We start from the raw sequence: 53,580 nt of genomic DNA, 5'->3' as shown, positions 1-53,580 counted from the left end.
TTGCGGCGGCTGCCGTCCTCCTTGGGCTTGGCGATCCATTCGGCGGCCTGGATGATCTGCGCCTCGGTCAGGCCCGTGGCGGCCGCACCGTCGGCGAGGCTCATCTTGCAGGCGGCACGCGCGGCCTCATAAGACCCCAGCGCGGCCGGATGGGCGCTGTCGGCGGGCACCGCCACGTCGCCCTGGAAGGTGGACTTGGCGATGAAATCGGCATCCACCCAGCCCTGGTCGGCGATGTAGGTGAAAAGCGTGTTGTGCAGCGCCACGTCCGACCCCGGCTGGATCGCCAGGTGCAGCACGTTTTCGGCACCCGCCACCTGTTCACAGCTGTCCACCGTGACGGTGCGGCGCGGGTCCGAGATCACGACCTTCGCCCCGGCCTGCATCCCCTTGACCATGTGGTTGAGGAACAGGTTGGTCTGGCATTCCATCGGGTTGGTGCCGACCAGGAAGATGGTGTCCGTCACCTCGTAGTCGGCATAGTTGTAGTTCAGCTCGTCCACGCCCATGTCGCGGCTGGAATGGACCTCGGACATGTAGGCCGGCCGGTTGTGGATGCGGCAATGCTTGACCTTCATCGACCCGAAGTAGAGCTTGCCGGTGCCCCAGGTGTTCTCATACCCGCCTGCGCTGCCGCCGTGGTCGAACATCGAGACATAGAGGTCGTCCTCGTTGTCCTTGTCGATCACCCGGGCGGTGACGCGGGCGACAAGGTCCAGCGCATCGTCCCAGCTGGTCGGCTGCCAGGTGCCGTAGCGCCAGACCAGCGGGTCGGTCAGGCGCTGCTGCTGCGTGCCGGTGATGTCCGAACGGCGGTTTTCGGCCATCCGCGCGCCGCGGATCGAGCCGAGGCCGGAGTTCACCTCGCAGTCCACATCCGGCTTGATGACCAGATGCACGTCGCGCCCGTCCTGCTTGACCACGTTGTACATGGACGGGGCATACCAAGCGGCGGTTTCCGCGCCCTGCTGCTTGGACAGATCCTCGCCGATCCAGTTGCTGTCGGTGGTGCCCTGGGTCTTCAGGGGCCAGGTATAGGCCTTGTAGCCGCAGCCGACGATGCAGTAGTGGCAGGTGACGTTGTGTTCCTTGGCGCCCGCGGGAATGATCGGCAGGCGGTCGATGTTGCGTTTGTAAGCCATGATCGCCCCCTTACCCTTGCAGCACGTTGGACAGACGGCCGTAGATCAGCTCGTCCGCGCCTTCGGCATAGATGTCGCCCTTGTCGTCCACCCGCAGCGTGAACTGCGGCAGGTTCTGCGTGGCATGGCCCCAGACCTGCTGGCCGCCCTTCTCGCAGTCGAAGCGGCTGAAGTGCCCGGGGCAGTTCAGCGTCTTGTCGGCGCCGTGGTAGGACATCACAAAGCCCTTGTGCGGGCACAGGACCGAAAAGGCGACTATGTCGCCATCCGGTCCGGCACCGCCTTCGACCGCGGTGCCCAGTTTCAGCAGGATGCCGGGGCTGTCGGCGTCGGGATAGCCGATGTCCATCGGCTCGTTCACCTTGAGATCGGCGACATTCGCTAGCTTGCTGGACGGATAGTCCAGCAGCGCCCGCGCCGTCTGCGCCTGGGCCTGCCCCGCGGGCAGGACCGTTGCCGCCGCAGCCCCTGCCGCGCCGAGAACACCCCCGCGCAGGAACTGGCGGCGGCCGACATCGACCAACCGGTTGCATTTCATGGTGCGTAACCTCCCTTGGCTCCCTTTGGTCCAAGGCTAGCGCAGGCGCGGCCTCCGCCGGGCGTCGATGATGTGACTGCTGCGGTGCGGCAAGTGCTTCTTAAGCTGCACTATTTTTGGGCGTTCGGATTTCCGAACATCGCCGGGCCTTCAGAGGCCGAGCTTCTGCATCTTTTCCCACAGCGTCGTCCGCGACACCCGCAGAAGCCGCGCCGCCTCACCGACCTGCCCCTGCGTCCGGTCAAGTGCTGCCAGGATCTGCGCCTTCTCGGCGGCATCGCGCACCTCGGAGAGAGGGCGCATCGCTTCCTCTGCCGCACGCTCCGGGAAGAGGTCGGCCGTCATCACCATTCCGCTTTCCGCCGCCTCGACCGCCCGCATCAGCCGGGCGCGCAACTCGCGGCCGTTTCCAGGCCAACCGTGCGCCCGGATCGCCTCTTCCGCCACGGCCGCGATCCCGATCAGCGGGACCTTCCTGCGGGCGTTCAGACCAGGGAACAGTTGTGCCGCCAGCCAGACCGCGTCGTCGGGCCGATCCGCCAGGGGAGGGACGACGATTTCGTGCGACTGCAACAGGGACAGAAGGTCAGCCCGCAGGCCCTGCGCCACGTCGTCGCCTTGCAGCCCGAGTGTGGCGATCAACCTGAACGGTGGGGCGCTGAGGGCCGCCATCAGGCTGTCCTGCGCGGCCGGGTCCAGATCGCCGATCCCGACCACCACCAGGGTGCCTTCGCCGACCTCGGCCAAAGCCGACTGCAACTCGGTTGCGCCCACCCGATCGCGCACTGCGTTGCAGACCACGATCGGCGCGGCGCGGCGTTCTGACAAGTCATGGACGCGCCGTGCCAGCCGCAGCTTGCCCAGCCCCTGCGCCCCGCGGATCAGCAACGGCGTGTCGCGGGCCGCCGCCTCGGCCACCTGGCGGTCCACGGTGCGGGCCGCAGCGGTGATCCCGGTTTCGGGCGGCATCTCCTGATCCGCGCGCGGTCGCATGATGGTTGCCAGCCGGGTGAGGAACGCCGCGATGTCGAAGGGCTTGGCGATGTAATCCGCAGCCCCCGACCGGATCAGCCGCACGGCCTGGTCGATCCCGCCCTGTCCCGTGATGAACAGGAAGGGCGGTGGATGCGAGGTGCGGGTCAGGGTGTCGTAAAGTTCCTCTCCCGTTCCATCGGGCAGGCGAATGTCACAGATGACCGCATCAAGGCTTTTGCGCGGCGTGCGGATCGCGGGCAGAGCGCGAGAAATCTGGCGATGCCACTGCACCTCGGCACCTTCCAGAGTTAGTCGCTGGACCAACGAGGCCCCCATGATCTCGTCGTCCTCGACCAGAACGATGCGCCTGCCTTCAAGCATTGCCAGCGCCCTTCAGGGGCAAAGTGACGCGGACCAGTGTTCTGTCCTCAACCCGCTCATGACGGATCTCGCCTTCGAGCTTCGACACCAGATCGTGCACGAGGCGCAGGCCGACCCCTCCGCCCGGAGGAAGCGGACCCGATGCCAAGAGCCTGCCAAGATCAGCCTGACCCAAACCGGGGCCAGTGTCCGTGATGTCAACGACAAGTCGTCCCTCGCCTGCTTTGACATCCAGACCGACCTGGCCTTCGTGACCGGCTGCAGCGCCTGCATTGAGCAGGAGATTCAGGACGATTTGTCGGACGGGAGCGGCAGGCAGCTGTGCCAAGGTTGCCGATCCGGCGTCGACAGTCCAATGCAGCGTTTGTGCGCGGCTGGCAACCTCAGGTTCGAACAGCAGCTTGAGGTCTTCAAAGTCTTCGGAGCGCAAAGCCTGGCCGACGCGGTCGAGGCGGTTTTCATCCAGAATGGCCCGGGTCACATCCCGCAGATGCGAGAGTCCGCGCTGCATGAGTTCGGCGGATTGACGCACGACCTCGGGTCGGTCCGAATAAGATAGAATGGTGTCGGCGGCGTTGAGCAGACCACCAAGAGGGTTGTTCACCTCATGCGCGAGCGACGAGGACAGCCGTCCAAGGCTGACAAATCGCTCGCGCTCTGCAAGCCGACGCTCGGCCTCGGCGCGGCTTTCGACAGCCGTGGTCATGCGATTGTAGGTTGAAATCAGCCGTGACAACCCTGGGTCGCCACGCGGAATATCTAGGTCAGGAATGGGCCTCGGCGCACCTTTGGAGTCGTCCATGGCCGACACCAAGGTGCCGACGGGGCGAAGGATTCGCGCAACGGCCAGCCAGCCCCCGAAGGCCAGAAGCGCCGTCGCCGCCGCATTTCCGAACAACAGCCAGATCGAAACATTGCGGCGTTCGGCCAGAAGATCAGTCACATCCAATTCGGTCACGATCCGACCGATCTGACGGCCCTGAAAAAGCAGCGGTGCCGCAACCCGAAGCACGGGATCACCGGTCATTCGAACGGCATCAGGTGGGAAAGCGCCTATGTCGAAGCCGGCAACAGCTTCGCCCACCGGCGCACGTCGCGGGTCAGTGGCCGCGAGGATGCGCCCCCGCTCATCGGCCACGATCGACAGGAGCAATCGTTGCCCATCATAGGCCGAACGTGCTCTGTCCAGAATGTCGTAGACTTCCCAGACATCCTGCCGGAGCACGGAGGGGCCGAGGGCGACGGACAAGCCTTCGACATGCAGTCTTGCGGTTTCGGACAGGCGGGCGTCCTGCACCCTGCCCAAGGCGGACAGGACGCTTTGGCTTGCCAGAAATCCGAGCAGGATCATCAGGCCCGCCATCACCAGCGGCACACGCAAAGTCACGGGCAGGTCGCGGAAGCGCGGCACAGGTCTCATCCGCCCGACAGGACAGCCATCCGTGCGGCGATGCCGTTGAAGAGGGCATCCTCGCCCGGCTCGATCCGATCAAGGCTGAGGAGCTTGAGGGCTTCTTTCCCCTGCGCTGTCGCCGAAAGACCCAGAAGCGCGGCATGGCAAGCGATCACTGATGGCTCGTCCATCCGATCTGCCCGGGCAACCATCGGGGGGAAGCCCAACCACTCTGAGCGCACTATGACTTTTGTCCGTGCTGTCAGATCCGGTTCAGCGGAACTGAGTGCTTCCCAGACATAGCCATCGACGCTGCCGGATCGGGTCAGGCCACCTGCCACCGAACGGACCACGTTCCTGTGACCATAGGTGAAGATGACCCGCGAGAAGAATTGGTCCGGGGTTTGGCCATCCCGGGCGAGGTCCGAGGCTGTGACGAGGAAACCGGAATTGCTGTCGGGGTCTGAGAACGCGTGAGTTCCGCCGCGCAGGTCGGACAGCGCGGTTGCGGGATCATCCGCAGCAACGATGAGATAGGACTGATACAGCGGTCGACCTTGCCAGACCGGAACGCCGAGGAGCGAAAGTTCTGCCTTGTGCTGAAGATAGGGATAGCCACATGTCCAGGCGGCATCTACGGAGCCGTCGAGAAGCGCTCCCGAGATCTCCTGGTAGGTGCGTCGCTGGACGAGTTCGATGTCTTGACCGATGCCTTCAGCCAAAGCGGCGTGCAGAGCGGAGATGACCGCCGCGTCGTTGTCAAGGAAGACTGGCGTCAGAGCAAATCTGAAAGGTGCCGGGCCCTGCGCCCAGCTTCGTGTCGCAATGAAGGGCGCGGCCAACGCCACCACCCCTCCCAACACAGTACGACGCGTGCTTTTCATCCTCTTTCTCCCGGAGCGCGTCTCCCTCGCGCTGCTTACGATCTCAAGCGCCACAAACTTGCTTGTCCGATGGCGGATGAAATCGTAAATCGACGATATACGGAATCCTGTCGACTTGGGAAGCGCGCAGATGGCAACTGACGAGACGACGACGGCCGCCTTGGCAAAGGCCCTCGCACATCCGGCGCGCATCCGGATCCTCCGATTGCTTCAGGCCACTCCCGGCTGCATAGGGGGCGACATCGTGGGCGCCGTCGGTCTGGCGCAATCAACGGTTTCGGAACACCTCCGCATCCTCAAGTCAGCGGGCGTGATCATGGGCGAGATTGACGGACCCCGGGTTTGTTATGCGCTGAACCCGGCGGCATTGGCCCCGCTTGCGGATTTGATCATGGGACTCACCCCTCCACCTGGCGGTGCCTGCTGCATCCCCGGGAAGAAAGAACCTGCATGAGCCTGTTCGAACGTTGGCTGACCCTCTGGGTCGCCCTTTGCATCCTTATCGGGCTTGTTCTTGGGAACCTCATACCCGGCCTGTTCGCCGTGCTCGCGGGGCTGGAGTATGCCTCGGTCAACCTGGTCGTGGCCGTGCTGATCTGGGCGATGGTCTATCCGATGATGATTGCGATCGATTTCGGTTCGCTGAAGGACGTAGGGCGGCGGCCGAAGGGGCTGGTCATCACACTGGTCATAAACTGGCTGATCAAGCCCTTCACCATGGCGGCGCTTGGGGTTCTGTTCTTCAATCACGTCTTCGCCGGGCTTATAGATCCGGCCAAGGCGCCGGAATACATCGCGGGGCTCATCCTGCTGGGCGCCGCGCCCTGCACCGCAATGGTGTTTGTCTGGTCGCAACTGACGAGGGGCGATCCGAACTACACTCTGGTGCAAGTCAGTGTGAACGACCTGATCATGGTCGTTGCCTTTGCGCCGATCGTCGCCTTCCTGCTGGGGGTCACCGACATCAAGGTGCCCTGGGAGACGCTGATCCTGTCGGTCGTCCTCTACATCGTCATTCCCCTGATCGCTGGGGCGCTGACGCGGCGGGCCTTGATGGCGCGAGGCGGGGAAGCCGCCTTGTCGGACTTCACGGCGCGGATCAAACCGGCCTCGGTTCTTGGCCTGCTGCTGACCGTGGTGCTGCTCTTCGGCTTTCAGGGGCAGGTGATCATCGCCCAGCCGCTGCTGATCGCGCTCATTGCCGTGCCGATCATCATCCAGTCCTACGGCATCTTCGCGCTCGGCTATGCCTGGGCCTTCGCATGGAATCTGCCGCACAAGGTGGCGGCGCCCTGTGCCCTGATCGGAACGTCGAACTTCTTCGAACTCGCGGTGGCAGTGGCCGTCGGCCTCTTTGGTCTGAACTCGGGCGCCGCGCTCGCCACGGTGGTCGGGGTGCTGGTCGAGGTGCCGGTGATGCTCTCGCTGGTCACCTTTGCCAACCGAACGCGGGACAAGTTTCCAGCATGACCGATGCGCCCGACATCGACGACGCGCTGTTCTCAGGTATCGACCGCGAACGGCTGCTTTCGCCTCCGCTTGCCGCCCACCCACCGCGACCCTGATCCTCCACGGCTCGCTCCGCGCCCGCAGCTACTCTCGGTTGGCGGCCGAGGAGGCGGCCGCATCCTGACCCGGCTCGGGGCCGAGGTGCGGTTTTTCCACCCCTCCGGCCTGCCGCTGGTCGATGACGGAGTGGACGCCAGCCACCCGAAGGTCCGCGAACTGCGCGACCTGACGGCCTGGTGCGAGGGGCTGGTCTGGTGCTTACCGGAGCGTCACGGGGCGATGACCGGCGTGATGAAGACACAGACCGACTGGATTCCGCTGTCCGAGGGGGCAGTTCGGCCAACCCAGGGCAAGACGCTGGCGGTCATGCAGGCGTCGGGCGGATCGCAAAGCTTCAATGCGGTCAACCAGATGCGCGTCCTCGGCCGCTGGATGCGGATGCTGACGATCCCGAACCAGTCCTCGATCCCGAAGGGGTTTCAGGAGTTCGACGAATCTGGGCGGATGCGCCTCTCGCTGCTTTGCGACCGGATCGTGGACGTGATGGAAGAACTGATGAAGTTCACGTTGCTGACGCGCGACCGGGCTGAATATCTCGTCGACCGCTATTCCGAGCGCAAGGAAAACGCCGAAGCCCTGATGAAGCGGGTGAACCTGTCAGCCGCGACCTGAGGCGCGGCGCAGGGCGCCGTCCAGGGGCACTGCCGCCGACAGCGTGTTCGAGATCGTGCCATATTTCAGGACGTTGCGGTGCAGCAAATCAAGGCGTTGGTCCGTCTCGGCGCTGTCCACGAGGATCTCGTAGCGGATCAGCGTCAGCTTCGGCGGCGCATCCTGGCGCACCGCCTCCAGCCGAACCTCGGCCCCGCCGAGCTGGAAATGCAGCATCGGCGTCACACGCTCGATGCCCTTCAGCATGCAGGCGGCCAGCGCGGACAGCAGCAGTTCCACCGGGTTCATCGCATCGCGCCGCCCGGCGAGATCGGTATCGAGCGTGATTTCTGCGTCCTTCGCCACGGCAAGGCTGCCATGTGCGTCGATCCGGCGGGCGTGGACGCGGTATTCCATCAGAGCAGCTTTCCGATTTCTTCGGCCGTCAGCACCTTGCCGGTCGAGACGACCTTTTCGTCCACTACCAGCCCCGGCGTCGACATCACCCCATAGGCGGCGATTTCGGCGAAGTCGGTGACTTTGACGATCTCGGCCGCCTTGCCCGCCGCTGCGGCAGCGGCCTTGGCGTTTTCGCCCAAGGCGATGCATTTCTTGCAGCCCGAGCCGAGTATCTTGATGATCATGATGCGGTCCTTTCTCAGATGAACCAGTTGGAAATCGCGTTGAAGACCAGCCCTATGGACAGGATGCCAAGGGTCACGACGCCGGTGAAGGTGACCAAGAGCGGCATCTTCACCACGCGCTTGAGCATTATGAGCGAGGGCAGCGACAGGGCGGTCACCGCCATCATGAAAGCCAGCACTGTGCCAAGGCCCACGCCCTTGGCGACCAGCGCCTCGGCGATCGGCAGGGTGCCGAAGATGTCGGCATACATGGGGATGCCCACCAGCACCGCCACAGGGACCGACCACCATTTGTCCTGCCCGAGAAGGGCCGAGATCACGTCGGCGGGCACCCAGTTGTGAATCGCCGCTCCAATCCCGACGCCGATCAGCACATAGGGCCAGACGCGGTGGACGATTTCCACCACCTGATCGCGCGCATAGGTCAGCCGTTCACTCCGGGTCATGGTCGCAGCTTCGCCCGATACTGGGACCGTGCGGACGAATTCCGCCACCTGATCCTCCATCCCAAGGCGTCCGATGATCGTGCCGCCCACGATGGCCACCACCAGCCCGACCGCCACATAGGCAAGGGCAATCGGCCAGTTGAAGATCGAGGCCAGCAGGATCACCGAGGCCAGATCCACCAGAGGCGAGGAGATCAGGAAAGAGAACGTCACCGCCAGCGGAAGGCCCGCCGCCGTGAAGCCGATGAAGAGCGGGATCGACGAGCACGAACAGAAGGGCGTCAGTGTACCCAGAAGGGCTGCCAGCGTATTGGCACCCAGACCGGACCGCCCGCCCAGCATGGCGCGCGTGCGTTCGGGCGGGAAATGGCTTTGGACATAAGAGATGGCAAAAATCAGCACCGACAGCAGGATGAAGATCTTGATCACGTCATAAACAAAGAACTGCACCGACCCGCCAAGCCGCGAGGTCGGGTCAAACCCACTGGCCACCACGCCGGCACCCACTAGGTCGTTGAGCCAGGTCATCCGCAGCAGTTGGTCGTTCAGCCAGCCGAAAATGTTCATGCGGCTGCCTCCGTGACCATGATCTGCCGCTCCAGCGCGGCTTCGACCAGGCGCGCAAGGGAAGGCGGCAGTTCCGGGTTGATCCGGTAGCGCACCCATCGCGCATCGCGCCGGTCCAGCACCAGCCCTGCCTGCTTCAGCACCTGCATGTGCCGCGACATCCGGCTTTGGGTTGCTCCCAGCTTGCGCATCAATTCGCAGACACAGTGTTCCGAACCGTCCGCTAGCTGGCGCATTGCTTCAAGGCGGGTCGGTTCGGCCAAGGCGGACAGAACAGGCAGGATCATAGGGGGAACTCCAATTCACGCGTTTCTGCGCATAAGCGAGCTTCCCGTGCCTTGATCTGAATCAGTCAGCACGACTCTGTTGCACAAATCGGCTGACGGCCGGCCCCCCTTTCCCCGGACAGACCTATCCTGCGACCTCTGTGATGGGTGCTCCGAGCGCTGTGAAGCCGTTGAGCACGGCGACGCGGACCTGGAACTCTGCGACCTGACGGTCGAAGGTGAGCCATCGAGGCGCCATCGGTTCAAGCCCGATGGCGAACGGCGGACAGGCGCTGGCCCTGCCGCTTGACGCAATGCATCTTGGTTGGTCTCGGCGCGGCTTCGGCGGCGATAGCCGCTCCATGGTCGCCAGATGGTCCGGCCGAGGCGCTTCGATGTCCGGAGAATCTCGTTTCATGCGATGGCCCCGGCGGTGTCGGGCTTCCAGGACTTCGCGTTCTTGCGGGGTGGTATGATCGCGGCAGCCCCGCGCGCGGCGATGGCGTCGTGGCACTTGCGGGTGTCGAAGGCACCATCGGCGGTGACGGAGGCGATCTGCTGTTCGGGCGGGATCTGGTCGAGCGGTTCGGGCAGCATGGGGGCGTCACCGATATCGCTCGTGGTGAACTCGGCCGCCCGGATTGCCAGCCGTCTCGGGGAAACGGTCCACTGGACCGTTTCCTGATCCTCCTCCATCTCGTCGATCCCGATGTGGATCTTGCGCCAGTCGAGCCACGGTTTCGTCACCGGTTCGAGAAACCGTGGCGAGGGGCGCTTGGTGCCCCCGTGCTTGCCGGCGTTCCACTCCCCTTCGCCTTCCACCTTGACCCCCCTCGCCATGGTCACTCGGACCAGTGGCGTTCCCATGGCTCGATGTCGACCAGAAGGTGCAAGGGGCCTTCCGAACCTCGGCAGGGGATGTTCACCTTCAGGGTCTTCTGGCGCCGCGACAGCGTGCTGAAGTCGGGCACGGCCCAGCCCAGACCGATCAGGCGCAGGAGGCTTTCGACGAACCCGGTCGTCTGCCTCAGCGCCATGCCGAACAGCACCTTCATGGTCAGGCAGGTCTGGATTGCGGCGTCGCTATAGTCGGGTTGCCGCCCGCGCTTGCCGGTGGGCGCGGCGTCCAAGGTCATGGCGGGGTCGAGCCAGATCGTCAGCGAGCCACGGCTCTTCAGCGCATTGTTATAGGCGGGCCAGGTCCCGGTCTTGTCGCTCGGGGGTGTCGGTCTGCTCATACAGCCCAGCTACCACGCTGGATTCACAAGATGAATCCCACACGCGATTTGTGCAACAGAGCCGGCGGATAGCAGAAGTCCGCCAGTCACCTGATTTGTGCAACGGAGCCGCTTGTAGTTCAGAAAGAACCGCACGGAGACCACGAAGGACGACATGCGCCACATCTTGCTGACTCGCGGACCCGGCAGGAACTGGGCGGTTCGTACGCTCACCCACCCCGATTTCGTCGGCCTTCCCCGCCGCCGTGGCCCTCGAGGCACGCATCTTGTTCCGGCTTTGAGGATCAATGAGCCTGGAGCCGGGGATTATGGTGCAGCTCCGTCATTCCCGCCCGCGACGAAGGCTTTCCGCGAAACCCGCAGTCGGTCACACCCACTTCCGTCCTCTGGCCTCCGTCTCAAGTCATTCGGGAGGCTGCCGCCGCTGTCGCCCCTACCCCCATCGCAGCCGCTTGACCGTCTTCAGCGCAATGCGGCTTCCATGTTGCCCCCGTCGACGGTCATCACATGCCCCGTGGTCCGTTCGGCGCGGGCAAGCATCACGAACGCATCGGCGACATGCCGGGCCTCGACCTCGGCACGCAACAGGTTGCCGGCCATGTAGGTCGCCTCATCCACGCCCCGTGCGGCAGAGCGGGCCGAAATCATCTCGGGCGACAGCAGGCCCGACCGGATGCGGTCAGCGTTGATCCCGTTCACCCGGATGCCTTCCGCCCCAAGCTCCAGCGCCAGCTGGCGCAGAAGGAAGAAGGTCGTGGCCTTGGGCAGGCCGTAGGCGGCAAAGCCCTTGCCGGGATTGACTGCCTGTTTCGAGACGTTGAACAGGATCTGGCCCGGCTCGGCCCCGCGCGCGGCCCGGCCGGCGGCCTGCGCCCGGAAGATTGCGATGACGGCCTGCGAAAAAGCGAGATGGGCGAAGAAGTTAAGCTCGAAACTGTCGCGCAGGAGCCGGTCGTCCAGTGTGGCGATGTCGCCCGTCACCGCGGCGCCCGCGTTCGAGACCAGGATGTCGAGCCCGCCGAAGCGCGCGGCACAGGCCGCGACTGCCGCCACCGCCGCGCCGGGCGCGGTAATGTCGCAGCCGTGGCCGGCGTGATCGCGGCCGAGCGCAGCAAGGGCCTTGTCCAGCGCCTCACCCGGTCGGTCCACCAGGAACAGGCTTGCCCCCTGCGCGGCAAAGGCGCGGGCCGTGGCCAGGCCGATGGCCCCCGCTCCGCCGGTGACCAGCACGACGCGCCCTTGCAGCGCCGGGGCCTTGCCGTTGCCGAGTTTCGCCTGTTCCAGCGACCAGTATTCCATGTCGAAGAGGTCTTTCGCCCCGATCGGGCGGAAGCCGCCCGCCGCCTCGCCATCCGCCCGGACGCGGGCCGACTGACAGCCGATATCAGCCGCGATTCGCGCGGCAGCCGCCGTCGCCCCGACCCCGACGATGCCCGCGCCCTCCAGCCAGACCAGCCCCGGCATGGGGGCCAGCATCTTCTTTGGTTCCGACGCCAGGGGCGCATGGGACTCGAAATAGCCGCGATAGCGGTCGGCCCAGGCGGCCACGGCTGCGCGCATGGCCGCTGCCTCCTGCGCCGCGCGGCGCAGCACCAGCACCTCGCCCTTGGTGCGGATCACATGGTCGGGCGTGGCGACCCCGCGAGTGGCGAGATCCTCCAGGTCCGGGCGGGCGCAGAAGGCCCGCTCGCCCTCGCCCGCGCGCAGGTCGAGCACGGGCAGATGCGCCGTCTCGGGCAGGGCCGAGGCCAGCGCCCCGCGCAGGGCAGACAGGACCGGCGCGGCCTCTGCCACGGGCAGGGCCGCGGCCGGCACCAGCGGTGCGGGGCGGCGGTCGGCCAGCCAGGCTTCGACGAGGTTCGTATGCGCCACGATCCGGTCGTAGCTGGATTTCGCGTCCGGCCCCCAGGCGAAATGGCCATGGTTGACCAGAAGCAGGCCCTCGGCCTCGGGGTTCTGTTCATAGGCCCGGGCCGCGGCCTTGGCCAGCGCAAAGCCCGGCATGACATAGGGCACCAGTGTCAGCCGGTCGCCGAAAAGCTCGCGCGTCACCGCCGCCACCTCGGGCAGGTTGGCCAGCGCCAGGAAGGCCGTGGCATGGGTGTGGTCCACCACCCGGTGCGGGATCCATGCATGCAGCAGCGTCTCGACCGAGGGGTTGGGGGCGGATGGGTCCATCAGGTTCAGCCGCTGGACATTGACCATCGCCTCGTCCGAAAGGGCGGGCAGACTACGCAGGCGCATCAGGGGGGCCAGCCGCACCGCTGGCAGCCCGCGCGCCTCGATCACCTCCAGATCCCAGCCCGAGCCCTTGATGTGCAGCACCTCGACCTCTTCGCCGAAGACATCCTGCGCCGTGGATTTCAGCGAGGTATTGCCGCCACCGTGCATCACAAGATCCGGATCACGGCCGATCAGGCGCGAGCTGTAGACCCGCAGCGCCAGATCGCGTGCCCTGGGATCGGGGCCGGCGGCGGCAAGGAAGGCTTCAGCCTCGGCGTCGGTCCAGAGATTGGCGGGCATCTTCGTCTCCTGCTATGGCTGGGCCGGACGGGCGGGGTGGCACATTCGGGCGCGTCGGGCAACCGGCGCTTGGATTTTCTACTTTTGTCAGATAACCTTGTCAAAGGTCAATTCGGTGGTATGCGGATGAGCGGTCAGACAAGGCGGCGCAATCTGGCGCAGGTCAGCGGCGAGAATGCCGTGATCCAGGTCGCCTGGATGTATTATCAGGACGGCCAGAACCAGCAGGAGATCGCCGCCGCGCTGGGAATTTCGCGCGCGACGGTGGTGAACTACCTGCAAGAGGCGCGCGAGGAGGGCCTGATCCGCATCAAGCTTGCCGCGCCCGCCTTCACCACGCACCGGCTGGCGCTGGCGCTGAACGACCGCTTCGGCCTGCAAGGCGCCTATGTGATCCCTGACGAAGGCACGGCGACCGAGGACGGCTTCCTGCGCGTCGTCCGGGGCGCGGCGGACTGGCTGCCCGATCTGGTGGCGCCGGGCGATCGGCTGGGGGTGGCCTGGGGGCGCACGGTCTATGAGCTGGCCGAGATGGTCGAACCCGCGCGGATCGAGGATCTGGCGGTGCTGCAACTGGTGGGGTCGATGGCCACGCCCTACGGCTTCACCGCCGAGGCCTGTTCGACGCGCCTGGCCCAGCGCCTGGGCGCGCGCTGCCTGAACCTGCACGCGCCCGCGATCCTCAGCCGCGCGGAACTCGCGGCCGAATTGCGCGAAGAGCCGATCCTGAAGGCACAGCTCGACCAGCTGGAGACGGTGAACAAGCTGCTGTTCTCGGTCGGCACCGCCACTTCGGACAGCCACATCGTCCTCAGCGGACTGGCCACGCCGGCGGACCTGGACTGGTATGTCGCCCACGGCGCGGTCGGCGTCATCTGTGGCCGCTTCATCGATGCCGAGGGTCGCCAGCTTCCCGGCCCGATGGAGGACCGGATGATCGGCGTGCCGCTGTCGCGGCTTGTCGGGCTGGACATGGGGATCCTCGTCACCCCGGGCCTCGACAAGGTCGAGGCGACGCGGGCGGCGATCCGGGGCGGCTATGTCACGCATCTGGTCACCGCCACCTCGGTCGCTGAGGCACTCTTGTCCTCGCGCTGATCACCCTGCCCTACCCCGACACTGCGGCCTTCAGGTCGCCGAACATGGCGGCCATGCCCTCCTCGGTCGCGGGGCACAGACCGCGCTCGGTCAGAAGCCCCGTGACCAGTTCGGCCGGGGTCACGTCGAAGGCGGGGTTGCGGGCCCCGGTGCCGTCGGGCGAGATCTGGACATGCACGATCCGCCCGTCCGGGCCGCGGCCCTGGACCATGGTCACCTCGCCCGCGCCGCGTTCCTCGATCGGAATTTCCCGCAACCCGTTGTGCACCCGCCAGTCGATGGTGGGCGAGGGCAGCGCGACATAGAAGGGCACGCCGTTCGCCCGCGCGGCCAAGGCCTTCAGGTAGGTGCCGATCTTGTTGCACACGTCGCCGCGCGCGGTGGTGCGGTCGGTGCCGACGATGACCATGTCCACCTCGCCATGCTGCATCAGATGGCCGCCGGCATTGTCCACGATCAGGTCGTGGCTGATGCCGTGGCTGTTCAGTTCCCAGGCGGTCAGCTGGGCGCCCTGGTTGCGGGGGCGGGTCTCGTCCACGAAGACGTGGACCGGGATGCCCTCGGCATCGGCATGGTAGATCGGGCTGGTGGCGGTACCCCAGTCCACCGTGGCCAGCCAGCCCGCGTTGCAGTGTGTCAGGATGTTCACCGGCTTGCCGCCCTTGCGCGCGGCGATCGCACGGATGATCTCCAGCCCGTGAAGGCCGATGCGGCGGTTGATCTCCACATCCTCGTCGCAGATTTCCGCCGCCCGGACTGCCGCGGCGCGGGCGCGTTCGGCAGGCGGCAGGGGGGCCAGCAGGCGGCGCATCTCGTCCAGCGCCCAGCGCAGGTTGATCGCGGTGGGCCGCGTTTCATGCAACACCTCCCAGGTCTCGGCCAGCGAGGCATCCGAGGGATCCTCGGCCATCTGCACCGCCATGCCCCAGGCGGCGGTGGCCCCGATCAGCGGCGCGCCGCGCACCCACATGTCGCGGATCGCCGTGGCGAATTCCGCCCGGTCGCGCAGGGGCACGATGCGCAGCTCGTGCGGCAGCCAGCGCTGATCGATGACCTGCACGGTGCCATCGGCATCCTGCCAGATGGTGCGATAGGGCGTGCCGTTGATCTTCACAGGTGATCCTCCTTGTTCATCCGCCGCGCCATGGCCGTGACCGCCCCGATTCCCCGGATCGCGCCCGCCCCCAGCATCAGCTGCCGGCCCATGGCCAGCGCCCGCGCCTCGCAGGCGGCGCGCAGGCCTTCGTCGGCGATCCGCTCGAAATCGGCGTTGTGGGCAAGGCCCAGGATCCGGCGGTGCATCTCGACCCCGCAGAAGCCCAGGGTATCGACCCAGATCCGCCCGACCAGATCGGCCAGCGCCTGTTCGGCGGCAAGGCCGTCGCCCTGATCCTCGTAGAGGCTCGCCTGATAGAGAATGCCGCGCCGTTCGGTCCGCCAGAGATGGCTGAACTCGGCCACGAAGCTGCGCCAGATCGTCTCGACCACCGACAGAAGCCACTCCTGCTGCCCCGCGCGCGCGCCCGGCGCGGTCTCATGCCCCGGCTGGCTGAAATGCGCCATCAGGAAGTTGGCGATCAGCATGCCCACGTCAAAACCCATCGGCCCGTAGGTGGCGAATTCCGGGTCGATCACCCGGGTCTCGGTATCCGTCACCATGATCGATCCGGTGTGCAGATCGCCGTGCAGCATGGTCTCGGCACGGGCAGTGAAGGCCATCTTCAGATGCTGCGCGGCCACCTTCAGCGACAGGTCGGACCGCAGCCGCGCCACGATGCCGTCAAGCCCCGGCGTGTGCCGGTTCATCGGCGCCGCGAAATAGGGGTCCGAGAACACCAGGTTTTCCGTGATGTCGCAAAGTTCGACATTGCCCGCGAACAGCGCAAGGTCCGCCTTGCGCTCGGCCGCCGGCATCGCAAGGTCCGATCCGCGGAACAGCGTGCGCGCGCAGAACTCGCCAAGGCGCCGGCCCAGCCCCTCGACCTGGCGTCCCTCGATCAGCGCCTGGCGCAGGATGACATGCGGCGTGAGGAACTCCATCACCACGATGGCCTGCGCCTCGTCGAAATGCCAGACCGCCGGCACCGAACCGGGATCGCGCGCCTCCTGCCGGATCAGGGCGTTGTATTCGAAGAACGACCGCTTCAGCGGCAGAGGCCAGCTTTCGCCGACCAGCCGCACATAGGGCAGCGCCTGCTTGACCACGGCCTGACCCGCGCTGCCGGTGATGATGAAGACGAGGTTCAGGTTGCCATCTCCCACCTCGCGCACCTGCCAGCCTTCCGCCGGCCCCACCCGGTCGCGCAGCACCGACAGCGCGCCGAGGCGGCCCGGCAGACTGTCCGGCGTCAGCGCGACATAGCCTTGCCCGGTCATGCGGTTTCCCTCCCTTTCCGGCCTCCCTCCCTGCAGGATTTCCAAAACTCCGGCATATGTCAAATGGTATTGACAAATGACGATCCGAGGGTAGCGTGAAGGCCGGAGGGGGAGTCCGATGACGTCAGAGGCCATCACCATTCGTGGGCTGACCAAGGCTTTCGGCCGCAACGCGGTGCTGCGCGGGGTGGATCTGGACCTGCCCGCGGCCAAGGTCACGGTACTGATGGGGGCCAATGGCGCGGGCAAGTCCACGCTGGTCAAGGTGCTCTGCGGCGTCCATGCTGCCGACGCGGGCGAGGTCCGGCTGGACGGCCGCCCCTTCGCCCCGGCAGGTCCCGCTGCCGCGCTGCGGTCGGGCGTGGTGACGGTGCACCAGAACATCAACGACGGGGTGGTGCCGGATCTCGACGTGGCCTCGAACCTCCTGCTCGATTCCCTGGCCGAGGGCGGCGGGCTGTTCCTGAACCGCAGGAAAATGCGCGAGGAGGCGCGGCGCATCGCCGCCGCAGTGGGGCTGGAGATGGACGTGTCGCGCCCGGTCGCGGGGCTGACGCTGGCCGACCGCCAGCTTGTCGCCATCGCCCGTGCCATGGCGCACCGGCCGCGGCTCCTGATCCTGGACGAACCGACCTCGTCGCTGTCGCTGGCCGAGGCGCAGCGGCTTTTTGCGCTGATCGACCGTCTCAAGGCCGATGGGGTGGCGATCCTCTACATCTCGCACCGGATGTCGGACATCCGCCGTCTGGCCGACCGGATCGTGTCGATGCGCGACGGCCAGATCTCGGGTCTCTTCGAGGGGGCGGAACTGGATTATTCGGGCGCCGTCCGCGCGATGCTGGGCCATGAGATCACCGAGGTGGACATCGCCATTCCGCCGAAGGGGCCGGCCGTGCTGGAGGCGCGCGGCCTGCGGCTGAAGCCCGAGGCGAGGCCCTTCGACCTGACGCTGCACCGCAACGAGGTTGTGGCGATCACCGGGCTGGTCGGCTCGGGCAAATCGGCGCTGGCCGGAGTGCTGTTCGGGCTCGGCGCGCCAAGCGGGGGCGAGTTGCGGCTGGAAGGCCGGCCCTACCGGCCCGCGAACCCGGGACAGGCAGTGGCGGCAGGGGTGTTCCTTGCCGCGAAGGACCGGCTGATCAACGCGGTCGTCCCCGGCTTCGACATCCAGCAGAACCTGACCCTGCCCTTCACCGCACGCCACGCCGGCCCTCTGGGGCTGATGCGCCGGGCCGCCGAACGGGCGGCGGCGCTGCGGTCCATTGCTGATATGGGCGTCGTCTGCCAGGGCCCGCGCGACGGGATCCTGACGCTGTCGGGTGGCAACCAGCAGAAGGTCGTCGTCGGCCGCTGGATGGCCGAGGCGAGCCGGCTCCTGATCCTGGACGAACCCTTCCAGGGCGTGGACATCAAGGCCCGCCGCGACATCGGCCGGCGCATCCGCGATAGTGCCGCCGACCGCGCGACCCTGGTGCTCTGCGCCGAGATCGACGAGGCGCTGGAGGTGGCCGACCGCATCCTGGTGATGAGCGAGCACACCCTGGTCGGTGACCACAAGAACGAGAACATCGACCTTGCCCGCCTGATGGCCGAGGTCTCCGGCGCCGCAGAACGAACGAAAGAACCGGCATGAAATCCCCCACCTTTTCCGATCTGGTCATCCGCTACGGCTTTCTCGTGCTCATGGCCGGACTGATCGTCGTCTTTTCGGTGCTTAAGCCCGCGTTCCTGTCGCCGCAGAGCGCGGTCTTCATCCTGCAATCGGTGGCCATTACCGGCATCCTGGCCCTCGGCGTCACCGCGACGCTGGTGGTGGACGGGTTCGACCTGTCGATCGGCGCGGTGGCGACCTCGGCCATGATGCTGTCGGCCTATGTCATGGTGGTCTGGGAAATGGGCGCGGTCACCGCGGTTGTCCTGTGCCTGGCCATGGGGGCGGCGGTCGGGCTGATCAACGGCTTCCTGATCGTGAAGATGCGCGTGCCCGACCTTCTGGCGACGCTGGGGATGATGTTCCTCCTCGTCGGGCTTCAGCGCATCCCGACCGAGGGCAACTCGATCTCGACCGGCATGGTGCTGGCCGACGGCCGCACCGCCACCGGCACCTTCGCACCCGAATTCCTGATGCTCGGCCGCCACCGGATCGACTTCATCCTGCCCGACCTGGTGCCCTTGTCGGTGGTGGTGCTGATCGTGGTGGCGGTGCTGACCTGGGGCTTCCTGGAACTCACGCGGCACGGCCGGGTGATGTATGCGATCGGGTCGAACGCGCAAGCCGCAGCGCTGGCGGGGATCAATGGCGCGGGCTACCGGGTGCTGGCCTATGTGATCTCGGGCGTCATGGCATCGCTCGGCGGGATCCTGCTGGCGGCCCGGCTCGGGCGGGGCGACGTGGCCTCGGGCAACAACCTGCTGCTCGACTCGGTCGCCGCCGCGCTCATCGGCTTCGCCGTTCTGGGGGCGGCGAAGCCGAACGCCTTCGGCACCGCGATAGGTGCCCTGTTCGTGGGGATCCTGCTGCAGGGCCTGACCATGCTGAACGCGCCCTATTACACGCAGGATTTCATCAAGGGCGCCGTGCTGGTCGTGGCGCTGGTCTTCACCTTTGCCCTGTCCGGCCGCGTCGGCCGGGCGCGGCGCTGAGCCTGCCGGCCGACACCGCCCGAAGACGCGGGCCGCCGGATCCAGACTGCAAACGGAGAAACGGGAGGAACCAATGATCTCCAGACGGACATTCGCAGCCCTTTTGACCAGCGTGGCGCTGGCCCCCACCCTGGCGCTGGCGCAGGACGCGCCCGCGCCCTTCGACAAGCCGGGCGAGGTGAACATCGCGCTCGTGCGCTATCTGTCCACCGGCGACTTCTTCCAGGCCTACCTGTCGGGCGTGGAAAAGCAGGCCGCAGCGCTCGGCGTGAACCTGCAGGTCTTTGACAGCCGGCAGGACGCGGCCCTTCAGGCCGACATGGTGGACCAGGCGATCGCGCTGGGCGTCGATGGCATCATCATCCAGCACGGCTTGACCGAATCGATGAAGGAGGCCGCCCAGCGCGCCGTGGACGCTGGCATCAAGGTCGTGGCCTTCGACGTGAACGTGGAGAACCCCGCGATCCCGCAGATCGAACAGTCCGACCGCGACCTCGCGCGGCTCGCGCTGGAAGCGGCGATTGCCGACAATGGCAATTCCTGGGTCGCCGGCTACGTCTACGTCCCCGGCATCGCGCCGCTGGATCGCCGCGACGAGACCTGGAAGAAGGTCAAGGCCGACAACCCTGGCATCAACGAGGTTGCGATGTTCGGCACGCTGGACAACCCGATCGCCAACTCGGTCGCGAACCAGGCGCGCTCGGTCCTGTCGGCCAACCCCAACATCCAGGTGATGTTCGCCCCCTATGACGAATTCGCCAAGGGCGTGAAGATCGCCGTGGACGAGGCGGGCATGTCGGGCCAGGTCTCGATCTATTCCGCCGACATCTCGACCGCCGACATCGCGCTGATGCGCGAGCCCGGGTCGTCCTGGAAGGCCACCGCCGCCACGAACCCCGCCGTGGTGGGCGAAGTGTCGGTTCGTGCCCTGGCGATGCTTCTGGCGGGCGAGGATCCCGGCGCGCAGGTCATCGTGCCGCCGACGCTGATCACCCAGAAGATGCTGAACGATCTCGACATCAAGAACATGGAGGAGCTGGGCGCCAAGCTGCCCGCCTTCGCCCATGCCGATGTGGCGATGACGCCCTGGATGAAACTGCCGCCGCGCTGAAGCGCCCCGCGGGCGGGCCCGTAGCGGCCCGCCCGTCCCGACCGCTCAGGAGACACCCCTTGCGCAACGAAAAGACCACCGAAGAGGTCGCGCGCGGCATCCGCGCCCGGGTCTTCGAACACACCATCCGGAACAACGGGGGCTATCTGAGCCAGGCCTGCTCTGCCGCCGAGCAGCTGGCCTTCCTTTACAACGAGGCGCTGAACCTTGGTCCCTCCACCATGCCGCTGGTGCCGCCGCCCTTCTCGGGCGTGCCCTCGGCCTCCAACCCCGGCTACGTCACCGGCGCGGGCTACAACGGCCCCTTCGACGCCGTGCACGACCGGCTGTTCATCGCGCCCGCGCATTATGCCCTTGTCGCCTATGCCTGCCTGATCGAGGTCGGCCGCATGGCACCCGAAGGGCTGGAGATGTTCAACAAGGACGGCTCCTCGGTCGAAATGATCGGGGCAGAACACTCGCCGGGGATGGAGGTGCACAATGGCACCCTCGGCATCGGGCTCTCCACCGCCGCGGGCCTTGCCTTCGGGCGCAAGCGGCTGGGCCATACCGGCCGGGTCTGCGTCTTCATGTCGGACGGCGAGGTGCAGGAGGGCCAGACCTGGGAGGCCGTGCAGGCCGCCGCCCATCACGGGATCGACAATCTCTGGGCGATCATGGACGTGAACCGCCAGCAATGTGACGGCGCGATGGATGACGTGATGACGGTGGGCGACATCGCCACAAAGTTCCGCGATTTCGGCGCCGTGGTGGCCGAATGCGACGCCCATGACCTTGCCGCGATGCGCGCCGCCGCCGCGACGCCCCATCCCGGTCGCCCGCTGATAGTGCTCGCCCATTCCCGCCCCACGCAAGGCATGGAAAGCCTGATGTCCCGCTTTCCCCGCCTGCACTACGTCCGCTTCAAGTCCGAGGAGGAACGCGCCCGGATGAACGCCGAGATTGCGGCCGAACTGGGCGTTCCCCCCGTCGCGCTGGAGACGCACTGATGGACATGGTCAACCGCCCCTATGCTGCCGCCTTCGAGGCCTATGCGGTGCAGCACCCCGAGGTCCTGTGCCTGTCGGCCGACCTGACGTCGAGCTGCGAAATCGACGGCTTCCGCGACCGCCATCCGGATCAGTTCCTGTCGCTCGGCATGGCCGAACAGAACATGCTGTCCTTCGCGGGCGGCCTGGGCCTGGCCGGGTTCCGGCCCTTCCTGCATTCCTTCGGCGTCTTCCTCTACCGCCGGCCCTATGACCAGCTGATGGCTAGCGTCGCCTATCCGCGCCGCAAGGTGCGGCTGATGGGCTTCCTGCCCGGCGTCACCACGCCCGGCGGCATGACGCATCAGGCGATCGAGGACATCTCGGTCATGCGCACGATCCCGAACATGACCGTGCTGGAAGCCGGCGACGCGACCGAGGTCGAAAGCATCGTCGCCGAGGCCGATACGGTCGACGGCCCGGTCTATTGCCGCATCCTGCGGGGCTCGGTCCCGCGGCTTTTCGATACGCCCTTGCGGATCGGGCGGATGCGGGTGCTGTCGGAAGGCGACGACGTTCTGGTCGTCACCGCCGGCATCACCACGGAAGAGGCGATCCGCGCCCGGGGCGCGCTGGCCCGCGCGGGGGTCTCGGTGCGGCATCTGCACTTGAACACGCTGAAGCCCTTCGATGCGGCGCAGATCGTCGATCATGCCGCCAGCGCGCGCTATGGCGTCGTCACGCTGGAAAACCACCTGGTCGCGGGCGGCATCGGCTCGATGGTGGCCGAGGCCCTGGCCGAGGCCGGCCTGGCCCGCCGCCTGGTCCGGCTGGGGTTGCAGGACACCTATGCCCATGGCGGCTCGCGCCCCTATCTGATGCGCCACTACGGGATGGACGCGCTGGCGCTGGTGCGCGCGATCGAGCGGCTGACCGGCCAGACCACCGGCATCGACGAAAGCGCGCTCGAGGCCGTTCGGATCGAGGCCGTCCATTCCGCCGTCAAGGCCGAGGCGCTCTGAATGGCGCGCTTCACCGTCACCTACCGGCTGCGCGCCGCCTCGCGCGACGAGGCCACGGCGCGCGCGCACGGCATCGCGCTGGAGCAGACCGTCGAGATCCCGCGCGACGTGGTGCCCGCGGGTTATGTCGAGGACGAGATCCTCGGCCGGGTCGAGGAGATCGGCCCCTTGGCCGAGGGCGTCTGGCAAACGACCGTCAGCTATTCCCCCGACAGCGCGGGCGAGGAGTTCACCCAGTTCCTGAACGTGGTCTTCGGCAATTCCTCGATCCAGCAGGGCATCCGCGTGACCGGCATCGAGATCGGGGCCGAGATGGCGGCCCGCATGCCCGGCCCCCGCTTCGGCATCGCCGGGATCCGCGCCCGCTGCGGGCGGGCAAGCGGCGGCATGATCGCCCCGGTGCTGAAGCCGATGGGCCTTGCACCGGCCGATTTCGCAAGGCTGGCGGCGGGCTGCGTCCGGGGCGGGGCCGACATCGTGAAGGAAGACCACGGTCTCGCCGGCCAGCCCACCGCCCCGTTCCGCGCGCGGGTCGAGGCCGTCTGCGACGCCATGCGCAAGGCCCGTGCCGAAACCGGGCGGCAGACGCTCTACTTCCCCAATCTCTCGGGCCGGCCGGAGGACATCGAGGACAACCTGCGCTTCCTGAAAGAGGCCGGGGCGGATGGCGTGCTGGTGATGCCGGGGCTGTTCGGCTTTGGCCTCGTGCACCGGATCGCCCGCGACGCCGTGCTTGACCTGCCGGTGATGACGCATCCCGCCTTCCTCGGCCCCTATGTGCTGGCTTCCGACAACGGGATCGACCATGGCGTCCTGTTCGGCACGATCCAGCGGCTGGCTGGCTCGGACATCTCGGTCTTTCCGAACGTGGGCGGACGCTTCGGCTTTACCGCCGACGAATGCCGCCAGATCGCCGATGCCTGCCGCACCCCGGACGGCGCCGGCGCCCCCATGCTTCCCAGCCCCGGCGGCGGCATGAGCGTGGCGCGCGCCGCCGAGATGCAGGCGATGTACGGGCAGGACGTGGTCTATCTGCTGGGCGGGAGCCTCCTGAAGGACCCCGACCGGATCGACGAGGCGGTGGCGGCCATGCGCCGCGCGCTGGAGGCTGCGGGCTGACTTGCCATTGGCCCGGCGCTGCCCCACTCTGGCAGAGAACGGAGGAGAGATCATGGAGTATCGCACGCTTGGCCGGTCCGGCCTGAAGGTTTCGGCCATCGCCATGGGCACCTTTACCTTCGGGGGCGTTGGCCCCTTCGGCCGCGTCGGCAACCAGGGGGTCGAGGACGCCCGGCGGCTGGTGGACCTCTGCCTCGATCACGGGGTCAACACCTTCGACTGCGCCAACATGTATTCGATGGGCGTGGCGGAAGAGATCCTGGGCGAGGTGCTGGACGGCCGCCGCGACCGGGTGCTGGTCACCTCCAAGGCGCGGATGCGCGTGGGCGAGGGGCCGAACGACGAGGGCACCAGCCGCCACCACCTGATCCGCGAATGCGAGAAAAGCCTGAAACGGCTGCGGACCGACCACATCGACATCTACTTCATCCACGAATGGGACGGCACCACCCCGGTCGAGGAAAAGATGGCGGCGCTCGACCGGCTGATCCAGGACGGCAAGATCCGCTATGCGGGATGTTCCAACTATTCCGGCTGGCACATCGCCAAGTCGCTGATGGCCTCGGACCGCGACCGCCGCGCCCGGTTCGTGACCCAGCAGATCCACTACACGATCGAGGCGCGCGAGGCGGAATACGAGCTTCTGCCGCTGGGCCTGGATCAGGGGCTGGGGACGATGGTCTGGTCACCCTTGGCGGGCGGACTTCTGACCGGCAAGCACCGGCGCGGCCGGCCGGTGCCCGAGGACAGCCGGCAGGCCGCCGGCTGGACCGAACCGCCGATCCGCGATGTCGAACGGCTCTGGGACATCGTCGAGGTGCTGGTCGATGTGGGGCAGGCGCATGGCGTATCGGCCGCGCAGGTGGCGCTGGCCTGGCTTCTGACCCGGCCCACCGTGGCCAGCCTGATCGTCGGCGGCCGGACCGAGGCGCAGTTCCGCGATAGCCTCGCCGCCGTGTCGCTGAAGCTGACGGCCGCGGACCTGGCTCGGATGAACGAGGTCTCGAAGCCGCCGCTGATCTACCCCTACTGGCATCAGGGCCAGTTCGCCCGGGCGCGGTTCTCGCCCGCCGACTGGGTGCTGCACGACGGCAACGAGCCGCCCGCCTGGTAAGCCGGACGGGGCGGGATCATCCCGCCCCCCCGCTGTTCAGCGCCCCGCGATGGCGGCGGCGATGGCGGTCATGGCGATCATGCCCGGATCGTCCATCCCGATGGTCTTTTCCCCGAAGATGCGCGCCCGGCCCACGGTGGCGGGCTTGTCCTTCAGCGCCGCCTGCGCCCGGGCCGCTGCATCTGCCGCCGCGGCGGCAACCGCCGCCGGATCGCTCAGCCCCGCCGTGGCCCCGGCCATCGCGTCGAGGCTGTCGAGCACGGTCTTGCCGCCCAATTCCGCCTTGCCGCGCGCCTGCATCGCATCGCGCGCGCCCGCGATCAGGGCCGAGACCTCGGACGCCTCCACCCCCATCCGGCCCTTCAGCGCCTTGGCCATGCTCATCAGCCCGGTTGCCATCAGCGTGCCGTAAGACGACCCCGAGGTCCGCGTGAAGGCCTGCGCGCAGGCCAGAAGCGCCTGGCCAAGGTCGTCGGGCAGGCCGGGCGCGGCCTCCTGCATCGCCTTCGTACCGCGCGTCAGCGTGACCCCCAGATCGCCGTCGCCAAGCGCCCCGTCGGCGCTGTTCAGCATGTCGAAATCCCGCGCCATCGCATCGACCAGCCGGTCGATCGCCGCGCGCAGATCGGCCACGGTCAGGGTCATTTCACGCTCCAGAAGGCGCAGTCGCAGGGGGCCTTGAGGAAACCCTCCAGCTCGTCGTCCAGCTTGCATAGGGTGAAGGAGACGCCCGCCATCTCCATGCTGGTGGCATAGCGGCCGACCAGCGGCATGACGATGGCGGCCCCTGCCCCTTCGATCCGCGCCTTGACGGTGCGGTAAAGGATGTACAGCTCTTCCGGCGGCGTGGCGCCCAGGCTGTTGACCATGACCGAGACCCGGTCGCCTTTGCCCAGCGGCATGTCGGCCAGAAGGCGGTCCATCATCTCGCCCGCGATGGCATCGGCGCTGCGCAGCTTGTCGCGCCAGACGCCGGGCTCGCCATGGATGCCCATGCCCATCTCCATCTCGTCCTCGCCGATGGTGAAGGTGGGCTTGCCCGCCTGCGGCACCGTGCAAGGGGAAAGCGCCGCGCCAACCGAGCGGCAGGCATCGGCGGCCTTCTGCGCGACGCGGGTCACGGCGTCGAGGTCGTGGCCCGCCTCGGCCGCGGCGCCGGCGATCTTGAAGGCATAGACCATGCCCGCGACACCCCGGCGCTTCGCCGCCTCGGCCGGCGGCGCGCTGGCCACGTCGTCGGCAAGGACGACGGTGGTGCAGCGGATGTCGTCGAAGTCCACGAGGTCGCCGGCCATGTCGAAGTTCATGATGTCGCCGCCGTAGTTGCCGTACAGGCGCAGCACCCCCGCGCCCTGATCGGCGGCGCGGATCGCGTCGGCCATCTGTTCGGCCGAGGGGCTGGCGAACACGTCGCCGATGGCGCAGGCGTCCAGAAGGCCGGGACCGACATAGCCGGTAAAGACCGGCAGGTGCCCCGACCCGCCGCCCGAGACGATGCCGACCTTGCCCGCCTTGCCGGGGGTGGCGCGGGCCACGGCGCGCTTCGTCTCGCCCACGAGGCGGTAGAATTCGGGATGCGCGGCGGTCAGGCCCTCCAGCATCTCGTCGACGTAATCGGCGGGGTTGTTCAGGATCTTCTTCATCTTGTGCCTCCGGTCAGCGGCGGCGCCCTGCGGGCCGCCAGGTGTTCACGATCATCACGAAAATCAGCAGGCTGCCCCAGATCAGCTCGCGCGCGAAGTTGGACACGCCGACCATGTTCAGCCCCGAGGACAGGAACTGCATCGACAAGACCGCCAGCACGACGCCGATGATCCGGCCATAGCCGCCATAGGGGTTCACCCCGCCCAGGATGGCGATCAGCACGGCGAGGAGCAGGTAGCTCGACCCGTAATCCGCCTTGGCCGAGTTCGCCCGGCTCATCACCACCATGCCGGCGGTGGCCGCCAGCGCGCCCGAGGCGACATAGACCTTGATCAGCATCGCGTCTATGTCCATGGCGGCGAAGCGCGCGGCCAGCGGGTTGGCGCCAAACATGCGGACCCTCATCCCGAAGGCGGTGCGGGTCAGGATCAGCGACAGGCCCCCCGCCAGGAGGGCGAACAGGATCAGCGGTGTCGGGATACCGAGGATCGTCGCATTGCCGATCCAGGCGGCGGCGGCCGGCAGTCCCATCACCGCCGAGCCTCCGGTCAGGGCGATGGCAAGGCCGGTAAAGATCAGGCCCGAGCCAAGCGTGGCCAGGATCGCCGGAAGCCCGAGCTTGGCCACCAGAAGCCCGTTGAAGAGCCCCGCCGCCATCCCCACGCCAAGCGCGGCGCAAAGCGCGATCAGGAACACCACCATGCCGTCCGACGATCCGGTCAGCCGCGTCATGATCAGCGCAGCGACGATGGCCGAGAGGTTGGCCACCCCCACCACCGACAGATCGATCCCCCCGGTCAGCATGGTCAGCGTCATCGCCAGCGCGAGGATTGCGAATTCCGGGAACTGGAAAGCCATCGAGGTCAGGTTCTGCCAGCTGAGAAAGCGGTCGGGCGACAGCACCGCCATCGCCAGGAAGACGGCCACGGCGATGACCGCAAGCCGCCCCTCGGGGCTGGCGACCAGGCGTTGCACGAGGTTATGGCGCATCTTCAAGCCTTTCTCACGCCGCGCGCGCGGCGGCGCGCTTGGCCTGCCAGGCGGGCAGACCCGTTCCCACAAGGATCAGGATGCCGATGGTCACCGACTGCCAGGTGGCCGGGATCCCCAGCACGATGAGGCTGTTGCGCACCAGCACGATCAGCGCCACGCCAAGGACTGTCCCGGTCAGCGTGCCGTGCCCGCCGGCAAGCCGCGCCCCGCCCAGCACCACGGCGGCAATCACCGAAAGCTCCAGCCCCACCAGGTCGAAGGGGTTGGCCACGCGCGCCATGCTGGCATGGATCACCCCGGCCAGCCCCGCCAGCATGCCCACATAGACATAGATGAAGAACTGCACGCCCTTCACGTTGATCCCGATGCGCCGCGCGCTTTCGACCGATCCGCCGATGGCATAGATCTGCCGGCCGAGCATCGTGCGCTGCAACAGGAACCAGGTGAAGACGATGACCAGAACCGTCACCACGAAGGCGCCGTGCAGGTTGTAGAAGGACCCGTCGGCGTTCTCGCCCCGTATCAGCATCATTCGGCCGAATTCCCGCATCCCGGGGGGAAGGGTCGTGATCTGCTTCTGCCCGATGAAGGTCAGCATGAAGCCGCGGAAGATCGACAGCGTCCCCAGCGTCACGATCAGCGTGGGCAGGCCGAAACCCGCGATCAGGATGCCGTTGATCGCGCCGAGGCCCGCGCCCACCGCCATGCCGAAGCCCAGCGCCGCCCACCAGGGCAGCCATGGCAGGGCCGCATTCAGCACCATGGCGGTGACATACATGGTGAAGGCGGCGATGGCGGTGAAGCTCACGTCGATCCCGCCCGAGATCAGCACCAGCATCGCCGCCACCGCGAAGATGCCCAGCACGATCCCGCCGCGCAGAAGGTCGGTCAGGGTGGCGATCGACAGGAAGCCGGGGTCGGACAGCGCCGCCAGCAGGCAGAAGGCCAGGATGACCAGCGCGACAAGCGTTTCGTTGCGGGTCCAGTCGATCTTCATGACGCCAGCCTGTGCGCAAGTTCGGTCTCGTCCAGGCTCCCGCCGGGAATGTCCTCTACCATGCGGCCGCCCTTCATCACCAGGATGCGGTGGCAGGTGGCCAGAAGCTCGGGCAGGTCGTCCGAGATGACGATGACCCCCAGCCCCTGTGCCGCAAGCTCGGCGATGATGCCGTGAATCTCCGCCTTGGAGCCGACATCGACACCCACGCTCGGCCCATTCAGGACCAGCACGCGCGGGCTGCGCGCCATCCAGCGCGCCAGCACCACCCGCTGCTGGTTCCCGCCCGACAGCGAGCGAACCGGGGCGTCGGGATCGGGCGCCTTGACCTTCAGCCGGACCAGCCAGTTGCGCGCCTCGCCCATAAGGCCGGGCAGGTCCAGCACCCCGCACGCCCGGGCATGGGCGTCCAGCCGGCCGATCGCTATGTTCTGCACGATGCTCTGCGTCAGGAACAGGCCCTCGGTCAGCCGGTCCTCGGGGACATAGCCGATGCCGGCCGCCGCGGCGGCGATCGGGTCACCGCGCGGCACCTCGCGGCCGTCCAGCGTGATCCGGCCCGCCTCTGGCGCGACCAGACCGAAGAGCGCCTTGGCCAGCGCCGTCCGGCCCGAGCCGAGCAGGCCCGAAACCCCCAGCACCTCGCCCGCCCGCAGATCGAAACCCACGGCATCGAAGGCGCCAGCCTTGGACAGGCCCTCTACCCGCAGCAGGACCGGCGCATCGGCGCGCAGCGGCGCGGGCGGTTCCTCGGCCACGTCGCGGCCGGTCATGTGCCGCGTCAGGCTGGCCGCGTCGAAGTCATGCGCCGGGCCTTCGGCGACCTTCTCGCCGTTGCGCAGGACCACGACCTGTTCGCAGACCTCCAGGACCTCGGCCAACTTGTGGCTGACGAAAAGGACCGCCACCCCGTCGGCCTTGAGCCGCCGGATGATGGTCAGAAGCCCCCGCACCTCGCGTTCGGTCAGGGCGGTGGTAGGTTCGTCCATGATGATGAGCCGGGCCTCGGTCGCCAGCGCCCGCGCGATGGCCACCAGCTGCTTGTGCGCGACCGACAGGGTTTCCACCACCGCGTCCAGCGGGATGTCCACCCCGATCCGGTCCAGTGTCGCCCGCGCCAGCTCGCGCATCCGGCCGCGGCGCACCAGCCGCACGCCTTCGCCCAGCTCGGCCGAGAAGGCGATGTTCTCGGCCACGGTCAGGTTCGGAAACAGGCTGAAGTCCTGGAAGATCACCTTGATGCCGGCCTCGGTCGAGGCGCGCGGCGTCAGGGGCCCCTGGACCTGCCCCGAAAAGGCAATAGTCCCCCGGTCGGGGCGTTCCACCCCGGCGAGGATCTTGATCAGGGTCGACTTGCCCGACCCGTTTTCGCCCGCCAGACATACCGCCTCGCCGGCGGCGATGGTGAAACCCACCTCCGACAGGGCGGTGATCCCGGCATAGGTCTTGGTCACGCCCGACAGCGCGACAAGCGGTTCCGACATGGCCTTCCTTCCATCGGGTTCGGGGGGCCGCACGGCCCCCCGCTGGATTTCCGGCCCGATCAGAACGGATAGTCGGCCATGTTGTCCTTGTTCACGTTGACCCAGGCCTGGCCGTAGATGACCTTGCCGTCAAGCTTGACCTTCTCATAGCCCGGCAGGCCGAGGTCCATGCCGTCGGTCACCGTCTCGCCGTTCATCACCATCACGGCCAGCTTGTTCATGGCATAGCCCGCGACCGAGGGATCCCAGAAGCCGATGCCGTCCACCGCGCCGGTTTCCAGATACTGACCGGCGATCGAGGGCAGCGAGGTTCCGAAGACGCAGGTCTTGTCGGCGAGGCCGCGCTCCTCGATGGCCAGGCCGATGCCCGCCACGTCGGTCGAGGCCGAGCCTTGCAGACCCTTGATGTTGGGATAGGCGCGCAGCACTTCCTGGGCCTTCTCATAGGCCTTCTGCTGGTCGTCGAAGGTCTCGTTCTTGTCGCCGACAAGGGTCATCTTCGGATAGTTCGCCTTCTGGTAGGCGATGGCGCCGTCAACCCACTGGTTGTGGGTCTGGCTGGTCAGCGAGCCGACGAAGACCGCATATTCGCCCTCGCCGCCCATGCACTTGGCCATCTGTTCCATCAGGTTGGCGCCGAAGTCCTCGTTCACGAAGGCTTCGAGGTCATAGGCGGTGTTCTGCTGGCTTGCGGCCTCGTGGGTGATCACGGTGATGCCGGCATCCATCGCGCGCTTCAGGACGGGCTCCAGCGCCTCGGGGCTCATCGGCACCACGGCCAGAGCGTTGACGCCCTGCGCGATCATGTCCTCGATCAGCGCGGCCTGCTGCTGCGGGTCGGCCTGGGCCGGCCCGACCTGGAAGGCATCGTTGCCGGTGTCGGCCGCGAATTTCTTGACGCCTTCCTCCATGCGGTTGAACCACTGGATGCCGGCGATCTTGACCACGGTGGCGATCTTCTTGGCGTCCTGGGCCATGGCGGGCATCGCCAGAACCGAGGCCGAGGCGGCCAGGATTGCTACGGTCTTCGTCAGTTTCATGTCTTCCTCCCTTTGCGGCCACGCGGGCCGGTTTGATTGACGTTTTTCCACCAACCCAAGTGGCTTGCGCCACTTTTCCAACCGGCCCGATCAGGTCGGACCGATGTCTTCCCGTGTCGCGCCGGCGACTTGCGCGACACATGCCATGCCCCAGGCCCCTCCTCCTCCCGGATCCGGCGCCGCCGAGAGTCCGCAGGCCGCTCACGCCCCCGCCTCCCTTGCGCTGGCGCCTGCAGGCGGTTGCACGAGTCCCGCCACAAGCCCCGGCGCGGCCAGATGTGGCAGATGCCCGGCGCCGCGGACCAGGTGGATCGCCACCTGCGCCGGAAGCCCGGCGACCGACTGCCAGTCGATGATCCGGTCCGCCGTGCCCCAGATCACCGTGACCGGAATGGCCAGCCGGTCAAGGTCGGCGGTCACGTCGATCTGCTGCATCCCCCGATGCGCAAGGCTGCGGGCAAGGCGGCCCAATGCCTCGCGGCGCGGTTCCAGTCGGGCGAGTTCCTCGGCCAGTAGCCCCTCGCTGACCGGCCCCGCGTCCAGGAGCGACAAGGCCCGCGCCAGAGCTGCGGGGGTTTCGGCGGCCAGCATCCCGTCCAGGAAATCGGCATTGATCCGCGCCCCGACCCCGGCCGGGGCGATCAGCACCAGGCGCGCGACCCGCGGCCCCAGGCGCTGCGCCAGCCGCACGGCCAGCAGACCGCCCAGGGAATGCCCGACCAGCGACAGGCGCCCGGGCGGCAAATCGGGCAGGATCAGGTCGGCCAGCGCCTCGACCGTTTCCGCGTTCTCGGTGGAAAGGCCATGGCCGGGAAGATCGGGGGCATGCACCGCCAGACCCGCGCGCGCCAGCCGCTGCGGCAGGTCGCGCCAGCCCCGCGCGCTGTCGAAGAGGCCGTGCAGCAGCACCACCGTCCCCGGCGCACCCGATCTGCCAACTTGCCCGCGCACGTCCTCGGCCGTGACGCGCCCGTTGCGCCCGGTGCCCGTTACCAGCGTCAGGTCCACCCCGCCACGCCGCGCCGCCGCCCGCGCCGCCGGACTGGCGCGCAGGCCGGCATGTCCTACGGCGACCGGCATTGCCGCGACCGGGGCGGCCGGGGCCTCGGGTTCCGCCTTCGGGGTCGGTGCACTCCCTGCCGCCAGAGCGAGGGCGCCGGCCTCCTCGACCTCGGCGAAGGGCTGGTCCAGCGCGACCGTATCGCCCTCGGCCACCAGCTGCGCGACCAGCACGCCATCGGCCATCGCCGGCACCTCGACCACGGTCTTGTCGGTCTCGACCTCCATCAGCACGTCGCCGCGCCGATAGGCCGCGCCCAGCGCAACCAGCCAGGCGGTGACGCGGGCCTCCTCCATGGTCTCGCCCAGGCGCGGCAGGGTCAGCGTCACGCGGCCCATGGCGGAGCCTTTCGCGTCACCAGCCAAAGGGCCGTGTCGTGGATCAGGTCTGCCGAGGGGATCGAGCCCCGCTCCAGCGCCGGCGAGACCGGGATCGGGATGTCCTCGCCGCCCAGCCGCAGGATCGGCTCTTCCAGCCAGTCGAAGCACAACTCGCCCAGCCGCGCCGCAATCTCCGAGGCGACCGAACCGGTCACCACGGCTTCGGTCACCACCATCGCCCGGCCGGTGCGACGCAGGGCCTCGACCAGCGGCGCCTCGTCCAGCGGGTTCAGACAGCGCAGGTCGATGACCTCGGCCTCGACCCCGGCGGCGGCCAGACGTTCGGCGGCGGCAAGGGTTTCGTGCAGCATCCGGCTGTAGGTCAGGATCACCAGATCGCGGCCCCTGCGCCGCGTCACGGGCTGGCCCCAGGGCGCATCGGGGCGGGCGGGGTCAAGCGCGCCCTTCAGCGTGTAAAGCCCCTTGTGTTCGATCACCACCACCGGGTCGGGCTGTTCAAGCGCGCCTCGCAGCAGGTGATAGGCGTCGTTCACCGTGGCGGGCATCACCAGCCGCAGGCCGGGGACGTGCATGATCCAGGCCTCGAGGCTCTGGCTGTGCTGGGCGGCCGCCGACCGGCCCGTGCCGCCTTGCGTCCGCAGCACCATCGGCACGCCGATCTGGCCGCCGAACATGTAGCGGCTTTTCGCGGCCTGGTTGGCGATCTGGTCCATCGCCATGCCGGCGAAGTCCACATACATCAGTTCTGCCACCGGACGCAGGCCGGTCATCGCCGCGCCGATCGCCGCGCCTATGATCGCGGGTTCGGAAATCGGCGTGTCGATCACCCGGTCCGCGCCGAAAAGGTCGATCAGCCCCTTGGTCACGCCATAGGCGCCGCCGTAAAGCCCGACCTCCTCGCCCATCAGGATGACCGAAGGGTCGGCCTCCATCGCATCCAGCAGCGCCTGGCGGATCGCCTCGCGATAGGTCGTCTCGGTCATGCGCGTGCCTCCTCGGCCAGGACCGCGGCCAGCCTGCGGGACTGCGGGCGGGGAGCGGGCGTGCCCGGGGCATAGACATCCTCGAACATCGTCGCCAGCGCCGGGGCCGTGGCGCCGAGCGCATGGGCAAGGGCCGCGTCCATCTCGGCGCCCGCCTCGGCGTCGATCCGGGCAAGGTCGTCCTCGGGGGCCAGGCCCTCGGCCAGCAGCCGCGCCCGCGCCCGGGCCACGGGGTCGCGCTGGCGGCCCTCGGCCTCTTCCTCGGCCGTGCGATAGGGCGACTTGTCCATCCGGGCATGGCCGTAGAAGCGGTAGGCGTCGATCTCCAGGAAGCCCGGCCGGCCCTGCCGCGCATCGGCAACCAGAGCACGCGCGGCATCATGCACCGTCTCGACCTCGGCGCCATCAGCCCGCGCCGCGGCCAGACCGAAGGCCGCCGCCCGCGCCGGGAAATCCCGGTTCCCGGCGGACCGGTCCACCCGCGTGCCCATGCCGTACTGGTTGTTGATGCAGCAGAAGATCACCGGCAGGCGCCAGAGTGCCGCCATGTTCATCGATTCGTAGAGGATCCCCTGGCTCATCGCGCCATCGCCGAAGAAGGCGACCGAGATCTGCCCCTCGCCCCGGTTGCGGTAGGTCAGCCCCGCACCCACGACATGCGCGATGCCGCCGCCCACGATGGCATTGGCCCCCAGATGCCCCAGCGCCCGGTCGGCGATGTGCATCGACCCGCCCTTGCCCCGGCAATAGCCGTCCGCCTTGCCGGCGATCTCGGACATCATCCGGTTCGGATCGGCCCCGCGGCCCAGGAAAACGCCATGGCCGCGGTGGTGCGTGGTGAAGCTGTCGCCCTCGCGCATCGCATCGGTCAGGCCCACCACGGCCTCTTCGCCGATCGACAGGTGCAGCATCGACCCCGCGCTGCCGCCCTTCAGGAACAGCTCTCCCACGCGCTCCTCGAAGGACCGGATGCGCCGCATCATGCGATAGCGCGACAGGGCGCCGGTGTTGGCCGTCTGCGCGGGGGCGTTCATTCGGGGGCTCGCAGGGGTTTCAGGGCGGCATAGGCCGCGCGGTAACGGTCGTAGATCGGGCCATAGGCGGCATGGGCGTCCATGTCGGGCTCGACCCGGCGCGCGGTGCGCACCATCGCGGCGCAGGCCGCGTCGATGGTGGGGAAATGGCCCGCGCCGACCGCCGCCAGGATCGCCGAGCCAAGCGCGGGGGCCTCGGGTTCCTCGGTCAATTCCAGCGCCAGGCCCAGCGTGTCGGCATGGACCTGCAGCCAGAAGGGCGACCGGGTCGCACCGCCCGCCACCACGATCCGCCGCGCGGTGAATGCCGACCCGAAGGCCTCGACAATGGCGCGGGTGCCGAAACAGACCGACTCGACCAGCGCCCGGTAGACATGCGCCGGCGTGTGTTTCAGGCTCAGCCCCGTGATCGCACCCCGCGCCAGCGCATCGGTGTGCGGCGTCCGGTTGCCCTGGAAATGGTCCACGGCGAGCAGCCCCTCGGCCCCCGGCGGCAGCGCCGCGGCCTGGGTGTTCAGCGTATCGAAGTCCAGATGCTCGGCGAAATTGCGCTTGAACCAGGCGATCACCGACCCGGTCGAGGTCTGCCCGCCCTCGATGATCGGCAGGCCGGGATAGACGCAGTCCATGTAGGTGCCCCAGATCCCCGGCGCGTGGACCGGGCGTTCGGCCACCCCGAGTTGCAGGTGCGACGAGCCGGTAATCAGCGCCAGATCCCCCGGCCGCGTGACGCCAAGGCCGATCATCCCGATGAAGGCATCCGCCCCGCCCTGCACCACCGGCAGCCCCACCCGCAGGCCGAGATGCCGCGCGGCGGCCTCGGTAAGGGGGCCGATCACCTGCCCCGGCGCTACGATCTCAGCCGGCCAGCGGTCTTTGAGGTCAGACAGCCCCAGCCGCTCCAGCATCGACAGCGGCCAGCCGCCGTGGTCGGTCTGATAATGCCAGCGCATCGTGACATTGTTCAGCGAGGCGACCCAGCGCCCGGTCAGCCGCAGCGTCAGAAAATCCTGGTATTCCCCCACCATCGCGGCCCGCGCCCAGAGGTCGGGCTGATGACGCTTGATCCACAGCGCCTTGGGAATCATCCATTCCGGGCTGACCGGTCCCGCGCCGCCGCCGTTCAGCCGCAAGGCCGGGTCGCCGCAGGCCGCCACCTCGGCGGCCTCGTGGTGCGCGCGCACGTCCATCCACAGAAGGCAGGGCCTGAGCGGCCGCCCCTCGGCATCGAGCGCGACCACGGTGCAGGAGGTCGTGTCGCAGGCCAGGCCCGTGACCTGGTCGGGCGTCACCCCCGCTGCAGCCATCGCCTCGCGCACGGCCACGCCGGCCGCATGCCACCAGTCGTCGGGGTTCTGCTCTGCCTGCCCGGGCTGGGGAAAGGCCGTGGCATAGGCCCCCTTGCCCACCCCGCGCGACCGGCCGGACAGGTCGAACACATGCGCCCGCAGCGACTCGGTCCCCCCATCGATGCCGATGACATAGGTCATGCCTTGCGCCTTGGTTTCTGCACCTGCAATGCTGCGTCTGCAACTATGTGCAGCAATCGCACATTTGTTGATAGCCATTGACGAAGGACCGCGTCAAGTGGCTAGATGCCGGCGGTACGGCCGGGAACGGAGGGCGGGGCGCGCATGTCGGCGGGCGGCAGGGAAACGGACGACATGGTCCAGGCGACCTGGCTCTACCACATCGGCCAGATGAGCCAGGAAGAGGTCAGCCGCCGCATGGGCCTGTCGCGTTTCAAGGTGCTGCGGCTGTTGCAGGACGCGCGCGACCTGGGCCTTGTCCGCATCAGCATCGAGCATTGCACCACCGGCACGCTCGCGCTGGCCGACCGGCTGACGGAGCGTTTCGGCCTGACCGAGGCGATGGTGGCCCCCGATGCGGGCGAGGATCCCGCCGCCGGGCGGCGTGCGGTCGGGCAACTGGCCGCCGGCTGGCTGGCGCGGATCGGCCGCGAGGGGCGGCTGACCATCGGCATGGGATGGGGGCGCACCGTGGCGGCCATGGCCGATGCGCTGACCGGCCTGCGCAACCCCGATCTCTGCTTCGTGTCGCTGATGGGGTCGATGACCCACACCTCGGCCACTTCGCCCTTCGATGTCTGCGTGCGCCTCGCCGCGCTGACCGGGGCGCGGGCGGTCTTCCTGCCGGCCCCCTTCCTCGCCGACACGCCCGCGGATGCCGCGCTGATCCGCGGCCAGCGCCTGGTGCGCGAGGCGCTGGAGGCGGCGCGGGCAGCCGAACACATGGTGATCTCGGTGGGCGAATGCAACCCCGAGGCGCTGTTGCAATCCAGCGGCATCCTGACCCCGGACGAGGCCGCAGGGCTGATCGCCGTGGGCGCCGTGGCCGACACCACCGGCAAGTTCTTCGCCGCCGACGGCAGCCTCGCGCCCACCGAGTTGAACCTGCGCGCGCCTTCGATCGACCTCGACGACCTCTATCGGTCGGATGTGGTGGTGCTGTCGTCCGGCGCGGGCAAGGCCGCCGCGCTGCGCGCCGTGCTGGCGGCGGGTTTCGTCAACCGGCTGATCGTGGATGAGCCCCTCGCGCGGGCCTTGTTGCAGGAGGAAGCGGCATGAAAGGATTTGGCGTCCATACCTCGATGTGGACGATGGCCTGGGACCGGCCCGGCGCCGAGCGCGCGGTCAGCGCCTGCAAGGCGCTTGGCTTCGACTTCATCGAGATCGCACTTCTGTCGCCCGAGAAGGTGGACACCGCCCATTCCCGCGCCCTTCTGGAACGCGAGGGCATGCCCGCCGTCTGCTCGCTGGGCCTGCCCGAGGGCAAGCGCGCCTCCTCCGACCCCGAGGCCGCCATCGCCTTCCTGCGCCATGCGCTGGACCAGTGCGCCGCGATCGGGGCAGAGGCCCTGACCGGCGTCACCTATGGCGGGATCGGCGAACGCAGCGGCCAGCCCCCGACCGAGGCCGAACGCGACAATGTGGCCCGGGTCCTCACCGCCGCGGCCGCCCATGCCCGCAAGCACGGGATCGCCTTCGGGATCGAGCCGGTGAACCGCTACGAGAACCACATCCTCAACACCGGCTGGCAGGCGGTGCAGATGATCGAGAAGGTGGGGGCAGACAACATCTTCATCCACCTCGATACCTACCACATGAACATCGAGGAACGCGGCATGGCGCTTGGCATCCTCGATGCCGGGCCGCACCTGCGCTATATCCACCTGTCCGAAAGCGACCGTGGCACGCCGGGGGAAGGCAACGTGCGCTGGGACGAGGTCTACGGGGCGCTACGGGCGGTGGGCTTCACCGGCGGGCTGGCGATGGAAAGTTTCATCGACATGCCACCCGAGGTGTCCTTCGGCCTGTCGGTCTGGCGCCCGGTCGCCGAAAGCCGCGACGTGGTGCTGGAACGCGGCCTGCCCTTCCTGCGCAACAAGGCGCGGCAATACGGGCTGTGGCCTCGGGCATAAGGCTGTCTGGCACAAGACGCGGAAGAACCGACAGGCACAGCCCGGGCGCAATGCAGCCCAGGCGGGCGGCCGGCGGCAGGACCATGACCGCCCGCCAGGCCTCCCGCGCAGCCGCTCGACAACCCGGCGCACCTGACCTTGCAACGCCCGCGCCGCTGCTGTCGGCCCCCTCCCCGGCGGTCTGTGCAGGGACGGATCGTCGACGAACCTGTCGCGCAGTCGCCTCATCGACCGGCTGATCGCCAAGTGCGCCAGGCCCGCCTCTGCCGCCACCTCCGCAGAGTTACGGTGACGCATGAGACAGGGGATCAACGGAAGCAACGCCAGATCTGGCTGCCCGAGGTGCGGCAGCGATCATGCCGCCTCGCAGGAATGTCGGCCCCTGGAGATCCGACACCGCCGGGTCGATCGCGCTCAATAAGACCTCGCACCGGTCGAAGCGCGTTGGTCGAACCATCTGGCGACGATGGCGAGCGGCCAGCCCGTCACCGGTCCGGGAGCGGCCCCAAACGATATCACCGGCAAGATCGTGCAGAACCCAAGATGCGTTGAGTTGAACCTCTCGACCAGGACTCTCCGCGAGCGACTTGGACCGTCAGGTCGCCGAGACCCGGCTCAGTGACATTCGCAGGCCCACTCGACCGGGTGACTTTCGCCTGCTCGTCCCCGAGCAGCTTCACCGCCACAGACTTCCCGTCAAAAGGATCGCGGGATGGGTCTGTCCGGGGAAAGGGGGCGTCCGGCATTCCGTCATTTCGGGCAGCGGAGCCCGTCGGGCCTGCCGGACGTGCGGCTTCAGGCCTCGGCCCAGAGCCCTTCGTCACGAACGATCTTATAGGCCTCGTCGAGCGACTTGCGGGCGCGCTCGATCAGCACGTCGATCTCTTCTGGCTTGATCACCAGCGGCGGGGCGATGATCATCCGGTCGCCGACATGGCGCATGATCAGGTTGTTGGCAAAGCAGCGCTCGCGGGTCTTGTAGCCCACGGTCCCGGCCTCGGACGCGAACTTCGCCCGCTTGGCCTTGTTCGGGGTCAGCGCGATGGAGCCCATGAGGCCCACCAGCTTGGCCTCGCCCACCATCGGATGGTCGGTCAGCGCCTCCCAGCGTTCCTTGAGGTAAGGATGCGCCACGTTCCGCACATGCTCGACGATCTTCTCGTCCTGCATGATCCGCAGGTTCTCCAGCGCGACGGCACAGGCGACCGGGTGGCCGGAATAGGTGTAGCCGTGGAAGAACTCCCCCGCCCCGCCGACGACATTCGCCACCTCGTCGCAGACGATGCTGCCCCCGATCGGCGCATAGCCCGACGACAGGCCCTTGGCGATGGTCATGATATGCGGCTTGATGTCGAAGGTCTGAGACCCGAACCAGTTGCCGGTGCGCCCGAACCCGGTGATGACCTCGTCCGCAATCAGCAGGATGCCATACTTGTCGCAGATGCGCTGGATTTCCGGCCAGTAGGTCCTGGGCGGCACGATCACGCCGCCCGCGCCCTGGATCGGCTCGCCGATGAAGGCGGCCACGTTGTCGGGCCCGACCTCGAGGATCTTCTTCTCCAGTTCCTGCGCCCGGGCGAGGCCGAATTCGTCCTCGGACATGTCGCCGCCCTCGCCCCACCAGTAGGGCTGGTCGATATGCTCGATCCCGTCGATCTTGCCGCCGTGCGCGTGGATCGGCTTCATGCCCCCAAGGCTGCCCCCGCCCATGGTCGAGCCATGATAGCCGTTCCACCGCGCGATGATGGTCTTGCGCCAGGGCTTGCCCATCACGTCCCAGTAGCGCCGCACCAGACGGATGTTGGTGTCGTTCGCTTCCGACCCCGAGCCCGCGAAGAAGACGTGGTTCAGATCGCCCGGCGCCAGCTTCGCGATCTCGGCCGCCAGCGCGATGGCCGGCACATGGGTGGTCTGGAAGAAGGTGTTGTAATAGGCCAGCTCCTCCATCTGCCGCGCCGCGACCTGGGCCAGTTCCTTGCGGCCATAGCCGATGTTCACACACCAGAGCCCCGCCATCCCGTCGATGATCCGGTTGCCCTCGCTGTCGGTCAGCCAGACGCCCTCGCCCCGGGTGATGACCCGCGCGCCCTTGGCCGCCAGCCCCGCCTTGTCGGTGAAGGGATGGAAATGGTGCGCCGCGTCCAGCCGCTGCAACTCGGCCGTGGGCATGTGGTTGGTGATCATGTTCATGGGCAGACCTCGCGGGAATCGGCAGGGCCTAATGCCCCGTCTTGCTCACAGGATATGATCAAACACGCCGGCGTTCAAGAAATTTGATCAAATTTGTCCGCTAGCTATCTTCATTTGCCCTTTTCTCAAATACTCCGGGGGTTTGGGGGCAGCGCCCCCATGCCCGAGGAGGAGGCGCAGGCCGACGACGAGAGGAAAGCCTCGCGCCGCAAGGCGCTCAATTCGACAGCCGTCAATGCCCCTCGGCCAGCGCCTGCCGGACGTGATCCACGCCCTGCTGGATGTCTTCCCTGATGGCCCGCGCCAAAGCCTGCGCATCCCCCGCCCGCATTGCCGCCAGCGCCTCGCGGTGGAGGTCGGGTGCCGCCTCGCGGCCGTAGCGGTCGATCACCGCCCGCAGGCTCGGCCCGGCCCGCAGCCACAGGGACCGCGCGAGGTCCAGAAGCACCGGGGCCTCCGCCGCCTCGTAGAGCGCGAAGTGGAAGGCATGGTTCGCCGCGAGGTAATCCGGCAGCTTGCCTGCCTCGATCGCCCGGTTCACCGCCCCGTCGATTGCCTCCAGCCGGTCGATCTGCGCCTCGGTCAGCCTGGGCGCCGCCAGTTCCGCCAGCTTCGGCTCGATCGCCAGCCGCGCGAAGGCCACCTGTTCCAGCATCTCCGCCGAAAGTTCCGGCACCGCCACGCGCCGGTTCCCCTGCGGCAGAAGCGCGCCCTCCGCCGTCAGCCGCCGGATCGCCTCGCGCACCGGGGTCATGCCGGCGCCCAGATCCGCAATCAGTCCCTGGATCGTCACCGGGGCGCCCGGCGCCAGGTGCCCGAACAGGATCATGTCGCGCAGCCGCGCATAGGTGACCTCGTGGCTTGGGATCTTGCGGGTGTCGGCGTCCATCGGGGCTCCCTTCGGCTTCGCCCTTTATGACGCCATCCAACCGGCAATCAAGAGTTGATCAAATCCGCCCGCGCAATTCCTCAATCCGCTTTGGGCGCATAGCGGAAGCGGGTCACATCCGCCGTCCAGCCCTGCCCCGTCAGGTCATGCGCGACCACGCCCACGAAGGCGCCGGTGAAGCTTGCATGCTCTCCCCGCCCGCCCTCGTCCGACACGACCGAGGCATCCAGTTCCGGCCCGACCCCCACCCCGTTCACGCGGAACCGCTGCACCGCGCGATCGACCGAGACCCCCAGCGTCACCTTGCCCTCGGCCACCGGGAACCGCCCGTGGAAGGTCAGCGCCTCGCCCGGCCAGTCGCCGAGGCAGGAGACCAGCGTCACCACCCGCTCACCCCCCTCGCGCGTGACCAGCGCCGCATGGAACTTGTGCCGGTTATAATAGGTGATCAGCCCCGCGGCCCGCTGCCAGTTGGGCGGGTCGGCCACGACCTCGCACTCCGCCTCGTAGGAGGGCTCGTCCTGCCGCCGCGCCACCAGCGACTGCTCGAACCAGGACCCCAGGCTTTCCCGCCCGATCAGTCGCAGGGCGCTGCCGGTCATGCGGAAGATCCGTTCCGGCTCGGGCGTGCGCAGCCACTGGAAATCCGGCGGCAGGGCCGCGCCAGTGAAATCATGCTCCACGGGACCGGGCACGACCCGCTCCACCGGCAGATCGACCGTGGTCGGCGGCAGCATGCCCCCGTCCTTCAGCCAAAGCCAACCATCGCGCCAGACGACCTCGGCCAGCCCCGTCTCGCGCCCCGTCGCGCAGAACAACCCGCGCGGACCCTTCTGCGGCCGCCCGCAGAGGAAGGAATGCCAGAACCGCCCGTCGTGGCCTTCGACATACTGACCATGCCCCATCCGCTGGATCGGGTTTTCCGGGTTGAAGCGCGCGGTGATCACATGCTTCTGCGGATGCGTCTCGTAAGGCCCCCGGATGTCCCGCGACCGCGCCAGCGTGACCGCATGGTCATAGCCCGTCCCGCCCTCGGCCGTGGACAGGTAGTAGTATCCGTCATGCCAGAACAGATGCGGCGCCTCGGTCAGCCCGAGGTCGGTGCCGGTATAGATCGTCGTCACCTCGCCCAGCAGACCCTTCTCCGGGTGCCATTCCTGCAACTCGATCCCGTCGAACAGGTCGTTGGCCGGGTTCAGCCCCGTCCCCTTGCCGCGATGGTTCCAGCGCATGTTGACGAACCACTTGCGCCCGTCGCGGTCGTGGAAAAGCGACGGATCGAAGCCCGAGGAATTGACATAGGTCGGGTCCGACCACTCGCCGTCCACCGTCTCGCAGGTGACGATGTAGTTGTGCGCGTCCTTGAAGGCGCCATCCAGCCGCTTGACGTCGGTGTAGACCAGCCAGAACTTCCCGTCCGCCCAGGACAGGCAGGGTGCCCAGATCCCGCAGCTGTCGGGGTTGCCGCGCATGTCCAGCTGCTTCGCCCGCCGCAACGGACGCGCCACCAGCCGCCAGTTCACCAGGTCGCGGCTGTGGTGGATCTGCACCCCCGGATACCATTCGAAGGTCGAGGTCGCGATGTAATAGTCCTCGCCCACGCGGCAGAAGCTCGGGTCGGCATTGAAGCCGCGGATCACGGGGTTTTCCAGCATCGTCAACCTCTTGTCATGGATACGGGCGGAGGGACCCCTCAATCCCCCCGCCCGTGACGACCCGACCGGCAGGGAGGTGCCGGGCACACGGGCCGGTTCTCAGCGCAGAAGCGCCCGCGCCTCCGCGGGCGAGAGCGCCGCCGGCCGGGTGCAGTTGGTGGTCAGGGTGATAAACTCCCCCGTCTCACCCGATTTCAGGCAGGCGGTCATCACATCCACCCCGTGCAGGGTCCGCTCCAGCGAGCAGCGCGCATCGCGGCCCTCTTGCAGCGCCGCCACCATGTCGGCCAGGCCCGCGGTGCGGTAGTTCGCCAGCGGACCGCGCTGCGGATGCTCCTGGTTCGGCACGCCGAAGGGGTGATCCCAGGGCGCGACCTCGGTCAGGTTGCCCGCGCGGTCCGCCACCTCGACCGTGCCCCCGAAGAAGTTCGGGTCGGGGACATAGAGCGTGCCCTCGGTGCCGTAAAACTCGAAATGGTTGCGCTTGTGGTGCCAGACGTCCCACGAGGTCGTCAGGTTCACCACCGCGCCGTTGTGGAACTCCAGCAGCGCGTGGATGTTCGTCGGCGTCTTTACCGGGATCTGCTGCCCCGCCCGCGCGCCCGAGCCGATGGTGCGGGTCGGTGTGGCCGATGAGGTGATCGCGCCCACCCGTTTCACCGGGCCGAGGAAGTTGATCAGGTTCGCCACATAATAGGGCCCGAGGTCCAGCATCGGCCCCGCCCCCGGCAGGAAGAAGAACTCGGGGTTCGGGTGCCAGCCTTCCGGCCCGTGGTTCTGAACGCAGGCGACCGCCGTGGTGATCGTGCCGACCTTGCCCTCGTCGATCAGCGCCCGGGCCTGCTGATGCGCCCCGCCCAGGAACGTGTCCGGCGCGCAGCCGACCGCGAGCCCCTTCGACGCCGCAAGATCGCGCAGGGTCTTGCCCTCTTCCAGCGTCAGGACCAGCGGCTTTTCCGAATACGCGTGCTTGCCCGCCTCGAGGATCCGTTTCGTCACCGGATAATGCGCCTCGGGGATGGTCAGGTTGATGACAACGTCCACGTCCCTGTTGGCCAGCAGGTCATCGACGCCTTGGGCTCTCACGTTGAACTCCTCGGCCCGCGCTTTTGCCGCCTCCATGTTCACGTCGGCGACGGCCCGCACCTCCAGTCCCTTGAACAGCGGCGCCAGCCGCAGATAGGCGCTGGAGATGTTGCCCGCCCCGATTATCCCGATCCCAAGATTTGCCATTTTTCCTCTTCCTCAGAAAGCTTTGGCCGAAGCGATCGACCGGGTTGCGAACCGCGCGTCGTCCTTCGGATTGTCGTGTTCCATGACGAAGTGCCTGACCCCGATCCTGCGCAGTGCGGCCATGATCGTTTTCCAGTCCACCGTGCCGTGACCCACGTCAGACCAGCCGTCCTCGTCCCTGTTCTCCCCGGCCGGGGCGATGTCCTTCACATGCGCCGCGGTGATGCGGTCCTTGTATTTCTCGATCCAGGCGAGCGGGTCCGCGCCACCCCGGATGACCCAGGCCACGTCCATCTCCCATTCCAGCCCCGGCCCGCCCTCGAAGATGCGGTCCTGCGGCATCGACCCGTCGGCCAGGGCCTTGAACTCGAAGTCGTGGTTGTGCCAGCCGAACCCGTAACCGGCGGCCTTGTAGGGCGCACCCGCCTTCTGCAGCCGCGCGCCGAAGGCCTTCCACCCCGCTGCATCGGTCGGGCGGTCGTCAGGCATGATGTAGGGGCAATACAGCCGCTCCATCTTCAGCGCCTTGGCGATGCCGAGGACCTTGTCCACCTCGGTCTCCAACTGCTGCAGGCCGAAATGCCCCGTGGGCATCGTCAGCCCCGTGGCCTTCAGGCCCTCCGCCGTCGCCGCGACCGCCGCATCGTCGGCGTAAAGCGCGCCATAGCCTTCGACGCCGGTGTAACCCGCCTTCGAGACCATCTCGAAGGTCCGCGACATCGGCGGGAAGTTGCGCGAGGAGTAAAGCTGATAGCTGAACATGGGGGGTCCTTTCGTCAGCCGCCATAGGTGGCGGAATGGAGATCGCGGAGGGTGAAGGTCGGGACCGCCGAGGCATCCTCGGGGGTGAAGGTGATCGTGGCCGGATGGCCCGGAAACAGGGTCACGGCGTTGGTGGAGAAGCGGCCCGGAACTTCAGATTCTACCGCAACAAACGGGGCGAGTACCTTGACCTGCACCGTCAATTTCCACAGGTCGCCTTCGCGCCGGATATCCGCCGTCAGGCCCGAGGGCAGAAGATCATAGGCCTTCCAGGGCTGCGGCGCATGGACATCCCCGCCCTGCGCATCGCCCGACCAGGTGAAGGCCAGCACCTCGCCCGCCCCCAGCGCCTCGGCCGCCAGCGTCAGCACCGGCACGGCAGCATCGGTCGGAACCGTGACCGTCGTCTGCGCCAGCTGCCGTGTCGTCCCGTCCATCGCCGCCGCGTTGGCTGTCACGGTGATCGTCACCGGCCCCGCCCGGTCGTTCACCGCCCGCAACTCGACGCCCCCGTCCTTCGGCACCGCCGTCACCAGGACCGGCGCATAGAACCGCGCGGCCATGTGATGCAGCAGCTTCCAGTTCCCGCCGTGATCCAGGCTTGCCCAGGAACAGACCGGCCAGGTGTCGTTCAGCTGCCAGTAGAGCGTCCCCTGGCAATGCGGCTTGAGGCTGCGCCAATGCGTCACCGCCGTCTTGATCGCCAGGGCCTGCTGGACCTGGGAGACGTAGACGAAGTTCGGGAAATCCACCGGAAAGCGGAAATAGCGGAACACCGTCTCGGCGATCCGCGCATTGCCGCCGGGGTTCTTCTGGTGGCTCTCCATCACCGGGCTGGCGATGTTCCAGTCGGCCGCGTCGGCAAACCGCCGGATCGCCGACAGCGAGGGGTAGGACTGGAAGCCGAATTCCGAACAGAACCGGGGGCTTACGTCCCGATAATGGTCGAAGTCGCGCCCCTCGTGCCAGACGCTCCAGAAATGCATGTCGCCCGACGAGTCGTCATGCCACGCGTCGCCGAAGGCCAGCGGCCCCGGGCTTGGCGAGGACGGCCACCAGTTCGCCCCCGGCAGCGTGTCCAGAAGCGCCGCCTCGACCGTGCGATTCAGCCGGTCGTAGTTCACCAGATAGCGGTCGCGATCCTTCCGGCTTTCGGGGAACCAGGTCAGCGCCCCGATCAGCTCGTTGTCGCCGCACCAAAGGGCGATGCAGGCGTGGTGGCTGATCCGGCCGACCACGTCGCGGACCTCGGCATCGACCTCGGCAAGGAACTCCGGCGTGGACGGATAGAGATGGCAGGCAAACATGAAGTCCTGCCAGACCATCAGCCCCAGTTCGTCGCAAAGGTCGTAGAACCAGTCCGGCTCATACCGCCCGCCGCCCCAGATGCGGATCATGTTCATGTGCGCATCGACCGCCGATTGCAGCAGCCCCCGCACGCCTTCGGGCGTGATCCGCCCGAACAGCGCATCCGCCGGGATCCAGTTCGCCCCCTTGGCAAAGACCGCGCGACCGTTGACCTGCACACCAAAGGACCGCCCCGCCGCATCCGGCTCGGACACAAGCTTCATGTCCCGCAGACCGATCCGCTTGACCACCTTCGCCCCGCCGCCAGTCAGCACCAGGTCATGCAGCACCTGCGCGCCCTGACCTGCCGGCCACCACAACACCGGGTTCGGGATCACCAGCGACAGCTCCGCAACGCCATCCGTGACGCGCGCGATCTGCGTGACTCCACAAAGACTTGCCGTCACATCCTCAGACGTCGCATGAACCTTCAGCCGCACTTCCACGCGGCCCTCGGAGTGCACCTGATCCACCAGCACATCGCCGATCCGCGGCCCCACCGGCTCCAGCCGGACGCAGCCCGACACCCCGAAGATGCCGAGGGCAATGTTCCAGTCCCAGCCGAAGTCGCACTGCTGTTTGCGCAGCATGTTGTTGAAGGCAATCGCCCCGTTCACCTGCTGATAGGGGATCGGAAACGGCATCCGCGCCGCCCGCACCAGCGCCTCGCGCACCGGAGAGCGGAAGTGGATCTCCACCGCGTTCTCCCCGGCCTTCAGCGCCGAAGACACGTCCACCCGCCAGCGCCGGTGCACATTGGCCGCCGACAGGACAGGAACCCCGTTCAGCCGCACCTCGGCCACGGTGTCCAGCCCCTCGACCACCAGGTCCGAGGGCTGGCCGTCATGCACAAAGACCCGCCGCGCAACCCAGTCGCGCTCGCTGACCCATCGGCACTCATACTCGTTCCGGCCCCAGTAGGGCTCGGGGATCACACCCGCCTTCACAAGCGCGGAAACCCCGTCGCCGGGCAGGTCGAAGGCCACGACATGGGCGCCGCTTTCATCCGAAAGCGTCCAGCACCCCGCCAGATCGAGCATGGTTCAGATCCTCTGTTCCGTCTTCGCGTCGAAGAGCGAGGCCTTGGGGATATCGAGCCCCAGATGCACCTTCGTTCCCGCGGGGATCCGGCCCTCGACCGGCACTCGCACGCTCATGTTCGTCCCTTCGGCCTTCAGCCACAAAAGGCTGTCGGCGCCCAGGTTCTCGTCGATCTCGACCTCGGCCGGGATCGAGGGACCGGCCGGGGGCGTGGTGGAGACGGTGATATGCTCGGGACGGACGCCGAGGATCGCATCGTCGCGCTCCAGCACCGCGCCGCCGTCATAGCCGGACAGGTCGATCTTCGTCGCGCCGAACTGGAAGGCGCGGCCGCCGTCCACCGTGCGGCCCTTCAGGAAGTTCATCGACGGCGAGCCGATGAAGCCCGCCACGAACAGGTTCGCCGGGCGGTTGTAGATTTCCAGCGGCGCGGCAAGCTGCTGGATCACGCCGCCCTTCATCACCGCGATCCGGTCGGCGAGCGTCAGCGCCTCGATCTGGTCGTGGGTCACATAGACCATGGTGTTGCCCAGCTGGTTGTGCAGGCGCTTGATCTCGACCCGTAACTCGCTGCGCAGCTTGGCGTCCAGGTTCGACAGGGGTTCGTCGAACAGGAACACGTCCACGTCCCGCACCAGCGCCCGCCCGATGGCCACCCGCTGCCGCTGCCCGCCCGAAAGGGCCGCCGGCTTGCGGTCCAGCAGCGGCTGGATCTGCAGGATCTCGGCCGCGCGCGCGATGCGCTTGTCGATCTCGGCCTGCGGCACCCGGGCGTTCTTCAGGCCGAAGCTCAGGTTCCCCCGCACGGTCATCTGCGGATAGAGCGCATAGGACTGGAAGACCATCCCGATCCCCCGGTCCGAAGGCTCGGCCCAGGTGACGTTCCTGCCCTTGATCCAGATCTGCCCGTCGGTGATGTCGAGAAGCCCCGCCAGGCAGTTGAGCAAGGTCGATTTCCCGCAGCCCGAAGGCCCCAGCAACACCACGAACTCGCCCTCCTCGACATTCAGGTTCATGTTCTTCAGCACCGAGACCGAGCCGAAGTTCAGCGTCAGGTCCTTGACTTCAATCGAATTTCCCATGTGTCAGCCTTTCACGGCACCGGCGGCGATACCGCGCACGAAGAGTTTGCCAGAGACGAAGTAGACGATCAGCGGCACCAGGCCCGTCAGCAGGGTCGCGGCCATGTTGACGTTGTATTCCTTCACCCCCTGGACGGAGTTGACGATGTTGTTCAGCTGGACCGTCATCGGGTAGTAGGCGGGCTTGGTGTAGATCACGCCGAACAGGAAGTCGTTCCAGATCCCCGTCACCTGCAGGATCAGCGCCACCACGAAGATCGGCAGGCTCATCGGCAGCATGATGCGGAAATAGATGCCCCAGAACCCCGCGCCATCGACGCGCGCGGCCTTGAACAGTTCCTCCGGGATCGAGCTGAAGTAGTTGCGGAACAGAAGCGTCAGGATCGGCATGCCGAAGATCGAATGCACGATCACCAGACCCCAGAGCGATCCGTAAAGCCCCGCCTCGCGCAGAAGGATCACGATCGGATACAGCATGATCTGGTAGGGGATGAAGGACCCGAAGATCAGGATGGTGAAGAAGATGTCCGATCCCTTGAACTTCCAGTTGATCAGCGCGTAGCCGTTCACCGATGCGATGGCGATCGACAGGATCACCGAGGGCACGGTGATGATGACGCTGTTCCAGAACCCGCGGCTGAGGCCGTCGCAGTTCAGGCCGGTGCAGGCCTCGGACCAGGCCTTGACCCAGGGCTGGAAGGTGATCTCGACCGGCGGGGCGAAGATGTTGCCCAGCCGCACTTCGGGCATGCCCTTCAGGCTGGTCATCACCATCACCCAGAGCGGCAGGAGGTAATAGAGGCAGACCACGATCAGGATGCCGTAGAGCATGATGTTGCGCGGGCTGAGCGCGCGCTTGGGCCTCGCGCCGCGCGGGCCGGTCATGGCGGAACTCATCGAGATGTCAGCCATGCTTCTTGCCTCCGAATTCCAGATAGGCCCAGGGGATCAGCACGATCAGCACGCTGAGCAGCATCATGGTCGAGGCCGCGAAGCCCTGGCCAAGGTTCTGCGCCTGGAACATGTAGTCATAGACATACATCGCCGGCACCTGACTGGCGTTGCCGCCAGGCCCGCCCGAGGTCATGGCGACCACCAGGTCGTAAAGCCGGATGATCCCGCTCGCGACGATGACCAGCGTGGTGATGAAGACCGGCCGCATCATCGGGATCACCACGACCAGATAGGTCTTCCAGGTCGGGATCCCGTCCACCCGCGCGGCCTTCCATATGTCCTCGTCGATGCCGCGCAGGCCCGCCAGCATCAGGCACATGACGAACCCCGTGCCCTGCCAGAGACCCGCGATCAGCAGGCCATACAGCACCGTCTGCGGATTGTTCAGCGGGTCGAAGCTGAAGCTCGTCCAGCCCAGGTCGCGCACCACGCCCTCGATCCCGAACTGCGGGTTCAGGATCCACTGCCAGACCAGCCCCGTCACGATGAAGGAGAGCGCGAAGGGATACAGCATGATGGTGCGGAACGTGTCCTCGAAGCGGATCTTCTGGTCCATCAGCACCGCCAGCAGGAAGCCCATCGCGATGGTGAAGACCAGCGACATCACCCCGTAGAACATCAGGTTCTCGATCGAGACCAGCCAGCGGTTCTGCGACCAGAGCCGTTCGTACTGGTCCAGCCCCACCCAGCGCAGCCGGGGCAGGAGCTTGGAGTCGGTGAAGGAATAGACGACGGTCCAGATCGTGCCGCCGACAAAGACCACCAGGGCCGTCGCGATCATCGGGATCGCCGCGATCTTGGCGCTGATGTTGCGGGTCCACCGCGGTCGCGGCCTGGCCGCGGATGCTGTGCGGATTGCGTCCGCCTCGCTGCTGGCTGACATCGGTCCCTGCCCCCCTTTTGACTGTCAGGTGCGAAAAGGGGCCGCCCGCTACCGGGCGACCCCCTGTCGTCAAGTCAGTCTCAGAGACCCGATTTCAGGTTCTCGACCCATTTCGCATGGGCGTCTTCCGGCGACATGTCGGACTTCCAGAACTCGACCATCAGGTCCTCGTTCAGCTTCTGCACGTCCGGCGACCAGACCATGTCGCCCGAGGGAACGATGTTGCCGCCGGCGAGGATCTCCAGACCCTTCTTCATGCAGTCGTTGGCGGCCGCCATGTCGATGTCGCCGCGGATCGGCAGCGAGCCCTTCTTCAGGTTGAAGGCGACCTGAACCTCGGGGCTGACCAGAAGCGCAGCCAGGCGCTTCTGCGCGGCTTCCTTCTCGGGGTCGTTCAGTTTCGGGAAGTAGAAGGCGTCGCCGCCGGTCGAGATGTACTGGTTCAGGCCCAGGCCCGGCAGGCAGGTATAGTCCTTGCCGGCGACCTTCTCGGCCACCTGGAACTCGCCCTGCGCCCAGTCGCCCATGATCTGGCCGGCCGCGTCGCCGTTGATCACCATGGCCGTCGCCTGGTTCCAGTCCTGCACGTTCGACCCGCGCGCCAGTTCGCGGGCATCGGCCGCGGCCTTGAACACGGCCGCATATTCCGGGCCGGCCGCCACGTCCATGTTCTTGTCCACGTTCACGGCCTTCCAGGCGTCAAGCCCGGCCACGGCGATCTGCATCGCGCCGAAGGCGAGGTTCGACTGCCAGGGCTGGTTGCCCAGAGCCAGCGGGATCTTGCCCGCCTCGCGCACCTTCGGAGCGGTGGCGACGAACTCGTTCCAGTTGGTCGGAACCGGAATGCCCAGATCCTCGTAGATCTTGTTGTTCAGCCACAGCCATTCGGGCGAGTGGATGTTCACCGGCGCACAGTAGATCTTGCCGTCCACGGTGCAGGCGTCCAGAAGGCTCGGCGGATAGACGATCTCTTTCCAGTTGTTCGCCTCGGCCACGTCGGTCAGGTCCAGCATCAGCCCGGCCTCGACCAGTTCCAGCGCCTGCTGGCCGTGGTTGAACTGGGTGGCGCCCATCGGGTCGCCGCCGGTGATGCGCGAGATCATGATCGGACGCGCGGTGCCGCCGCCGCCCGCGATGGCGCCGTCGATCCACTTGTCGCCGCTCGCGTCGAAGGCCTTGGCCAGTTCGGCCACGGCCGCCGCTTCCCCGCCCGAAGTCCACCAGTGGGTGACCTCAAGCTCGGTGGCCATGGCGGGCATTGCCACGGACATCGCCAGAAGCGCCGTCATCCTGGAAAATTTCATACCGTTCCTCCCGGTTTCTAAAACGTTATAGAATTAGCCTATAACGTTATAGTTTTGCCGATCAACTGATCTTTTCGCTTGTCGCGCCCTGTGACACAAGTTTTCATGAGGGGGTGATCTGCGCCATTCCGCGCGGAATTCATCGGGTGAACTGGGGCAATGCCGCACTGCCGAAACAGCGTGAAACCCCTTGCCGGACGGGCGCTTCCCGGCACCGGAGCGTCCGGTAGCGCTGCATCTGCAAAGGGGACTGCCAACAGCGAATCACCTTCCGGGATTCGCCGGGGCCACATGGCCCGGCGCTCAGCCAACGGAGGCTGCGATGGCCGCCATCCCTGAACCCGCTGTCGCTGATTCGGACACCCGCCCGACGCTCAAGACGATCGCAGCCGCCACCGGCCTCGCCATTGCGACCGTCAGCCGGGCGCTGAAGGACGCCCCCGACATCGGCGAGGAGACCAAGCGCCGCGTGCGCGAGACGGCCGCGCTGCTCGGTTACCGACCGAACCGCGCCGGTGTGCGCCTGCGCACCGGCAAGACCAATGTGATCGCGTTGGTTCTGTCGACCGAAACCGACATCATGAATCACACCTCGCGCCTGATCTATTCGATCGCCAACGCCTTGCGTGGCACGGCCTACCACCTGGTCGTCATGCCCTTCTTCCCCGACCAGGACCCGATGGAGCCGATCCGCTACATCGTGGAAACCGAAAGCGCCGATGGCATCATCCTGAACCAGACCAAAGAGGACGACCCCCGCATCCGCTACATGCACGAACACGGCTTTCCCTTCGCCGCGCATGGCCGGACCGCAATGGGCATCGACCACCCCTTCTTTGATTTCGACAACGAGGCCTACGGCCGGCTTGGCGCCCGGACGCTGGCGGAACGCGGGCGGCGGCGTCTGCTCCTGGTCCCGCCGCCGCGCGCGCACATGTATGCCCGGCACATGACCTTCGGCTTTTCGGACGAGGCGGCGCTGCTCGGCGTCCCCTTCGAGGTGGCCGAGGGCGTGACTTCCGACAGCGGCGGCGAGGCGGTCGAGGCCGCGATAACCGCGCGCTTCTCGCAGCCCAATCCGCCCGACGGGATCCTGGTCGGATCGACCACCGCCGCCATGGCCGCCATCGCCGGGGCAGAACGCACGGGTCGCGTCCTGGGCCGGGATTTCGACCTGGTGGCGAAGGAAGCCATCGCCGTCCTGCGCCGGTTCAGGCAGGATGTGCTGATCGTGCGCGAGGATGTGGGGCGGGCCGGCGAATTCCTGGCCCGCGCCCTGGTGGCCGAGATCGACAAGCGCGACTGGGCCGAACGGCAGGGGCTGGAAGTCCCGGTCAAGGTGGAACAGGGCCGCCCGGCCCGGATGGGAGGAACGCAATGAAGACGATGAAGGGGCCGGCGCTGTTCCTGGCGCAGTTCGCCGGGGATGCTGCACCGTTCAACTCGTGGGGATCGATCACGAAATGGGCGGCCGACTGCGGCTATGTGGGCGTGCAGGTGCCGTCCTGGGACGGGCGGCTCTTCGACCTCGAGAAAGCGGCGGCGTCGAAGGACTATTGCGACGAGGTCAAGGGCGTCGCGGCCGAGGCGGGGCTGGAGGTGACCGAGCTTTCCACCCATCTCCAGGGCCAGCTCGTGGCCGTGCATCCGGCCTACGACACGGCCTTCGACGGCTTTGCCGCGCCCGCCGTGCGCGGCAATCCCAAGGCGCGGGCCGAATGGGCCGTCGATCAGGTGAAGAAGGCACTGACCGCGAGCCGGAACCTCGGGCTGACTGCGCATGCCACCTTCTCGGGCGCGCTCGCCTGGCCCTATCTCTACCCCTGGCCGCAGCGTCCGGCGGGGCTGGTGGAAGAGGCCTTCGACGAGCTTGCCCGGCGCTGGACCCCGATCCTGAACCATGCCGAGGAGATGGGCGTCGATGTCTGTTACGAGATCCATCCCGGCGAGGACCTGCACGACGGCGTCACCTACGAGATGTTCCTCGACCGCGTGAAGGGCCACAGGCGCGCCAACATGCTCTATGATCCCAGCCACTATGTGCTGCAGCACCTGGACTATCTGGAGCACATCGACATCTACCACGACCGGATCCGCATGTTCCACGTCAAGGATGCCGAGCTGAACCCGACCGGGCGGCAGGGCGTCTATGGCGGGTTCCAGTCCTGGGTGAACCGCGCGGGCCGCTTCCGGTCCCCGGGCGACGGGCAGGTGGATTTCGGGGGGATCTTCTCGAAGCTCACGCAGTACGGCTATGACGGCTGGGCGGTGGTGGAATGGGAATGCTGCCTGAAGCACCCCGAGGACGGCGCGCGGGAGGGAGCGGCCTTCGTCGCGGCCCATATCATCCGGGTGACCGAGAAGGCCTTCGACGATTTCGCCGATGCCGGGACCGACCGCGCCGCCAACCGGCGGATGCTGGGGCTTGACTGACAGGGCGGACCGGGGGGCCAGCCCCCCGGAACCCCCGGGATATTTCTGGACAGATGAAAGACGAGACGAGGTAAGCCATGCCCATCGACGCCGCCCATACCGCCCGCCCCGAACGCCTGCGCCTTGGCATGGTGGGCGGGGGACGTGACGCCTTCATCGGCGCGGTCCACCGCATCGCCGC

At 67.4% G+C, this 53,580-nt stretch carries 45 protein-coding genes and 5 pseudogenes; 17 read left to right on the top strand and 33 right to left on the bottom strand.

Going from position 1 to position 53,580, the window contains the following annotated elements:
• From ACK4IU_RS13420 to ACK4IU_RS13400, 5 genes are all read right to left on the bottom strand, one after another.
• Positions 1-1,142, bottom strand: a 1,142-nt coding sequence (locus ACK4IU_RS13420) for an arsenate reductase (azurin) large subunit (RefSeq protein WP_409736019.1), incomplete at its 3' end; no start/stop codon positions are given.
• A gap of 10 nt (positions 1,143-1,152) precedes the next feature.
• Complete coding sequence (locus ACK4IU_RS13415) at positions 1,153-1,680, bottom strand: arsenate reductase (azurin) small subunit (protein ID WP_409736016.1); 528 nt, start codon at positions 1,678-1,680, stop codon at positions 1,153-1,155.
• A 150-nt stretch (positions 1,681-1,830) separates the two neighbouring features.
• The gene (locus ACK4IU_RS13410; RefSeq protein ID WP_409736013.1) at positions 1,831-3,036 is read right to left on the bottom strand and encodes a sigma-54-dependent transcriptional regulator; all 1,206 of its coding nucleotides are present in this window, start codon (positions 3,034-3,036) and stop codon (positions 1,831-1,833) included.
• On the bottom strand, positions 3,029-4,447 hold the full coding sequence (locus ACK4IU_RS13405; protein ID WP_409736010.1) for a sensor histidine kinase: 1,419 nt from the start codon (positions 4,445-4,447) through the stop codon (positions 3,029-3,031). Before ACK4IU_RS13405 ends, ACK4IU_RS13410 begins: the two co-directional genes overlap by 8 nt.
• Positions 4,448-4,452: 5 nt before the next feature.
• A complete protein-coding gene (locus ACK4IU_RS13400) occupies positions 4,453-5,313 on the bottom strand; it encodes a PhnD/SsuA/transferrin family substrate-binding protein (RefSeq protein ID WP_409736008.1) in 861 nt (286 codons plus the stop codon).
• A 130-nt stretch (positions 5,314-5,443) separates the two neighbouring features.
• On the opposite strand from ACK4IU_RS13400, the gene ACK4IU_RS13395 reads away from it, so the two are divergent.
• The 3 genes and pseudogenes from ACK4IU_RS13395 to arsH all read left to right on the top strand — a co-directional run bounded on the left by ACK4IU_RS13395 (position 5,444) and on the right by arsH (position 7,494).
• Complete coding sequence (locus tag ACK4IU_RS13395; RefSeq protein ID WP_409736006.1) at positions 5,444-5,767, top strand: ArsR/SmtB family transcription factor; 324 nt, start codon at positions 5,444-5,446, stop codon at positions 5,765-5,767.
• Entirely contained in the window at positions 5,764-6,783 is a 1,020-nt protein-coding gene (gene arsB, locus ACK4IU_RS13390) for an ACR3 family arsenite efflux transporter (RefSeq protein ID WP_409736003.1), read from the top strand. Before ACK4IU_RS13395 ends, arsB begins: the two co-directional genes overlap by 4 nt.
• Positions 6,780-7,494 (top strand): annotated as a pseudogene (arsH, locus tag ACK4IU_RS13385) (arsenical resistance protein ArsH). Before arsB ends, arsH begins: the two are co-directional and overlap by 4 nt.
• On the opposite strand, the gene ACK4IU_RS13380 reads toward arsH, so the two are convergent.
• The 6 genes and pseudogenes from ACK4IU_RS13380 to ACK4IU_RS13355 form a co-directional block, all read right to left on the bottom strand.
• Positions 7,480-7,890, bottom strand: a complete 411-nt coding sequence (locus ACK4IU_RS13380) for an OsmC family protein (protein WP_409736000.1) — start codon at positions 7,888-7,890, stop codon at positions 7,480-7,482. The pseudogene arsH and the gene ACK4IU_RS13380 sit on opposite strands and share 15 nt — an antisense overlap.
• Positions 7,890-8,117: a thioredoxin family protein gene (locus tag ACK4IU_RS13375; protein WP_409735997.1), complete on the bottom strand. Its 228-nt coding sequence runs from the start codon at positions 8,115-8,117 to the stop codon at positions 7,890-7,892. The genes ACK4IU_RS13380 and ACK4IU_RS13375 overlap by 1 nt, the downstream gene beginning before the upstream one ends.
• Before the next feature lie 14 nt (positions 8,118-8,131).
• Entirely contained in the window at positions 8,132-9,130 is a 999-nt protein-coding gene (locus tag ACK4IU_RS13370; protein WP_409735995.1) for a permease, read from the bottom strand.
• The gene (locus tag ACK4IU_RS13365) at positions 9,127-9,366 is read right to left on the bottom strand and encodes an ArsR/SmtB family transcription factor (protein ID WP_409736022.1); all 240 of its coding nucleotides are present in this window, start codon (positions 9,364-9,366) and stop codon (positions 9,127-9,129) included. The genes ACK4IU_RS13370 and ACK4IU_RS13365 overlap by 4 nt, the downstream gene beginning before the upstream one ends.
• 175 nt (positions 9,367-9,541) lie before the next feature.
• Positions 9,542-10,634 (bottom strand): annotated as a pseudogene (locus tag ACK4IU_RS13360) (IS5 family transposase).
• A 462-nt stretch (positions 10,635-11,096) separates the two neighbouring features.
• On the bottom strand, positions 11,097-13,157 hold the full coding sequence (locus ACK4IU_RS13355) for a bifunctional aldolase/short-chain dehydrogenase (protein ID WP_409735993.1): 2,061 nt from the start codon (positions 13,155-13,157) through the stop codon (positions 11,097-11,099).
• A 126-nt stretch (positions 13,158-13,283) separates the two neighbouring features.
• Here ACK4IU_RS13355 and ACK4IU_RS13350 point away from each other — a divergent pair, with 126 nt between their 5' ends.
• Positions 13,284-14,255 carry a sugar-binding transcriptional regulator gene (locus ACK4IU_RS13350; protein WP_409735991.1) on the top strand — a complete coding sequence of 324 codons (972 nt, stop codon included), beginning with the start codon at positions 13,284-13,286 and terminating at the stop codon, positions 14,253-14,255.
• 10 nt (positions 14,256-14,265) lie between these two features.
• On the opposite strand, the gene mtnA is transcribed toward ACK4IU_RS13350, so the two are convergent.
• Positions 14,266-15,369 carry an S-methyl-5-thioribose-1-phosphate isomerase gene (gene mtnA, locus ACK4IU_RS13345; protein WP_409735988.1) on the bottom strand — a complete coding sequence of 368 codons (1,104 nt, stop codon included), beginning with the start codon at positions 15,367-15,369 and terminating at the stop codon, positions 14,266-14,268.
• Positions 15,366-16,631: an S-methyl-5-thioribose kinase gene (mtnK, locus tag ACK4IU_RS13340; protein ID WP_409735986.1), complete on the bottom strand. Its 1,266-nt coding sequence runs from the start codon at positions 16,629-16,631 to the stop codon at positions 15,366-15,368. The genes mtnA and mtnK overlap by 4 nt, the downstream gene beginning before the upstream one ends.
• Before the next feature lie 118 nt (positions 16,632-16,749).
• On the opposite strand from mtnK, the gene ACK4IU_RS13335 reads away from it, so the two are divergent.
• The 7 genes from ACK4IU_RS13335 to ACK4IU_RS13305 all read left to right on the top strand — a co-directional run bounded on the left by ACK4IU_RS13335 (position 16,750) and on the right by ACK4IU_RS13305 (position 24,608).
• Positions 16,750-18,264 carry a sugar ABC transporter ATP-binding protein gene (locus tag ACK4IU_RS13335; RefSeq protein ID WP_409735984.1) on the top strand — a complete coding sequence of 505 codons (1,515 nt, stop codon included), beginning with the start codon at positions 16,750-16,752 and terminating at the stop codon, positions 18,262-18,264.
• Positions 18,261-19,274 (top strand): ABC transporter permease, encoded by a 1,014-nt coding sequence (locus ACK4IU_RS13330; protein ID WP_409735982.1) that lies wholly within the window; start codon positions 18,261-18,263, stop codon positions 19,272-19,274. Before ACK4IU_RS13335 ends, ACK4IU_RS13330 begins: the two co-directional genes overlap by 4 nt.
• Before the next feature lie 73 nt (positions 19,275-19,347).
• Positions 19,348-20,385 (top strand): substrate-binding domain-containing protein, encoded by a 1,038-nt coding sequence (locus ACK4IU_RS13325; protein WP_409735979.1) that lies wholly within the window; start codon positions 19,348-19,350, stop codon positions 20,383-20,385.
• Positions 20,386-20,444: 59 nt separating this feature from the next.
• Positions 20,445-21,374: a transketolase gene (locus ACK4IU_RS13320; protein WP_409735977.1), complete on the top strand. Its 930-nt coding sequence runs from the start codon at positions 20,445-20,447 to the stop codon at positions 21,372-21,374.
• Positions 21,374-22,375 carry a transketolase family protein gene (locus tag ACK4IU_RS13315; RefSeq protein WP_409735975.1) on the top strand — a complete coding sequence of 334 codons (1,002 nt, stop codon included), beginning with the start codon at positions 21,374-21,376 and terminating at the stop codon, positions 22,373-22,375. Before ACK4IU_RS13320 ends, ACK4IU_RS13315 begins: the two co-directional genes overlap by 1 nt.
• Positions 22,376-23,494 (top strand): RuBisCO large subunit C-terminal-like domain-containing protein, encoded by a 1,119-nt coding sequence (locus tag ACK4IU_RS13310; protein ID WP_409735973.1) that lies wholly within the window; start codon positions 22,376-22,378, stop codon positions 23,492-23,494.
• Between the two features lie 52 nt (positions 23,495-23,546).
• Complete coding sequence (locus ACK4IU_RS13305; RefSeq protein WP_409735970.1) at positions 23,547-24,608, top strand: aldo/keto reductase; 1,062 nt, start codon at positions 23,547-23,549, stop codon at positions 24,606-24,608.
• Positions 24,609-24,644: 36 nt separating this feature from the next.
• Here the strand turns inward: ACK4IU_RS13305 and ACK4IU_RS13300 are convergent, their stop codons facing one another.
• The 4 genes from ACK4IU_RS13300 to ACK4IU_RS13285 are packed head-to-tail and all read right to left on the bottom strand — an operon-like array spanning position 24,645 to position 28,242.
• A complete protein-coding gene (locus tag ACK4IU_RS13300; RefSeq protein WP_409735968.1) occupies positions 24,645-25,253 on the bottom strand; it encodes a dihydroxyacetone kinase subunit L in 609 nt (202 codons plus the stop codon).
• Positions 25,250-26,251 (bottom strand): dihydroxyacetone kinase subunit DhaK, encoded by a 1,002-nt coding sequence (locus tag ACK4IU_RS13295; RefSeq protein WP_409735966.1) that lies wholly within the window; start codon positions 26,249-26,251, stop codon positions 25,250-25,252. Before ACK4IU_RS13295 ends, ACK4IU_RS13300 begins: the two co-directional genes overlap by 4 nt.
• Positions 26,252-26,264: 13 nt before the next feature.
• On the bottom strand, positions 26,265-27,242 hold the full coding sequence (locus ACK4IU_RS13290) for an ABC transporter permease (protein WP_409735964.1): 978 nt from the start codon (positions 27,240-27,242) through the stop codon (positions 26,265-26,267).
• Positions 27,243-27,255: 13 nt separating this feature from the next.
• Complete coding sequence (locus tag ACK4IU_RS13285; RefSeq protein ID WP_409735962.1) at positions 27,256-28,242, bottom strand: ABC transporter permease; 987 nt, start codon at positions 28,240-28,242, stop codon at positions 27,256-27,258.
• Positions 28,243-28,253: 11 nt separating this feature from the next.
• Between ACK4IU_RS13285 and ACK4IU_RS13280 the strand changes: the two are divergent.
• Positions 28,254-28,430: pseudogene (locus tag ACK4IU_RS13280) on the top strand (hypothetical protein); the annotation flags it as partial.
• Positions 28,431-28,469: 39 nt separating this feature from the next.
• On the opposite strand, the pseudogene ACK4IU_RS13275 reads toward ACK4IU_RS13280, so the two are convergent.
• From ACK4IU_RS13275 to ACK4IU_RS13250, 6 genes and pseudogenes are all read right to left on the bottom strand, one after another.
• Positions 28,470-29,726 (bottom strand): annotated as a pseudogene (locus ACK4IU_RS13275) (sugar ABC transporter ATP-binding protein); the annotation flags it as partial.
• A 59-nt stretch (positions 29,727-29,785) separates the two neighbouring features.
• Complete coding sequence (locus tag ACK4IU_RS13270) at positions 29,786-30,766, bottom strand: autoinducer 2 ABC transporter substrate-binding protein (RefSeq protein ID WP_409735959.1); 981 nt, start codon at positions 30,764-30,766, stop codon at positions 29,786-29,788.
• A 201-nt stretch (positions 30,767-30,967) separates the two neighbouring features.
• Positions 30,968-32,164 carry an alpha/beta fold hydrolase gene (locus tag ACK4IU_RS13265; RefSeq protein WP_409735957.1) on the bottom strand — a complete coding sequence of 399 codons (1,197 nt, stop codon included), beginning with the start codon at positions 32,162-32,164 and terminating at the stop codon, positions 30,968-30,970.
• Positions 32,152-33,150 (bottom strand): alpha-ketoacid dehydrogenase subunit beta, encoded by a 999-nt coding sequence (locus ACK4IU_RS13260; protein WP_409735954.1) that lies wholly within the window; start codon positions 33,148-33,150, stop codon positions 32,152-32,154. Before ACK4IU_RS13260 ends, ACK4IU_RS13265 begins: the two co-directional genes overlap by 13 nt.
• A complete protein-coding gene (locus ACK4IU_RS13255) occupies positions 33,147-34,184 on the bottom strand; it encodes a thiamine pyrophosphate-dependent dehydrogenase E1 component subunit alpha (RefSeq protein ID WP_409735952.1) in 1,038 nt (345 codons plus the stop codon). The genes ACK4IU_RS13260 and ACK4IU_RS13255 overlap by 4 nt, the downstream gene beginning before the upstream one ends.
• The gene (locus ACK4IU_RS13250) at positions 34,181-35,674 is read right to left on the bottom strand and encodes an FGGY-family carbohydrate kinase (protein ID WP_409735950.1); all 1,494 of its coding nucleotides are present in this window, start codon (positions 35,672-35,674) and stop codon (positions 34,181-34,183) included. Before ACK4IU_RS13250 ends, ACK4IU_RS13255 begins: the two co-directional genes overlap by 4 nt.
• Positions 35,675-35,848: 174 nt before the next feature.
• Here ACK4IU_RS13250 and ACK4IU_RS13245 point away from each other — a divergent pair, with 174 nt between their 5' ends.
• The 3 genes and pseudogenes from ACK4IU_RS13245 to ACK4IU_RS13235 form a co-directional block, all read left to right on the top strand.
• Positions 35,849-36,772, top strand: a complete 924-nt coding sequence (locus ACK4IU_RS13245; RefSeq protein WP_409735948.1) for a sugar-binding transcriptional regulator — start codon at positions 35,849-35,851, stop codon at positions 36,770-36,772.
• Entirely contained in the window at positions 36,769-37,626 is an 858-nt protein-coding gene (locus ACK4IU_RS13240; RefSeq protein ID WP_409735946.1) for a sugar phosphate isomerase/epimerase family protein, read from the top strand. The genes ACK4IU_RS13245 and ACK4IU_RS13240 overlap by 4 nt, the downstream gene beginning before the upstream one ends.
• A 329-nt stretch (positions 37,627-37,955) precedes the next feature.
• Positions 37,956-38,096: pseudogene (locus tag ACK4IU_RS13235) on the top strand (IS5/IS1182 family transposase); the annotation flags it as partial.
• 325 nt (positions 38,097-38,421) lie between these two features.
• Here ACK4IU_RS13235 and ACK4IU_RS13230 read toward each other — a convergent pair.
• The 10 genes from ACK4IU_RS13230 to ACK4IU_RS13185 form a co-directional block, all read right to left on the bottom strand.
• Positions 38,422-39,816: an aspartate aminotransferase family protein gene (locus tag ACK4IU_RS13230; RefSeq protein ID WP_409735944.1), complete on the bottom strand. Its 1,395-nt coding sequence runs from the start codon at positions 39,814-39,816 to the stop codon at positions 38,422-38,424.
• Between the two features lie 232 nt (positions 39,817-40,048).
• Complete coding sequence (locus ACK4IU_RS13225; RefSeq protein ID WP_409735942.1) at positions 40,049-40,705, bottom strand: GntR family transcriptional regulator; 657 nt, start codon at positions 40,703-40,705, stop codon at positions 40,049-40,051.
• An 80-nt stretch (positions 40,706-40,785) separates the two neighbouring features.
• Positions 40,786-42,360 carry a glycoside hydrolase family 43 protein gene (locus ACK4IU_RS13220; RefSeq protein WP_409735940.1) on the bottom strand — a complete coding sequence of 525 codons (1,575 nt, stop codon included), beginning with the start codon at positions 42,358-42,360 and terminating at the stop codon, positions 40,786-40,788.
• Between the two features lie 99 nt (positions 42,361-42,459).
• Positions 42,460-43,593, bottom strand: coding sequence for a Gfo/Idh/MocA family protein (locus ACK4IU_RS13215; protein ID WP_409735938.1), 1,134 nt, complete (start codon positions 43,591-43,593; stop codon positions 42,460-42,462).
• Between the two features lie 12 nt (positions 43,594-43,605).
• Positions 43,606-44,355, bottom strand: coding sequence for a sugar phosphate isomerase/epimerase family protein (locus tag ACK4IU_RS13210; RefSeq protein WP_409735936.1), 750 nt, complete (start codon positions 44,353-44,355; stop codon positions 43,606-43,608).
• A gap of 14 nt (positions 44,356-44,369) precedes the next feature.
• Positions 44,370-46,742 carry a beta-mannosidase gene (locus ACK4IU_RS13205; RefSeq protein WP_409735934.1) on the bottom strand — a complete coding sequence of 791 codons (2,373 nt, stop codon included), beginning with the start codon at positions 46,740-46,742 and terminating at the stop codon, positions 44,370-44,372.
• A gap of 3 nt (positions 46,743-46,745) precedes the next feature.
• On the bottom strand, positions 46,746-47,825 hold the full coding sequence (locus tag ACK4IU_RS13200) for an ABC transporter ATP-binding protein (RefSeq protein ID WP_409735932.1): 1,080 nt from the start codon (positions 47,823-47,825) through the stop codon (positions 46,746-46,748).
• Between the two features lie 3 nt (positions 47,826-47,828).
• A complete protein-coding gene (locus tag ACK4IU_RS13195) occupies positions 47,829-48,737 on the bottom strand; it encodes a carbohydrate ABC transporter permease (protein WP_409735930.1) in 909 nt (302 codons plus the stop codon).
• Positions 48,730-49,560 (bottom strand): carbohydrate ABC transporter permease, encoded by an 831-nt coding sequence (locus ACK4IU_RS13190; protein ID WP_235019409.1) that lies wholly within the window; start codon positions 49,558-49,560, stop codon positions 48,730-48,732. The genes ACK4IU_RS13195 and ACK4IU_RS13190 overlap by 8 nt, the downstream gene beginning before the upstream one ends.
• 182 nt (positions 49,561-49,742) lie before the next feature.
• Positions 49,743-50,966 carry an ABC transporter substrate-binding protein gene (locus tag ACK4IU_RS13185; protein WP_409735926.1) on the bottom strand — a complete coding sequence of 408 codons (1,224 nt, stop codon included), beginning with the start codon at positions 50,964-50,966 and terminating at the stop codon, positions 49,743-49,745.
• 322 nt (positions 50,967-51,288) lie between these two features.
• Between ACK4IU_RS13185 and ACK4IU_RS13180 the strand changes: the two genes are divergently transcribed.
• Positions 51,289-52,347: a LacI family transcriptional regulator gene (locus ACK4IU_RS13180; RefSeq protein WP_409735924.1), complete on the top strand. Its 1,059-nt coding sequence runs from the start codon at positions 51,289-51,291 to the stop codon at positions 52,345-52,347.
• Positions 52,344-53,399 (top strand): sugar phosphate isomerase/epimerase family protein, encoded by a 1,056-nt coding sequence (locus ACK4IU_RS13175; RefSeq protein WP_409735921.1) that lies wholly within the window; start codon positions 52,344-52,346, stop codon positions 53,397-53,399. Before ACK4IU_RS13180 ends, ACK4IU_RS13175 begins: the two co-directional genes overlap by 4 nt.
• Positions 53,400-53,580 lie beyond the last annotated feature (181 nt).

Source organism: Tabrizicola flagellatus (assembly GCF_046295235.1).
Taxonomy (GTDB): domain Bacteria; phylum Pseudomonadota; class Alphaproteobacteria; order Rhodobacterales; family Rhodobacteraceae; genus Tabrizicola; species Tabrizicola flagellata_A.
This window is presented reverse-complemented; position numbering and strand designations above follow the sequence as displayed.

What these genes read in the sequence shown, in the direction of transcription:
- ACK4IU_RS13415 (WP_409736016.1), bottom strand. Translation starts at nt 1,680, where the DNA reads ATGAAATGCAACCGGTTGGTCGATGTCGGCCGCCGCCAGTTCCTGCGC.
- ACK4IU_RS13410 (WP_409736013.1), bottom strand. Translation starts at nt 3,036, where the DNA reads ATGCTTGAAGGCAGGCGCATCGTTCTGGTCGAGGACGACGAGATCATG.
- ACK4IU_RS13400 (WP_409736008.1), bottom strand. Translation starts at nt 5,313, where the DNA reads ATGAAAAGCACGCGTCGTACTGTGTTGGGAGGGGTGGTGGCGTTGGCC.
- ACK4IU_RS13395 (WP_409736006.1), top strand. Translation starts at nt 5,444, where the DNA reads ATGGCAACTGACGAGACGACGACGGCCGCCTTGGCAAAGGCCCTCGCA.
- arsB (WP_409736003.1), top strand. Translation starts at nt 5,764, where the DNA reads ATGAGCCTGTTCGAACGTTGGCTGACCCTCTGGGTCGCCCTTTGCATC.
- ACK4IU_RS13380 (WP_409736000.1), bottom strand. Translation starts at nt 7,890, where the DNA reads ATGGAATACCGCGTCCACGCCCGCCGGATCGACGCACATGGCAGCCTT.
- ACK4IU_RS13375 (WP_409735997.1), bottom strand. Translation starts at nt 8,117, where the DNA reads ATGATCATCAAGATACTCGGCTCGGGCTGCAAGAAATGCATCGCCTTG.
- ACK4IU_RS13370 (WP_409735995.1), bottom strand. Translation starts at nt 9,130, where the DNA reads ATGAACATTTTCGGCTGGCTGAACGACCAACTGCTGCGGATGACCTGG.
- ACK4IU_RS13365 (WP_409736022.1), bottom strand. Translation starts at nt 9,366, where the DNA reads ATGCGCCAGCTAGCGGACGGTTCGGAACACTGTGTCTGCGAATTGATG.
- ACK4IU_RS13355 (WP_409735993.1), bottom strand. Translation starts at nt 13,157, where the DNA reads ATGCCCGCCAATCTCTGGACCGACGCCGAGGCTGAAGCCTTCCTTGCC.
- ACK4IU_RS13350 (WP_409735991.1), top strand. Translation starts at nt 13,284, where the DNA reads ATGAGCGGTCAGACAAGGCGGCGCAATCTGGCGCAGGTCAGCGGCGAG.
- mtnK (WP_409735986.1), bottom strand. Translation starts at nt 16,631, where the DNA reads ATGACCGGGCAAGGCTATGTCGCGCTGACGCCGGACAGTCTGCCGGGC.
- ACK4IU_RS13335 (WP_409735984.1), top strand. Translation starts at nt 16,750, where the DNA reads ATGACGTCAGAGGCCATCACCATTCGTGGGCTGACCAAGGCTTTCGGC.
- ACK4IU_RS13330 (WP_409735982.1), top strand. Translation starts at nt 18,261, where the DNA reads ATGAAATCCCCCACCTTTTCCGATCTGGTCATCCGCTACGGCTTTCTC.
- ACK4IU_RS13325 (WP_409735979.1), top strand. Translation starts at nt 19,348, where the DNA reads ATGATCTCCAGACGGACATTCGCAGCCCTTTTGACCAGCGTGGCGCTG.
- ACK4IU_RS13315 (WP_409735975.1), top strand. Translation starts at nt 21,374, where the DNA reads ATGGACATGGTCAACCGCCCCTATGCTGCCGCCTTCGAGGCCTATGCG.
- ACK4IU_RS13310 (WP_409735973.1), top strand. Translation starts at nt 22,376, where the DNA reads ATGGCGCGCTTCACCGTCACCTACCGGCTGCGCGCCGCCTCGCGCGAC.
- ACK4IU_RS13305 (WP_409735970.1), top strand. Translation starts at nt 23,547, where the DNA reads ATGGAGTATCGCACGCTTGGCCGGTCCGGCCTGAAGGTTTCGGCCATC.
- ACK4IU_RS13300 (WP_409735968.1), bottom strand. Translation starts at nt 25,253, where the DNA reads ATGACCCTGACCGTGGCCGATCTGCGCGCGGCGATCGACCGGCTGGTC.
- ACK4IU_RS13295 (WP_409735966.1), bottom strand. Translation starts at nt 26,251, where the DNA reads ATGAAGAAGATCCTGAACAACCCCGCCGATTACGTCGACGAGATGCTG.
- ACK4IU_RS13290 (WP_409735964.1), bottom strand. Translation starts at nt 27,242, where the DNA reads ATGCGCCATAACCTCGTGCAACGCCTGGTCGCCAGCCCCGAGGGGCGG.
- ACK4IU_RS13285 (WP_409735962.1), bottom strand. Translation starts at nt 28,242, where the DNA reads ATGAAGATCGACTGGACCCGCAACGAAACGCTTGTCGCGCTGGTCATC.
- ACK4IU_RS13270 (WP_409735959.1), bottom strand. Translation starts at nt 30,766, where the DNA reads ATGAAACTGACGAAGACCGTAGCAATCCTGGCCGCCTCGGCCTCGGTT.
- ACK4IU_RS13265 (WP_409735957.1), bottom strand. Translation starts at nt 32,164, where the DNA reads ATGGGCCGCGTGACGCTGACCCTGCCGCGCCTGGGCGAGACCATGGAG.
- ACK4IU_RS13260 (WP_409735954.1), bottom strand. Translation starts at nt 33,150, where the DNA reads ATGACCGAGACGACCTATCGCGAGGCGATCCGCCAGGCGCTGCTGGAT.
- ACK4IU_RS13255 (WP_409735952.1), bottom strand. Translation starts at nt 34,184, where the DNA reads ATGAACGCCCCCGCGCAGACGGCCAACACCGGCGCCCTGTCGCGCTAT.
- ACK4IU_RS13250 (WP_409735950.1), bottom strand. Translation starts at nt 35,674, where the DNA reads ATGACCTATGTCATCGGCATCGATGGGGGGACCGAGTCGCTGCGGGCG.
- ACK4IU_RS13245 (WP_409735948.1), top strand. Translation starts at nt 35,849, where the DNA reads ATGGTCCAGGCGACCTGGCTCTACCACATCGGCCAGATGAGCCAGGAA.
- ACK4IU_RS13240 (WP_409735946.1), top strand. Translation starts at nt 36,769, where the DNA reads ATGAAAGGATTTGGCGTCCATACCTCGATGTGGACGATGGCCTGGGAC.
- ACK4IU_RS13230 (WP_409735944.1), bottom strand. Translation starts at nt 39,816, where the DNA reads ATGAACATGATCACCAACCACATGCCCACGGCCGAGTTGCAGCGGCTG.
- ACK4IU_RS13225 (WP_409735942.1), bottom strand. Translation starts at nt 40,705, where the DNA reads ATGGACGCCGACACCCGCAAGATCCCAAGCCACGAGGTCACCTATGCG.
- ACK4IU_RS13220 (WP_409735940.1), bottom strand. Translation starts at nt 42,360, where the DNA reads ATGCTGGAAAACCCCGTGATCCGCGGCTTCAATGCCGACCCGAGCTTC.
- ACK4IU_RS13215 (WP_409735938.1), bottom strand. Translation starts at nt 43,593, where the DNA reads ATGGCAAATCTTGGGATCGGGATAATCGGGGCGGGCAACATCTCCAGC.
- ACK4IU_RS13210 (WP_409735936.1), bottom strand. Translation starts at nt 44,355, where the DNA reads ATGTTCAGCTATCAGCTTTACTCCTCGCGCAACTTCCCGCCGATGTCG.
- ACK4IU_RS13205 (WP_409735934.1), bottom strand. Translation starts at nt 46,742, where the DNA reads ATGCTCGATCTGGCGGGGTGCTGGACGCTTTCGGATGAAAGCGGCGCC.
- ACK4IU_RS13200 (WP_409735932.1), bottom strand. Translation starts at nt 47,825, where the DNA reads ATGGGAAATTCGATTGAAGTCAAGGACCTGACGCTGAACTTCGGCTCG.
- ACK4IU_RS13195 (WP_409735930.1), bottom strand. Translation starts at nt 48,737, where the DNA reads ATGGCTGACATCTCGATGAGTTCCGCCATGACCGGCCCGCGCGGCGCG.
- ACK4IU_RS13190 (WP_235019409.1), bottom strand. Translation starts at nt 49,560, where the DNA reads ATGATCGCGACGGCCCTGGTGGTCTTTGTCGGCGGCACGATCTGGACC.
- ACK4IU_RS13185 (WP_409735926.1), bottom strand. Translation starts at nt 50,966, where the DNA reads ATGAAATTTTCCAGGATGACGGCGCTTCTGGCGATGTCCGTGGCAATG.
- ACK4IU_RS13180 (WP_409735924.1), top strand. Translation starts at nt 51,289, where the DNA reads ATGGCCGCCATCCCTGAACCCGCTGTCGCTGATTCGGACACCCGCCCG.
- ACK4IU_RS13175 (WP_409735921.1), top strand. Translation starts at nt 52,344, where the DNA reads ATGAAGACGATGAAGGGGCCGGCGCTGTTCCTGGCGCAGTTCGCCGGG.